The sequence below is a fragment of the Rhizobium sp. AN73 genome (genome assembly GCF_030757975.1).
Classification (GTDB): Bacteria; Pseudomonadota; Alphaproteobacteria; order Rhizobiales; family Rhizobiaceae; genus Agrobacterium; species Agrobacterium arsenijevicii.
Genome location: NZ_JARWME010000001.1, coordinates 2,102,501 through 2,159,512, shown reverse-complemented (window position 1 = coordinate 2,159,512; position 57,012 = coordinate 2,102,501). Strand labels below are relative to the sequence as shown.

Below are 57,012 nucleotides of genomic sequence, written 5' to 3'. Positions count from 1 at the left end.
TCTCGCCAGCCTCGTTTCGCTCGGCATCGGCGTTCTCTACGGCGCAACGGCGGGATACATCGGCGGGCGCGTCGACAATGTGATGATGCGTTTCGTCGAAATCCTCTATTCGCTGCCCTTCGTCTTTCTGGTTGTCGTTCTGGTGGTCTTTTTCGGCCGCAGCTTCATCCTGATCTTTCTGGTCATCGGCGCGGTGGAATGGCTGGATATGGCGCGTATCGTGCGTGGCCAGACGCTTGCGTTGAAAAGGCGGGAATTTGTAAGCGCCGCCCAGGCCCTGGGTTTGAGCGACTGGCAGATCATCCGACGTCACATCATCCCCAACACCATTGGCCCGGTGGTCGTGTTCGTCACGGTTGTCGTACCCAAAGTCATTCTTCTGGAAAGCTTCCTATCCTTCCTCGGTCTTGGCGTGCAGGCGCCATTGACGAGCTGGGGTGCGCTGATTTCCGAAGGTGCCAACAATATCCAATCGGCCCCGTGGCTGCTGATATTCCCGGCAATCTTCTTCGTGCTGACCCTGTTTTCGCTGAATTTTGTGGGCGATGGGTTGCGTGACGCACTCGATCCCAAGGATCGTTGACATGAATACGACATCTGAAACCATCCTCACCGTCCGTAATCTCAAGGTCGATTTCACCACGCCTGACGGCACCGTAAACGCCGTCAAAGGCATCAATCTTGACGTCAAACAGGGTGAAACACTTGCTGTCGTCGGGGAATCCGGTTCCGGCAAAAGCCAGACCATGATGGGCATCATGGGATTGCTTGCATCCAACGGTGTCATCCAGGGTTCGGCTGAATATCGTGGACGCGAGTTGATAAACTTGCCGGTCAGCGAGCTGAACAATATCCGCGGCGCGAAAATCACCATGATTTTCCAGGAGCCGATGACCTCGCTCGATCCTCTCTACAGGATCGGCACGCAGATCGCCGAGCCGATCATCCACCATAGGGGCGGCAGTAAAAAGGAAGCCCGTGCTCGTGTTCTGGAGCTCCTGAAGCTTGTGGGAATTCCCGACCCGGAGCGGCGTATCGACAGCTATCCGCATGAACTTTCCGGTGGTCAGCGCCAGCGCGTCATGATCGCCATGGCTCTCGCGAACGAGCCGGACATTTTGATTGCGGATGAGCCAACCACCGCGCTTGACGTGACGATACAGGCGCAGATCCTCGACCTTCTGAAGTCGTTGCAGCAACGCTTCGGCATGGCCATCGTTCTAATCACGCACGATCTCGGCGTTGTCCGTCATTTCGCCGATCGCGTCGCTGTCATGCGCCGCGGGGAGATTGTCGAATCCGGCACGACGGAAGATATCTTCGAGCGCCCGCAGGCGGACTACACCAGGATGCTTCTCGATGCAGAACCCAGCGGGCACAAGCCGTCGGTAGGCGACGCGGCGCCGGTCGTCCTGTCCGGCCAGAACGTGACGGTCGATTATAAAATTCCGGGTGGCTTCCTGTCGAAGTCGAGCCATTTTCGGGCTGTCGACAGCGTCAATGTCAACCTTCGCCAGGGACAGACCATCGGCATCGTCGGTGAATCCGGATCGGGCAAGTCAACACTCGGCCGCGCGCTTCTGCGTCTTGCACATGCAAACGGCCGCATTTTCTTCGGCAAGACGGAAATCACCAGTCTTGACCGAAAGGCCATGCGGCCGTTGCGGCGGCATTTGCAGCTTGTGTTTCAGGACCCCTATGGGTCGCTTTCGCCAAGACAGACGGTCGGAGAGATAATCACTGAAGGTCTGTTCGTACACGAGCAACAGCTGAGCCGACCGGAGCGGGACAAGCGGGCAATCGAAGCACTGAAAGAAGTCGGTCTCGATCCGGCCGCCCGCAACCGCTACCCTCACGAGTTTTCAGGCGGACAACGTCAGCGTATCGCAATTGCCCGTGCCATCATCCTCAAGCCCGAGGTCGTCATTCTTGACGAACCTACATCTGCGCTGGACCGATCCGTTCAAGGACAGGTTATCGACCTGCTGCGTGATCTGCAGAAGGCGCATGGCCTCTCTTACATCTTCATTAGCCACGACCTTTCTGTCATCAAGGCCATTTCGGATTACGTCATCGTCATGAGAAACGGGAAGATTGTGGAGGAGGGAGAAACGGACGCCATATTCACGAGGCCGACGGCTGAATATACCGAAACACTCATCAAATCCGCGTTTTCAGCGGAAGTGACACCATAGATTATCGCCCGGCCGCGCCGGGCGCTCTCTGGCTCTGTTACAGAAAAATCCAATTGTTGGGAGAAGTCTTATCATTCCGCGGCCACGCAATATTTGCGTGAGTTGACCAACGTCCTGGTGTGAAATCGAATCCGGTCACAGACGCGCCTGGCGCATTTCATGCCCTCCCCTTACCGCCCCTGCAACACTTGGCGAAACCGCGCGTTATAAGGGGCAGAAACTATCAAAATGCCGGGGGCAACATGGACGACAAGGTGAGCATTCCGAGGATCAACCGGCTCGTGTTGCAAAACCTCATAGCGGGCCTCAGCGACGGGTTGATCCTGCTCGAAAGCGACGGAACAATCACCTGGGCCAACAAAGCGGCACTTCAGATGCACCGTCTTGAGACGATCCCGGAGCTTGGAGAGGATGCCGCTGCCTACCGCCGAAATTTCACGCTTCGATATCGCAACAACCATCTTCTCGATGAAGGGCAATACCCGCTGGAACGGCTTCTGGCGGGCGAAACGTTCGAAGATGTGACGGTGCAGATATCGCCGAGTGGCGATGAAGCGGAATGCTGGATCCACGCGGTGCGAGGCCTCATTCTTGAAGATGCAGGTGCAAAGCCGGACGTTCTCGTGCTGATTATCCGGGACGAAACGCCGCGTTTCGAGGCCGAGGCACGCTTCGAGAGCGCCTTCAACGCCAATCCGGCACCGGGACTGATATGCCGGCTGGAGGACAAGCGCTTCATCCGCGCCAATCAGGGCTTCCTTGAAATGACAGGGTTCAGCCGTGAAGAGATCATCGGCATCAGTGTCGAGGAACTCGGCCTGTTTTCCGAATGCGACACCGGTGAGGACGCACTGACAAAGCTGGAGGACGGCCGGCTTATTCGCCAGCGCGAAGCGCTGATACCTATCCCCGGAGGCGACAGGCTGGTTATCGTCGCTGGCGAAACGATCGCCGTTGCCGAAGAACCATGCATGCTGTTCACTTTCGCCGATCTGGATGGCCGCCGCAAAGCCCAGAACGCTCTGCGACAAAGCGAGGAACGCTTCTTCAAGTCCTTCCGCCTGTCCCCTGTCCCGGCAGCGATTTCGAGGCTCGACGACTTCGTATTTATGGAAGTCAATGACGCGTTTCTGGTCCTGTGTGGGCGCAATGAGGCCGAAGTCGTGGGCAAGACCGCCAGCGAATTGCGGCTATGGGAGGACGCGGGCGCGCGCCGCGACCTCGAAAAGCGGCTGAAGGACAACATCCCCATCCGCGATGAAAACATGCGCATGAATCTTGCCGGTGGCGGCATGGCCGAGTGCATCATTTCCGCCGAACGCGCCGAGATCAACGATCAGCTCTGTGTCATCTGGGCGATACAGGATGTTACGGAGCGGCGCAGAACCGAGAACGAACTGATCGAAGCGATCGAAAGTGTCATGACCGATACATCCTGGTTCAGCCGCACGGTGGTCGAGCGGTTGGCCGGGCTGCGGCAGAACTCGCGCGGTGCAACGTCTTCCACCTCCCTCAAGGATCTGACGGAGCGCGAGGAGCAAATCCTGTCACTGATCTGCGATGGTTGCAGCGACAAGGAAATGAGCGACAGGCTGAACCTGTCCAAGCATACGATCCGCAACCACATCGCCTCGCTCTACGGCAAGATCGGTGTGAACCGCCGCACCGCCGCCGTTATCTGGGCGCGCGAACGCGGTTTTACCGGTCGGAAGGAAAAATAACGGCCGCCTTTACGAAAATAGGTCAGTTAGTACCAGTTCAACTAGTAGCTAATGCTCTGCAATGGGCAGTTTTTCCGGCCTACCTTTCCATCATGCCGTTAGCAACAGCGGCGTCGTTTCTAACGATGGAAGGAGTTCGTCATGGACAATAACCGTATCGAAGGTGTCGCCCGCCAGGCAAAGGGCACGATCAAGGAAGCCGCCGGAAAGATCATCGGCAACGACAGGCTTCAGGCGGAAGGCAAAGCCGAGAAGCTGGCTGGCCAGGTACAGGAAAAGCTCGGCCAGGCGAAGGACGCCGTCAAAAAAACCCTCAAGTGAACCACCAATGTTCACGGCAGGAGGTTTCACCATGATGCTTGCATATGGACCGGCCCCGGCAGCAAGCTGCAATCCCCGCGAAGTCAGCCTGTGCGCCGCGCTGCAAGCCGTCATTGCCTATGCGGACGGGCAGGAAAAAAGCTCGATCTCCGTCACCTCCGTCGAGGGCCGCATCGTGCTCTCCGGCGAGGTGGAAACACTCTCTGCCTTCGAACGCGCGGTCATCATCGCAGAATGTTTCGCGTCGCGCCCCATCGTCGCCGATCTGGCGATACGGCAGCGGCCCCACACCTATCTGGATGCACCGTCCCGGCGCATCCATCTTGCGAACAACAACAGGAGTGACAAACAATGAAGACTTTCGTTCTCGCAACCGCGATTGCAACGCTGGCCCTCGCCCCGATTGCTTCCGCCGAAACGAAACACGGTGCAAAGCGCACCACGCAAACCGTGCAGAAGGAACGCGTCGGCACGCTGTCCTGCGAAATCGCTGGCGGCGTCGGGCTTGTGGTCGGTTCCAGCAAGAGCGTTGCTTGCGAGTTCCGCCAGCGCTCCGGCAAGACCGAGCGTTACACCGGCACGATCGGCAAGCTTGGTCTCGATATCGGTGTGACCGGCAAGACCTATATGAGCTGGATCGTGCTGAACACCGCAGCCAGCCGCGTGGGTGACGGTGCGCTGAGCGGCGATTATGTCGGCGCTTCCGCAGGCGCCTCTGTCGGCGTGGGCGTCGGCGCCAATGCACTGATCGGCGGCAATGCCAAAAACTTCGCGCTTCAACCGCTCAGCGCCGAAGTCGGCACCGGCGTCAACATCGCCGCAGGTGTCTCGCACCTGCAGTTGAAGCGCGCAGGCTAAACCAGAGTTCCGGCGGCGAGCTTCAACGACGGTTGAAGATTGGTCCCAAGGATCTCGCTCAAGGCCCAGCCCGTCAAGGCTGAGCCTAATGATGCCTTTGGCGCCGATGACCTTCGGGGGGACGGTACGCTAACTGGCAGGCTGCTGACCGACTACTTGTGGCGGTCGAGCGCCTGCCTCTCCGGCCTCGCCGAAGCTACTGCCCCTCCCCAAACCTTACGGCTTTGGGATGACAGTTGCGAGCTTGCGAAACGGCGACAGGATTTCGAGGCGGCTTGGCACGCCCCTGGCGATGCTGATAATCGATCCGGGACCGATCTTTACCGGATCGGCTTCGGCCTGCGAATACATCGCCTCGCCCTCGACGACGACGAAGGTTTCCTCAAGGTCGCGACCCGGATAGTTGTAGATGCCGGGCTCGGCCTTCCAGACTGCGACGATCGTGCCGTTTTCGATCTGGTCCTGCCATATCTGGCGACGGTAGGAACCGCCGTCCCGGCCTTCGGCCGGCATGGCCGGAACAAGATCCACATCATCGGAAATATTGAAAATCGGCATCGTCATGGGAATTCTCCTTGCTGTGTCTGTTGATGGCTCGCACGGACCTCATGGCCGTGCGCCGGTGTCAGGCATGGGGTGGCAGTTCCACGCCTGCCAGTTTCGTGGATATGTTGTCGCGCAGCCGGTAATAACGCAGCATCATGGCTGGCGCGAAACCCATGTAGAAGGGAGCGGCCTTCAGCGGCTCCAGCTTCAGCGCCAGTTCGTTTTTCGGCTTGCCGAGCGCCCATTCCGAAAGAATGGAGCCGAGCATCGAGCCGGTCGGCACGCCGCGACCCGAAAGGCCGGTAAGCGCCACCACGCCCGGCGCGAGATCATAAAAGCGTGGAACGGTGCGATATTGCATGTCGAGTTCGCCGAACCAGAAATAGTCCCAGCGGATCTCTTCCCGTAGCTGAGGATGCAGCCATTTGAGCCGTTCGCTCATGACCTGCCTCGTATAGGCCATGTCGCGGCCGCGGCGTCCCATTGGAAACATCGAAGCGACGATCCGGCCTTCGGCATTGTATTTATAGACATAGATGTCACCGCGACCATCGTGGATCGTGGTGTTCTGCGGCAGGACAGTCCGGCGTGTCTCTTCCGACAGGATTTGCGTCGCGGCAACGAACACACGCTGGATCTTAAAAGTACGGTCGAGTTTGGGCCAGCCGCCAACGGTATAGGCGCCGGTGGTAAAGATCACTTTCGACGCAACCACTTCTCCGCGATCTGTGGTCACTTTCCAGCCGCCACTCGTGTCACGCACGCAACCCGTCACGGCCGAGCCGGTGAATATCTTCCCACGCTCCTGGATAACGGCCCGGGCGAGACCTCGGGCATAACCGAGTGGATTGAGGTGTCCCGCCTCCTCATGCAGCCAGCCGCCATGGAAACGCGGACTGCCAGTAACCGCGGCCACCTCGTCGTGGCCCAGAAGCCGGGTTTTCGCGCCCACCGCATTATAGGTCTCGACCTTGCGTCTGATCTCGTCCATGGCGCCTTTGTGCGGCGCGCCCATCACATAGCCGTTCTGTATCCATTCGCAGTCAATCTGGTAATCGCGGATCATGCTTGAGACGCGGTCATTCGCCCGCGTTTGCCGTTCGATAAGCCGTTCCGCCCAGGGTTCGCCCAGCATCCTGCGCAGCTCGGGCAGGCTGTAATGGGTAAAAGTGGGCGTGCAATGTCCGGCATTGCGGCCCGAACCGCCGAACCCGACCTCCTGCCGCTCCAGAAGCACGACATTGATGCCGGTTTTCGCAAGCTCCAATGCGGTGGTCAGACCGGTATAGCCTGCGCCGACGATACAGACGTCAGCCTGAACACGACCGGAGAGAGGCTCCGTCTGCGGCGCGGACGCCGCGGTCGCATACCACAGCGTCACGTCAAAGGGTGAGAACGAAACCATCCTCTGATACCCCTCAGTTCAGGTCGCTGCGGGCATCGAGCGCATCACGAAGCCCGTCGCCGATGAAATTGAAGCTGGTGACGGCAAGCGTGATGGCAACGCCAGGTACGATGGCGAGCCAGGGAGCCTTGTCCAGATATTGCTGGGCTCCGTTCAGCATATTGCCCCAGCTCGGCAGCGGCGGCTGAATGCCATAACCGAGGAAGCTGATATAGGCTTCCAGAAGAATGGCGCGCGCAACGGTCAGGGTGGCGGCGACGATGATGGGGCCGACCGCATTCGGCAACAGTTCCCGGAACATGATCCAGCCATTGGGCAGGCCGAGCATGCGGGCTGCCATGACGAAGTCGCGTTCGCGCAAAGACCGCACTTCCGCTTCAACCAGACGGGCAATCTCCATCCAGCTCGTCACCGCAATGATAACCGTGATCATGAACGGGCTCGGCTTGACGAAAGCGGCCAATGCCAGAAGCAGGAAAATGCTGGGGAAAGACAGGAATGCATCGACGAAACGCATCAGTATCGCGCCGATGCGACCGCCGTAATAACCGGCGACGACGCCGATGACGGTGCCGATCATCGTCGACAGCACCATGGCGAAGAAGCCGACCAGCAACGAGATGCGACCGGCATTGAACAGGCGCGCGGCTATGTCGCGCCCGAGCGGATCCGTACCGAATATATGGTAGCCGGTCATCGGCGGCGCAAAACGGGCACGCAGATCGATAAACAATTCGTCGTAAGGCAGAAGATACGGCCCCACGACACAGGCGAAAATCATGATGGTGATCATGATGAGGCCAAGCACAGCCAGCTTGTGGCGGGCAAAACGACGAAGCGTGCGGTTCTGCCACCAGTGGAAGCGTGGCACGGCCTGCGAGGGATGGAGTGTTGCAGCGGACATGATCTTTCCTTCGGTTGAGTGCGGCATTCGTCGATCTGGCCCTATCCGAGACGGATACGGGGATCGACGAGAGCGACCATCAGGTCAGCGAGCAAGCTGCCGAGCAGCACGAGGATGGCGGAAAACATCAGAAGCCCCATCACAACAGGATAGTCATGGTAACCGAGGCTATCGAGGAACAGGCGGCCCATGCCTGGCCAGGTAAAGACGGTCTCCGTTACAAGGGCGCCGCCGAGGATTGTCGGGAGCTGGAGACCGGCAAGCGTGATCATCGGGAGAAGCGCATTACCGACGACATGTTTCATCAGAACCCGGCGTGGGGTCAGCCCCTTGGCGCGGGCGGTGCGGACGAAATCCTGATTGATGACGTCAAGCGTTGCAGTCCGCATATAGCGGCTCCAGACGGCGATGTTGACGAGGGCGAGCACGAGGCTCGGCATGATCAGGTGAATTGCATAGTCGTAAAAGGACTGGTCGCCGATCGTATACATGTTGCCCGCTGGCAGCCATTTCAGTCGCAGCGCAAAAACATAGATGGCAACGAGGCCGAACCAGAAGGTGGGAATGGAAAGCGCCACCATTGCGCCAACCGTCGCGGTGTAGTCGAACAGCGTATAACGTTTGGTGGCCCCTTTGATACCGATCCAGGTGCCGACAAGGATCGATACGACGGTTGATGAGACCATCAACAGCAAGGTCGCAAACAGATGTCCGGAGATGATGTCGAGCACCGGACGCTGGTCACGATAGGATTTGCCCCAATCGCCCTGCAGCAGACGCCAGACCCATTCGAGATATTGAACCGGCAGGGGTCGATCGAGACCCATCTGGTGGGCGATGCGATCAAGCGCCTCCCGCGTCATGCCCGGCGTCAGGGCAAATTGCGACAGCGGCCCACCGGGCGCGAGATTGAGGATCGCAAAACCAATGATCGAGACAAGCAGCAGAAGCACGAGGCTCTGCCATATCCGATGGAGAAGAAAGGTCAGCATGATGAGACTCCAGGTCGCATCGTGGAAACGGATAGCAACCATCCACGAATAGCCGTTAGAGTGCCGGCTGCTTCAAAGCCGGCACTTCACATGGATCGGGCACGAAGCCCTGTCTGCGGCAGGCTCTATGCCAGACGCCAGGTCGCAACGTTCCAGGTATCGATGCGGTTATTGACGTTTGGCTTCACGTTTTCGACGCCCTGCTTGTGACCACGCACCGTTGCGTACTGGAACAGCGGCAGCAGCGGCAGTTCCTTGCGCATGATCTCCTGGATCTTCAGATAGACGGCTTTGCGCTCCTCCGGCACGAAGATACTGCCACCCTTGGCCAGAAGATCATCGACGTCCTTGTTGACGAACTGCCAGGTATTCTGCCCCGAGCCGCCTTTTGCAGCACTCGACGTCGAGCGGAAAAAGTCGGAAGTATCGGGATCGGGGCCGGTCAGGAAATCGAGGCCGACGATAACCGAATCGAACTTCGACAGCATCCAGTAGTCACCCCACATGACAGCCGGCGGCAGGTTCGAGATGGTCATCTCCACGCCGATATCCTTGAAGGATTGCTGCATGTATTGCTGGACCTGTTCGCGAATGTGATTGCCAGCCGTTGTGGAGCAGGTGAAAGCAAGCTTCACGCCGCCCTTGGCGCGGATACCATCGGCACCGGCCACCCAGCCCGCATCATCGAGCAGCTTCTTTGCTTTCTCGATGGAATATTCGTGTTTGGGAAGATCGGGATTGTAATAGAACGACTGCTGCGGAACATAGCTTTCGGTGGGTGTTGGCAGCCCATAATAAAGCGCTTCGATGATCGACTGCTTGTCGATGGCCGCATAGAGCGCCTCTCTCACCGCCGGATCCTTGAACTGCGGTCGCTCCATGTTGAACGAGAGGGATTCGATCGTCGAACCCGGTACGACGTTGACGACCTTGCCGGCTAGATCCTTGGCCTCGTCATAATGGTCGGGCGTGATCCATTGCAGCCCGACGACATCGATATCGCCGGTTTTGAACTGGGTGTACATGACATTCATATCAGGCACATATTTGTAGATCAGACGTTCGATATGCGGGCCATCGCCGAAATAATCGGTATTGGCTTCGAGCAGGATATAGTCGCCCGCAACGCGTTCCTTCCACTTGAAGGCGCCCGTTCCAACCGGCGCGTTGTTATAGGCGGCGGTGTTGCGGTCGGCTTCCGCGCCCAGCAGATGCTTCGGCGTGATGAAGGTGGAGGCAAGGATCGACGGATAGGGCGCGAAGGGCTTTTCCATCTTCCAGGTGATTTCCGTCGGCGATACCACCGTCAGATCACGCACGAATTCGTGGCCAGTCTTGCGCCACGAACGGAAGTTCGGATCGACAAGAAGTTCCAGCGTGAACTTCACGTCCTCGGCGGTGAACGGTTTGCCGTCGTGCCACTTGACGTCGTCACGCAGCTTGACCTTCCAGTTGAGACCATCGGCGGATATGCCGCCATTTTCAACCGTCGGCACCTCGGCGGCGAGCGCCGCAACAAACGCGCCTTTCTCATCGACATAAAAGAGTGGGTCGAAGATGCTGAAATGGATGCCTTCGTCGACTTCGATATGCGGCATATGCGGATTGAAGACGGTAGGCTCCTGCGAGAAACCGACCGTGAGCTGGCCCTTGGCGTCTTTACCCTGCGCCATGGCGCGGGAAAAACCCGGAAGACCGGAAAGGACGACGCCGGATGCGCCGAGCGCCAAAAGGCCGAGTGCCTGACGGCGGGTGGTGTTGATAAGCGGCTTGTTCTGGTCGGACATTTTTAGTTCCCCTTGATCCGATGGTTGAACACGACGATTATTTTTGCTTCCGCCTCTTTGGGCGGTACTACTCCCATCAGCAGTTGCCTGCCTCATGCTTCAAAAGATCGGCGGCACCGGACCGCCGGGCTTCTCATTTCAAAAGCCGCTGACCAGTTCGATCTTCGAACCGTCGCTAAAGCGGCTGAAACGGAAATCACGACGATCGACGATCGGATTGCGGCCCGTGACGATATCGGCCATGAGTTTTCCCGCCGCCGGGCCGATGCCGAAGCCGTGGCCGGAAAAGCCGGTTGCGACATGGAAACCCGGAATGGCGTCGATATTGTCGATGACCGGAATGGCATCGGGCGTCACGTCGATCATGCCTGCCCAGCGCTGCGAGATCTCGGCCTTTTCGAACACCGGAAAGGCCTGCTTCAGCTTCGCGAAGGCGCCGTCCGTCATGCCCATCGACGGAACGGGATCGAGCACGCGGTTATATTCGAAGGGCGACGGTTCATCGAGCGCCCAGCGGCGCGGAATGCGCCATTCATCGTAAAACCGGCCGGTCAGGCGCAGGTCGAGCGAACGCCACTCATGCCGCAGCGCCGGCAGGAATTTCAGTGCATAACGGAAAGACGCGGGCACGATGTCGACGATATTCTGGAAGCCGTTTGCGATGGTATATCCGCCGTCAAGACGCTTGCGGATCGCAAAACCATTCGACCAGATGGCCTCTTCCGGCCCACCCTCCAACGGCTTGGTGCGCAGCACGGAATTCATGACCTTCAGCTGCGGCAGATCGAGGCCGTTATTGCCGAGAAACAGGCTGGACCAGGCGCCACCGGCCATCACCGCCGCCTTGCAGGCGATTTCACCGCGCTCCGTCACAACACCCGACACCTTGCCGCCGGAAAGCTGGAGACCGCGCACGGCGCATTCCGTCAGGATGAAGGCGCCCCGGTCGCGGGCAGCTTCGGCGATGGCGGGGGCGGCCCGTTGCGGCTCGGCACGGCAGTCGCCCGCAGTGTAAAGCGCCCCGGCAACATTCATGTTCGAGCCCGGATACTTCGACTTGAATTCCGCCGCGCTCAGCATACGGCTTTCAATCTGGTAACCTTCCAGATTGCGGTTCCAACGTTCGTGCTCGGCAAATTCCTTGTCGTTGGCGCAGGTGAAGACGATGCCGGAACGCTTGAAACCTGTCTCCCGTCCGGTGCGACGGTTGAGGTCGGCCCAGATACGCAGTGACTCAGCCATCAAGGGTATTTCGCGTGGATCGCGGCGGGAAATACGCACCCAACCCCAGTTGCGGCTCGACTGTTCGTGGCCGATCCCGCCCTTTTCGCAAAGCGCGACCCGCAGCCCCTGATCGGCAAGTTCAAGCGCGGTGGAGGTGCCGATAATGCCACCGCCGATGACGACAACGTCTACCTCTTTCGGCAATTCCGCATCACCGTGAACGGGAACGACATAAGGACCGGGCATGTCAGAAAAACTCCTCAAGCTGGCAATTGATGGCGAATTCGGCGACAGAAGCCTCGTTCGGTAGGGACAGCAGCATGGCAATGATGCGGGCAAGATCGGCAGGCTGGGTCATTTGATCCACCGGCCGTTCGGATAAGGCCGTAGCCATGTCGGTGGCAACAAAACCCGGACATATGGCGGTGGCGCGCACGCCTCTGTCGAAGCCCGCCTGCCGTATGGCATGCGCAAGCGCGACGGCGGCGAATTTGGAGAGCGAATAACTGCCGGCCGAGGCAGACTTCACCCGCTTTCCCGAAAGCGAGGCGAGGATGATTACGCGGCCACGGCCGCTTTCGCACAACGCTTCCCAGGCGGCCTTCACCAGCCGCCGCGGCGCCTTGACGTTGACCGCAAACATGGCATCGATGTCGTCGTCATCCGCTTCGATCACTGTCTTCGGGATCATGATGCCGGCATTGGCCACGACCGCGTCGATGCGTCCAAAACGCTGAAAGGCATCGTCCACCCAGTGCTTTTCTGATGCGACATCGTTGGCGTCGTAACCGGCAAGATGGACCTGTTCTTCTTGGCCCACAGCCCATTGCGGCAACACGGGGCTGCGCATGCCAAGTGATACCAGCCAGCCATCGGCAAGAAGCGCTGCGGCGACGTGGTCACCTATGCCTCTGCTTGCGCCGGATATGAGAGCAACGCGTTTTGTCGTGTAATCGGTCATTCACGCCCCACAATGTGACGGTAGGCGCGACGCAGTATGTCGATCACCTGCTTCTGTTCGTCTTCCGGAATGAAACTGAAGAAATCGCGCGATTGCTGCGGAACGATTTCCCGGATTTTCGCCGCGAGTGCCGCGCCGGTCTCGGTGATGTAAAGCTCCTGCGCGCGGCTATCCTCCTGCGACACTTCCCTGCGGATCAGGTCATGGGAGACCATCTGGTCAATGACCCTGCCCATGGCCGAACGGTCCCGCATCGTCACATGCGCGATAACGGAGGGGCGGATGCCCGGATAGTCATCGACAAGCAGCAAAGTCGTGATCTTTCCAGTACCCTTGGCCACATCCAGACCTTCCAGCCGGGTATCGAGATCACGCGATACGGCAAGGTTGATCGTGCGGATGTAGAAGCTCAGCGTGTCTTCAAGCACGTCGAGATTGATGTCTGTCGGCGATATCGGCGGTTTTGCAGTTGGTTTGGACATGAAGTTTCCGTTCGAATGGTCAAAGGACAGCATTTGCGGATACGCTTTTCGGGCGTGCCACAGTGCAGGTTTTCCGGCCATGTCGTATTGCAGTTTTGTGACTATATGAAATGACAATTAGTGGATAAACGCAACTATTTTTTACGGAATATTCTGAAAATTATTATTTAAAACAGACACTTAATCGAACAAGCTAAAGTGCCGCCGGATCTACGTGAGACGCCGGCGGTTTAGATGGTGCTTGATGTCGCGCGATACGCAGGCCCGACCTTGAGCAGTCGCGCCAGGCAGGCTCCGGTGTCAGGTGCCCACGGCCCTGGCCGCAGGTTCCCAGTCCGCACCGGGGATGGCCGCAACGAGTTTCCTTGTATAGGGATGCGTCGGCGCCCGGAAAATCTTCGTCGGTGGCCCCTGTTCCACGACGGTGCCCTTGTGCATGACAAGAACATCGTCACAGATCTGGCTTGCAACGCGGAGGTCATGGGTGATGAAGATCATCGCGACCTTCATTTCCCTCTGCACCCGCGCCAGAAGTTCCAGAACCTGCGCCTGTATGGAAACATCAAGAGCAGACACGGCTTCGTCGGCCACAAGAACCACCGGATCGAACATCAGGGCACGGGCGATGCCGATGCGCTGGCGCTGACCGCCGGAAAATTCGTGCGGGAAACGGTCATAGGCTTGCTCATCCAGACCGACGAGTTTCAGAATTCCAAGAGCTTTTATTCGCGCCTCATGCAGAGCCATTCCATGGGCAACGGGACCGACCGTCAAAATCCTGCCGATGGTATGGCGCGGATTGAGCGAGGCGAATGGATCCTGAAAGATCATCTGGATATAGGGTCGCAAGGATCGAAACGCGGTTTCGTCCATGGCGGCGATGTCGCGGCCATCGAAGTGTATCGAACCGCCATCCGGCTCCAGCAATTTGAGGAGGACACGCCCGAGCGAGGATTTACCCGATCCGCTTTCTCCGACAATGCCGAGCGTCTGGCCCTTGCGGAGCTTGAAGCTGACCCCGTTCACAGCCTTGACAATGCGGGCCTTGCGGAAAAACGAGCCAGAACTGCGATATTCCTTCTCAAGATTTTCGACTTCGAGAACGACGGGGGCTTCTTCGCTGACCGAACGTTCGGCACTGCGCATCCGCGGAACCGCAGCAACCAGTCGCTGGGTATAGGGATGAGCGGGATTTACCAGAACCTGATCCGCCCTTCCCTGCTCCACAAGATACCCCTTTTCCATCACCACGACGCGATCGGCGATCTCGGCAACGACGCCGAAATCATGGGTGATGAACATGACGCTCATGTTCTTCCGCTTCTGGATCTTGCGGATGAGATCGAGAATCTGCGCCTGGGTGGTGACGTCGAGAGCGGTGGTCGGCTCGTCGGCGATCAACACATCCGGGTCAAGCGCCAGCGCCATGGCGATCATGACGCGCTGCCGCTGCCCGCCTGACAGGCGGAACGGATATTGCAGCCGCATCAGCGGTGGGTCCGGAAGACCGACCTCTTCCAGCAGCTCCAGAACCTTGGCCTTGCGGGTTTCAGGCGTTCCCGCACCATGGGCCTCAAGCACCTCGGCGATCTGGTCGCCGACGGTCATCAACGGGTTGAGCGCGGAAAGCGGGTCCTGGAAAATGATTGAAACCGCCTGACCGCGCAGCGGCCGGATCTTTTCTTCTTTAGCCGCAAGTATGTCCATTCCCTTGAAATGGATTTCACCGCAACTGACTGTGATCACGGGCGACAGCAGTCCCATGATCGTACTGGCGGTGACGGATTTGCCGGACCCGGATTCACCGATGATGCACAGGATTTCACCTGCGTGGAGGTCGAATGAGATATCCTTGACCGCGTGGGTGCGCTCCATTCCCGGCGGGAGATCCACCGTGAGATTGCGAACGGACAGCACCACGTCGGCCGACGTGGTTGGATGCGACATAAGTTCCCCTTGTTTTTTTGTAACTTTGTTCGCTTTAGCCGACGCGTCAGGCGCCGGAAACAATATGGTGGACTATGTCTACTATATTGTCCAGTGAGTAGTGGCGCCATATGCGGTCGATAGACCGCCGAAGATTGGAGTTTTCCGGCTCTGATCAGGAACCATGCTTTCTCGTCTGCCGGATCAGCCAGTCGCGAAAGAGGATGATGTTCGCATTGTGCGATTTTCGTTCCGGATAGACAGCGAAATAGGAATCGTCCGACCGGATAGGATCGCCAAACGGCATATGAAGCAGGCCGTTCTCCAGCTCCCGCTCGATATAGAAAGTGGGAATAACGGCGATGCCGATACCGTGGACCGCAGCATTGATAATCATCTCGTGATGGGAAAAACGCGAGCCCTGAATCCGGCCGCTGTAAGATAGCCCGGCGAGCCTCAGCCAGTTCAACCAGAGACTTGGCCGCCCGGAGTTTTGCAACATGGGATAATTTGAAAAATCCAGCGGCGCTCGTTTTTCACCGAGTGGAATGAGACTTGGAGACGCCACCACGGCGAGAGTTTCCGGAAACAGTTCGATAGAGCGAGCGTGCAGCCATGTCCCCGCTCCCCGCAAAACGGTTATGTCGAGGCGCGTCGTCTCGAAGTCCGTGGTTGGCGCCGCTGGCATTATTTCGAGCGGTATTTCCGGATGCGCATTGATGAAGGTCGATAAGCGTTCGGGAAGCCAGCGCGATGCCAAAGTCGGGTGCGTGCCGATCATCAGCGAGCTATCGACCGTTCGCCCCCGTACCGCGTCGATGGAAATTTCCTGAAGCCTATCAAGGGACAAGGCGACATCCCGGTAGTAGTTTGCCCCCACCTCGGTCAGCACCAGCCTCGGACCCGACCGATGAAACAGGGTTACGCCGAGAAAGTCCTCGAGATTTTTGATCTGCCTGCTTATGCCGCTCTGGGTCAGGCCAAGATCATCGGCTGCTTTGGTGAAATTCATGTACCGCGCTGCAGCCTCGAAGGCGTGCAACGCTGACAGTGAAGGAAGATATCGTCTCATTGGGAACCCCTATTCTATGATGAATAAAAGTCATGAAAGAGATATTTTTCAATGTTTTTGTTTTTAGAAAGGCTGGTCAAAGATCAGCGCTACGGCAAAGTTTGAGACCATCACACATAACCGGCAGAGATCTGGAGGGTGAGGGCAATCAAACAGGATGGGAGCGCCGGATGACACCGAAGCGATGGAAGGCCATCGATTTGATTGCGTGTCCAACAATTGGGGAACGATATGAAGAGACGTGAATTCACCAGACTCATGGGGGTTGGAACCGTCGCTGCAGCGGCTGGCCTGAGCATGACCAGACCTCTGTTTGCGGCCAGCTCTCTCGAACGCATCAAAGCTTCAGGCACGTTAAGGATCGGCGGCGTGGCCGACGGAGCCCCGTATTATCAAAAAAGCCTGACCGATGGTTCGTGGCGAGGCTTCTACATCGACATCTGCCAGAAGCTGGCCGATGATCTCGGCGTGAAACTCTCGATCCTGGAAACGACCTGGGGCAATTCGGTACTCGATCTGCAGGCAGACAAGATCGATGTATTCTTTGGTCTGAACCCGACGCCCGAACGCAAGAAAGTCATCGATTTTTCCGGACCCGTCTTCAAGAATGCCTTTACGATGATCGTCCGCAAGGGCGTGGGCGGAACCTCCTGGGACGATTTCAACAAGCCTGACATGCGCATCGCGGTCGATGCCGGCTCATCGCACGATGCCGCAATTTCCCGCCACGCTCCCTTGGCGCAAGTCGCACGCCTGAAAACCGCGAGCGATGCAACGGCAGCGCTGCAGTCCAGACGGGCTGATGCCCAGTGCCTGGTGATGGTCCTCGCCCTGTCGCTTCGGGCCAAAAATCCGTCGATCGGCGAACTGGTCATGCCGACACCGGCGGATTTCACGACCTCCAATGCCGGTTTCCGGCGGGAGGAGGATCAGGCCTGGCGCGAATATGCCGATAAATGGATCAGCAGCCAGCGTGAAAGCGGTTTCGTGAAAGAGGCGATCATCCGGAACATGGGTCTCGTTGGCGTCAAGGAAAGCGATTTCCCGCCCGGTTTCGATATCTAAGTTGTAGATCTGGCGGGGATTTGAACCCGCCTCCTCTCACCATCGACGACTGGATACCGAAACCATGTATGAATGGGACTTCTCCATCCTATGGGGATACCGCTCGCTGCTCCTTCAGGGACTAGGCATAACGGTTGGGTTCACCGCGGCAACGGTTGTCTGCGGCCTCATTATCGGCCTTACCGCTGCGATCTGTCTTCTGTCACGCTTCAGGCTTTTAAGAGGGCTGTCGCTCGGCTTCATTGAGATCTTCCGGTGCACGCCGGTATTGGTCCAGTTGATCTGGTGCTATTACGCCCTGCCGATGGTGGCCGGTATCGAGATGACCCCGATTACCGCATCGCTGCTGGCATTGTCCTGTTATGGCGGCGCCTTCTTCGCGGAGATCATTCGCGGCGGCATCGTCTCCATCGATGCCGGTCAGTCCGAAGCAGCCTCGGCGCTGGGGATGACACCTTCGCTGGCCATGCGCCGCATCATTCTGCCCCAGGCCCTGCATCGGATGTTGCCTGCGTTGATGAACCAGTCGATCCTGATGTTCAAGAACACCTCGCTGGTCTCCGTCCTGGCTGTTCCGGACCTGGTTTATCAGGGCCAGATGGCGGCGCATGACAGTTTCCGTCCGCTTGAAACCTATACGGCCGTGGCAGTGGCATATTTCGCCATCCTCTTCCCGCTGACGCTCTATGTACGCAAGCGGGAACGCAAATTGGGAGAAGGACGATGACCAGGACTTCTCCCATGATCGAAATCTCGCGGCTGCGGAAATGTTTTGGGCCGCTTGAGGTTCTGAAGGATATCAATCTCAAGGTCGAGCACGGCGGTGTCGTCGCGCTGCTCGGTCCGTCGGGATCCGGGAAATCAACCCTGTTGCGGTGCATGAACCTCCTCGTGGTTCCCGATGACGGCGAAATCCGCGTTGGCGACACGATGTTCAAGTTCGGCAAGTCCGTACAGCAGCCGAAGACCAAACCGCTTGCCGCTTTCCGTTCACGCACCGGTATGGTCTTCCAGAACTTCAATCTTTTCCCGCACATGACGGTCCTCCAGAACGTCATCGAGGCGCCCATTCACGTCAAAGGGATGGACAGGAGAGTCGCAACCGACCTCGCAATGTCGCAACTCGAAAAAGTCGGGCTGGCGGACCGTGCGCAGCAGATGCCGCAGACGCTTTCCGGCGGACAAAAACAACGCGTGGCAATCGCGCGCGCTCTCGCCATGGAACCGGAGGTCATGCTCTTCGATGAGGCGACATCGGCACTCGATCCCGAGCTTGTGGGCGAGGTGCTCCAGACAATACAGAAACTCGCTGCGGACGGGATGACGATGGTGATCGTCACCCATGAGATCGCCTTCGCCCGCGATGTCGCAGACCGCGTGATCTTCATGCGAGACGGTTATGTCGTTGAGGAGGGCATCGCGCGCGACGTTATCGACACACCCCGGATGGACGCGACGAAAGCGTTCCTCAATCACTTCCACAAGGGCGCTTTCGCCCGATGAACACCCGCATTCAAAGGCACATTACAATGGAAACCATCGACAATCTCCGTGTCTTCCTCATCGAGAGCCCGATCAAAATGGCCCGGCAGCAGGGCGTGGGTAACGTGAAGGGAACAGTGAAGCGCGTACTGGTCGAGCTTACCTCCTCTTCCGGCATCGTCGGCTGGGGTGAAGCCGCCCCGTGGGAAGTATTCACCGGCACCGCCGAGGCGGCCTTCGCGGCAATCGACATATATCTGCGCCCAATCGTCATTGGCGCCCGGATAGATCGCATTCGCGAATTGACTCTGAAGATGAAGAAGGTGCTCGTCGGCCATGGGGAGGCGAAACTCGCCATCGAAACCGCCATGTTCGATATTCTCGGCAAGTCGTCAGGCCTGTCCATTGCCGATCTGCTCGGTGGCCGGGTGCGGGACACGATCCCCCTCTCCTTCTCGATCGCCGATCCCGATTTTGACGCCGACATGCGCCGCATGGAACAGATGGTTCCGGAAGGAAACCGCATCTTCAAGGTCAAGACCGGAGTCAAATCTCACAAGGAAGATGTCGCTCATCTTGAAGCCATGCGTAACGCATTTGGCGATCAGATCGACCTGCGCATCGACTATAATCAGGCGCTCCAGCCATTTGGCGCAATCGCAACCCTGCGCGATGTCGATCAGTTCAAGCCAACCTTTATCGAACAACCCGTGCCGCGCGACTGCCTGAAGGCGATGGCGTCATTCGCTGCCGATCTCGACACCCCCATTCTGGCCGATGAAAGTTGCTTTGATGCCCGCGACCTGATGGAAATCATCGGGCTTCAGGCCGCCGATGCCATTTCGGTAAAGCTGATGAAAACAGGCGGCCTTCTGGACGCACAGGCGCTGATGGCAATCGCCGATACCGCCCACATTCCCGGCTATGGCGGGACATTATGGGAAGGCGGCGTCGCGCTTGCAGCCGGTACGCAGTTCATCGCGGCAACACCTGGCGTCTCTCTTGGGTGCGAATTCTACATGCCGCATCACGTGCTGACGGAAGACGTGCTTGAAGAGAAGATCGAAAACCGCGGCGGTGAAGTGGTGGTGCCGGATGGCCCGGGCCTCGGCATCCGCATCTCGGAGAGTTCATTGAGGTCAAACGCCCGGATACTCGCCGAGCGCTGACACGAGAAGACATACATCACGACGACGTCCAACGGGCGCGGCGCAGCCGTGCCCGGAGACGATGAGTATTGCGAAAATTTCGGGAAAACAGCGATGTCCAGTGCGGGAAGAAAGCACACAGTCGTCATAGGAGCGGGTATCGTTGGTGCATGCACGGCGCTCGAACTCGTCCGCGCCGGCCAACAGGTCACCATCGTTGATCTGGGGGAACCCGGTGGCCGGCAGGCGGCAAGCTATGGACATGGTTGCTGGATAAGTCCCGGCTCGGTGGTGCCGATGTCGATGCCCGGCCTGTGGAAACAGGTTCCCGGCTATCTCATGAACCCCGAAGGTCCACTTGTCATAAGATGGCGCCACTTCGCAACGCTGGCGCCCTGGCTGCTTCGTTTCCTTTGGGCCGGCTCGACAGTGCGGCGGGTCGAGGCAACGGCCCATGCACTGGCCAGATTACTGCGCAGCAGCCCGGACATGCATCGGGGCTTAAGCGAAGAACTCGGCGTTTCCCATCTTATTCGACAGGATGGCCTGCTTTACGCCTATCCAAACCGGCAGGCCTTCGAGCGGGAGACACTTTCCTGGCATCTGCGCCGTATCACCGGCCTTCGCTGGCGGGAGCTGGACAAGGCGGAACTTGCCCTGCGCGAACCGGGTCTCGACAAACATTACTCCTTTGCGGTGCTGGCCGAAGATGGCGCTCATTGCGTCGATCCGGGCACGTATGTCGCCAGGATAGTCGAAGCAGCCTGCACGGGTGGCGCAAAGCTTGTCCGGGCGAAAGCGCAGGCCTTTGCATTCGAGGGTGAGCGCCTGGTCGGCGTGCAAACGGATCAGGGACTGATTGCATGCGACGCTGCAGTCATCGCCGCCGGTATATGGTCCAAGGCATTGGCCCGCATGGCGGGAGACAGGATCCCGCTCGAAAGCGAACGCGGCTATCACGGGGTCGTATCTTTAGCGAATGGCGGCCCAAGACATCCCGTCATGCCGAGCGACGGAAAAATGGCCAATACGCCGACAACGCAGGGACTTCGACTGTCGGGCCAGGTCGAACTCGCATCCGTCGACACGCCGCCAAATTGGCGCCGCGTCGACATTCTTCTTGAGCATGCCCGCAAAACCTATCCCGCGCTCGCAGGGATGGCGAACATCAAAGTCGATAAATGGATGGGGCATCGTCCCTCCACTCCCGACGGCCTTCCCGTCATCGGCCGATCAAGCGTCTCACCGGATATATTCTATGCATTTGGCCATGGTCATGTCGGCTTCGCATCGGGACCGATCACCGGAAAGATCATCGCTCAGCAGATCATGCGAGCCCCGCAGGCTATCGATATCAGCGCGTACTCCCCGAGACGGTTCAAGCTTGGTCGGCACGAGCCATAGGGAACAGGTGCCGGGTCGCGGACAGGCGATCTCATCGGGCACCTCAGACGACACGCGAGCAAACCGAAACAAACAGCGACGCTTGCCGGTCAAGCAGACCGGCGTACAGCAACAACATGAAGGGGAATTCTGAATGCGTGGTGCGGACATTCTGGTTGAAATGTTGATTGGTTATGGCGTTGAGGTCATCTTCGGTGTGCCTGGTGATACCAACGTCCCTTTCTATGAAGCCCTTCAGCAACGGGAAGACGAGATCCGTCATGTGATGGCACGCGACGAGCGCTCGGCAGGTTACATGGCCGACGCCTACGGCCGTTTCACAAGCAAGCCGGGGGTATTCGAATGCCCGTCAGGTGCCGGCGCAATGTATTCCCTGCCGCCGGTGGCGGAATCCAACTCCTCCTCCGTACCCGTCATCCTGCTGACGATCGACATCCCGCTACCGGGTGAAGGTCGTGGCGTACTCACAGAACTTGATTGTGCCCGCCTGTTTGATCCGATCACCAAGATGTCGGTACAGGTCAAATCGGCGGAAAAGCTGCCGGAAATCATCCGTCGCGCCTTCCGCGTGGCCTGTTCCGGAAAGCCCGGTGCGGTGCATTTGCAGATCCCGGAAGACATGTTGCTGGCGGAAGTCGACCCCGCCCGGATCTCCCTTCATGTCGAGACGGAGTGCAAGACGTTTCCCGCCTATCCGACGCTGCCCTCTCCCGAAAAACTCGATACGCTGATCTCACTTCTGACCAGCAGTAAAAAACCGCTCATCGTCTCCGGCGGTGGCGTCAACCGATCCTGCGCCGGCTCCGCCGTTACCGAACTGGCGGAGAAGCTGAATATCCCGGTTTGCACAACAATGACCGGCCAGGGTACCATGCCTGATGACCATCGTCTGGCGGTCGGCGTCATCGGCGACAACGGATTTCATCCCCATGCAAACTGGGCACTGGAACATGCAGATTTCGTATTGTTCGTCGGCTCCAAGATGGGATCGGTGGTAACGATCGGCTGGACCTTCCCCAAGATTACCCTGAACAAGCGTGTCGCCCAGATCGATATCGATCCGGAGATCATGGCAAACAACTATGAAAACGTGCTCTCGGTGCAGGGAGATGCAAAGCTGGTCCTCCAGCGGCTGATCGATCTCGTGCCAGCCGAAAACGACGCGACCAGAACGCAGAGCTGGGTCGATGAACTGAACGCATTGCGCGCCAACTTCTGGGAAAATGCGGAGGCGTTACTTGGCTCCGAGGCATCTCCGCTTCGACCGGAACGCGCCGTGCGCTGCTTCAACGAAGCACTGGAGACCTATGGTAAGCCGGCTCACATCTATTCGGATGCGGGAACGCCCACCCCGCACATGACGCGTTTCCTGAAACTCAGGGATGGCAGAACCCGTTTTGCCATCCCCCGCGCCTTTGGCGGGCTAGGCTCCGCACTGCCCGCCACCGTCGGTGCGTGGTTCGCGAACAAGGAACACCGGCCAATCGGCATGTTCGGCGACGGCTCGTTCGGAATGACGGTCGGAGAACTCGAAACACTCGTCCGTCTGCAGGTTCCGGCGATCCTGCTGCTGTTCAACAACGGCACCTTCGGGTGGATCAAAGGCCTTCACCGGCTGAAGGGGCACAACCAGTGCTTCGGTGTGGATTTCATGCCCCCACGCGGTCAGGCGATTGCAGAAGCTTTCGATCTCAAGGCCTGGACAGCAACGAATTCAGTGGAGCTCGACACAGCGCTTGAAGCAGCCTTCGCTTACAGGGACGGCCCCTGCCTCATCGATATTCATATAGAGTCGATCGCGGACCGGGTGCCGCCGGTATATTCCTGGCTTAGCAAACGCGGGAAAAATCCACTCAGCACTCAAGTTGAAGACGTCAGATATTTCTGAGCCGCTTCGAACGGGCATTGCCCCGCGCAAGCGCCCGGTTATCGAGCAACCTAGCCTGAGCAGCGTAAAGCTCGATAACGGCACAGAAATCAGCCGGAAACGTTAACTGTTTCCGGCATGTCCTGTTGCGGCCATCGCTGCAGTGCTTCCTGTCCGGCGTCGGTCAAGCCATAAACTCCTCTATCGAGACGTTCAAACCAGCCATAGACGTTCGCAAGCAAAATCTTCCCGGCATCCGGTACGCTGGATCTGACTTGACGCACGCGCATCGGCCCTGATGCAAGCGCTAAAGCGCAGCCGAGCGCCTGCTGACGGTACGCGGTCATGATCGGCGCGCGTGTACTCCCGCCTACCGCCGGATCGCCGCGTCGCCTCTGGTGTTCACGCGTAAGCCGCGAACGCCGTTTCGGATTAGTTCGCGGCATCGGTGATACGGAACTGATGATAACGCTGACGTCGCCGGCATCGGAAATGCCGAGCATGCCGATGCCAAGCCTGCGGCAGAGATCGCGGTAGCGTTTGTCAGCCTCGCGGCCTCTGCCCTTGGCTGAAACTCGAGCCGCGATCCAAACCTCATCCGCAATAGCCGCGCGATCAACCGCCTGCAAAATGAGTTCCAGATTGAAGCTCAGTTTTAGCTCGCAGATTACGACCACAGGCGGATCGTTGTCGCTCAAGCCAACGAGGTCGCAACCTCCGACTTCGCCTTTGACAGCGTAACCCGCCTTCTCAAGAAAGCCTTTGACGGGCAGATAAAGCGAAGTTTCCATGTGCCCGCAGGTTCAAGTGAGAATTAGGCCCCCTGAATACATCGATCCGCCTGCGCAGGGCAACCACTATAGCCGTTCATCCGACTGCAAGTTATTGTCTGCGGAGGCATTCGCCATACATCCCTACCGCAATCGATTGCCCTTGAACGGAGCCAGTTTGGGAAACAGACATCAAGTCTCTGAATTATATTGATAATTTCTCTCCTCATGAAGCTAATGTTCCTTTCCCGCAACAATGCCGACGACGCTCGCGGTGCGGCAGGCGAAGGTTGAGGACAAGATAGGCAACGAGGCCGATCAGCAGCCCCCAGAACGCTCCGCCGATACCGAGCAATTTGATGTTGGCGGCAGACGCAAGGAAAGTTATCAGTGCAGCCTCGCGAGAGGTTGGGTCGGCCATCGCCCCTGCAAGGCTGCCGCCGATGGTGCCAAGGAGCGCCAGACCAGCAAGCGTGGTGATGAAGGTTGCCGGAAACGCCATAAAAACGGCGGCGAGTGTCACACCGAACACGCCGACCAGCACGTAGAAGCAGCCCGCTGCAATGCCGGCGATCCAGCGTTTGGAAGGGTCTTCATGCGCGTCTTTGCCGGTGGCGATTGCCGCCGTGATGGCGGCGATGTTGAAGGCATGCGAGCCGAATGGAGCCATGATGAGTGAGCCGAGGCCCGTCATGGTCACGATGGGATTGGCGCTTGTCTTGAAGCCGTCGTTCCGCAGGACCAACATCCCCGGCATGTATTGGCCGGTCAGCGTGATGAGGAATAAAGGCAGTGCGACACTCAGCAGTGCGTTGAGGGAGAATTCCGGCATCGTGAAGACCGGCGCGGCGAAGCGTAGCTGGAGCCCTGAAAGGTCGACACGACCTTGTGTCAGAAGGAAAGCAAGCCCGAGAACCAGAATGCCAACCACGGCGTAACGCGCGGAGAAACGCTTCAACGCGACATAGGCAACGATCAATAAGCCGACCAGCAGCGGGTCGACGCTTGCGCCGCCAAAAGCCCCGATGCCGAATTGAAGGAGAATGCCGGCCAGCAAACCCGAGGCGATACTCGGTGGGATCAGACGGATCACCTTCTCGAAATAACCGGACACACCGAGCACAACGAAGGCTGCCGCCGAGATCATGTAGGCGCCGATCGCCTCCGCATAGGGCGTCGTCGCAAGTGCCGTGACGAGAAACGCCGCTGCCGGCGTCGACCATGCCGTGATGATCGGCTCGCGATAACGCCAGCTCAGGATCAGTCCCGTCAGACCTACGCCAATCGAAACCGACCAGACCCAGGATGCCGTAAGGTCAGGGCTGAGGCCCGCGACCTTCGCCGCCTGAAAGACCAGAATGAAGGTGCCGCCATAATTGACGATGACGGAGATAAGACCCGCCACAATCGGGTGTGTCAGATCGTGCAGGCGAATGGAAGCTGAGCTAGATGGCATGGTCGAGACCGGACTCCTGAGGGTTGGGCCGCAAGGGCAACGAGTTGGCTTGACAACTAGTCGGTAAATGGCCTGATGTACCCGTCCATTTTCCTCAAAGGATCCAGACCATTTGTTCAAGCATTCCCAACTGGAATCCGTAAAGGCGTGGATTGCCCATCCCGCACATGCGGCAATGCCGCTTCATGCCCGGATTCAAAGGGGCATCCGGCAGCTGATTGTCGATGGCGCGCTTGGACCGGGTAAGCCTCTGCCCGCCTCACGCGCACTCGCCAAATCGCTGGGCGTGTCGCGCGACACGATCGAAGCGGCCTATACCCAGCTTCATGCCGAAGGTTTCATCGACCGGCGTGTTGGAAGTGGCAGCTTCGTAGCGGAAATGACGGAGTTCACGCCCCGTCGCCGTCTTTCCCGGCGGGACGCACTCTTGCGCAACCAGGCTCCCAATCTCAGCAAGCGGGGAGCGGCCATGTTCCAAAGCGGTGACGTGCGCGAAATGCTGTCTCGGCGGCCTTTTGCCCATGGTGTGCCGGAAACCCGAACCTTTCCGCTGCAACTATGGGAGCGCCTGGAACGGCAGGTTCGCAGGGAGGCAGGAGTGCAGACCCTGCTTCATGGTGACCCGCAGGGGACCGAGCCGCTTCGCCGCGCCATTGCCGACTATGTGAACCTTGAACGTGGTGCGCGTGCCACCGCTGACCGGGTACTGGTGCTGACCAGTTCGCAGCAGGCCGTGTCGCTATGTGGGAACATGCTGCTTGATCCCGGCGATCGGATATTTATCGAAGATCCCGCCTATTACGGCGCGCGCAAGGCGTTTGACGCAGCGGGGCTCGAATGCGTGCCGGTTCGTGTCGACCCGCAGGGTATCGTCGTCGATCAGATCATTGACGAACCGCACGGAGCCAAGGCGGTTTTCCTGACGCCCTCCCACCAGTTCCCGACAGGAGCTACGCTGGCGCTGGACCGCCGCCTGGCCCTGATCGAATGGGCCGCCCGGCATCAGGCGTGGATCATCGAGGACGATTACGACAGCGAGTTCCACTACGCCGGCAAGCCGACAGCCTGCGTGCAAGGTCTGGATCCGCATGACCGCACCATCTACATCGGCACCTTCACCAAATCACTCTTTCCCGGTCTGCGGATTGGTTATGTCGTACTGCCGCCGCAACTCGTAAAACCCATGACCGTTGCCCGCACGTTGATGGACGGTCATACGGCTCCCATGGCGCAACTGACGCTGGCCCGGTTTATCGAGGGTGGGCATTTCGGTGCGCATATTCGCACCATGCGCGGTATCTATGCCGGGCGGCTCGATGTGCTGGCTGGCCTCGTCAGAAAACACCTGTCGGACTTCGTGGAACCGCGTGTTCCCATTGGTGGGCTGCAAATGCCCTGCATATTGACCTGCAATCTCCCGGAGCACACCGTCATCGATGCGGCACGACGTGTCGGGATCGAGCTTCTTGGCTTGTCGGCGTTGCACGCAGCCGGTGAGGGTAAAGCCGGATTTCTGATGGGCTTTGCCGCCTATACGCCTCTCGAAATCGAGGTGGCCGTCAAGAAACTGGCGAATGTGCTGCAGACGATGAAGCGTGAATAATCGGGCGGATTGAACATATCATCCGGACACTCTGGAGCATATGAAGAGCATTCGATTCCGACCAGATCAGGCGAAGGAGACACATGCTGAAAGTCATTGCACAGGATTTCATGCGGCTGGATGCCCTTGAGATTGTCATTCCCCTTTATCGCGAGCTTGTGGAACTCACACGGCAGGAACCTCTCTGCATCGCTTATGATCTTTTCGTGGACCAGAAAGACCCCGGGCACTTCATCTTTATCGAGGAATGGCCGGATCAGGCGGCGTTGGATGCCCATTGCGCATCCGAGCATTTCAGGCGGCTGGTCCCGCTCATCAATGCCCATCAACGGCAGGATGCCACATTCATCCTGATGGACAGTTTCAAGCCTGATGCAAGGCGTCGCATCACTCCTGTTCCGTCCACATTTGGAATAGATAGCCAAGTCGGATAGGGCTTGGCACAGATTTACTCCTGATTGCTGCGGATCATCTGAGGTTGGAAGTGACAGACGAATTATCTGCTCAACTTGATGGCTTGCATCACAGCACCTTCGACTATTTCTGGTCCGGCAGCCATCCTGAGAGCGGGTTACCCCGGGACCGCATGCGGTCCGACGGCCTGCCGATCCATGAGGTTACGTCAATCTCGGGAGTAGGGTTTGGGTTCCTGGCGCTCATCGTCGGCGTTCATCGCTCATGGATAACGCGACAGGAGGCAGTCGCGCGTGCGAACCGCATGCTGCTGTCGCTCGCTGCGGTGAAACGTTTCCACGGCGCTTTTCCCCACTTCGTTGACGCGTCCAGCGGAAAGACAATTCCCTTTGCGAAATTCGATGATGGCGGTGATCTGGTCGAAACCGCGCTTCTGGTTCAGGCGCTGATATGCGTCCGGGAATTCTTTGGCGGGCAGGCCACTGCCGAAATCGACTTGCGCCGCTCCATCGCTGAAATTGTCGAGGCGGTGGAGTGGAACTGGTTTACGCGTGAAGCGCCCGGGCCGCTTTTCTGGCACTGGAGTCCACGTTACGCCTGGGCAAAAAACCTGCCGATCGTGGGCTGGAACGAGGCCTTGGTCTGTTATGTACTCGCGGCAGGTTCAAATGCGCATCCCATAAGTCCGGAATGTTATCATTCCGGGTGGGCACGCCATGGCGGGATCAGAAATGGAACGAAATATCTTGGTGTCCGGCTACCCCTTGGCGAGGCCTATGGGGGACCGCTTTTCCTGTCGCACTATTCGTTCTGCACGCTCGATCCGCACGGCTTGGGTGATGCCTATTGTAGCGACTATCTCGAGCAGGTTCACGCACATTGCCTGATCAATTACCGCTACTGCCGTACGCGTTACAGCGTCGAAGACGCATGGGGTCTGTCCGCCTGCGATGGACCGAAGGGCTATGTCGTGAATTCTCCAACTGAAGATCATGGCATCATCGCCACGACGGCGGCTCTCTCAAGTATTCCTTTCCTGCCATTGCGGTCGGGTCAGGCAGCTTTGCGCTTCCTCAGATGGCGTGACGGCGCACTCGTCGGCCGCTTTGGGCTGATGGACTCCTTCCAGCCTTCAACCGGCTGGGTGTCCGGAACACATCTTGCGATCAATCAGGGGCCTGTCGTTGCAATGATGGAAAACTATCGCAGTGGTTTGATCTGGGATTTGTTCATGAATGCGACGGACGTGAAAAACGGCTTGGCTCGTCTGGGTTTCCGTCAGGAAAAAACCAGAGAAAGAACCGGTCTGCGGGAAGCATTTTAGAGACCGATGGCGACGAAGGATCATCGCGGACGGAGGGCATATGAAGCTGAGCTCCGAATTTCTTCTTCAATCGCGCATGCGACCTTAAAACCGTCCAATCTTGCTTCATCACGGTTTTGAGATACCGTCATGAACAGAGGTTTTGTAACGGAGGGAAGATCGGATGTGCAATCATTGCGTGATAGAGGGCGTGAAGAAGAACATGCTGTCGCGTCGTATGCTATTCAAAGGTGCAGCCTTGGCGGGAGTGGCCGTAGGCGCGGGAAGCCTGGCGACACCGGTGCTTGCTCAAACAGCCAGCAAAGTTGTCGATCTCACTCATGTGTACGATTCATCGTTTCCAACATTTGATGGCAAGCCCGGCATAGAGTTTGAATGGGCGGCCGATATCGCCAGGGACGGATATCAACTCCATAAATTGACGGTTTTTGAGCACACTGGAACCCATATCGACGCGCCTTTCCACTTCAGCGCCGATGGCGCCAGCGTTGATCAGCTGGAGCCACAAAAGCTGGTCGCGCCGCTGGTCATCATTGACATCACGGATCGTGCCAAAGAGGATGCCAATTCAACCGTCGCGGCGGCGGATATAGAACGGTGGATCAGCACAAATGGCGAGATTCCCGCAGGTGCTGTCGTGGCTTTGCGTTCTGGCTGGGCGACAAAGGTAAAAAGCCCCGCATTCCGTAACGACGACGCTGGAAAATTCGCCTTTCCCGGTTTCAGTAAGTCGGCAACGGATTTACTGCTCGAGCTCGACACCGTCGCAATCGGCGTCGACACACTCTCACTGGATCCGGGCAACTCTGCCGATTTTGCAGTGCATAATTCGTGGCTCCCGGCAGGCCGCTACGGCATTGAAGGTCTGAACAACCTTGAAGCCTTGCCGCTCAAGGGAGCGACAATCGTCGTCGGCGCACCAGCCCACCGAGGCGGGACGGGTGGCCCGGCTCGTGTTCTGGCACTCGTTTAACGCAACGGGCTCCGTCACGATGATGACCACCGTCCGCCGCCTTGATACTACGCTTCAGTTCAGGGACGCGGCGCCGGCATCGGAACCGTTGACACCGCCAACTTCCCGCTGCCCTGACCATTGACCAGCGCGAGGCGCAGCGGGTGTTGTTGAAGAACCTAATCCCTGCGGGAAATTCGGATGCGCTTTGCTACCTTCTTTTCTTCGATCTCCATCCACTGAGGGGTAAAAGAAGGAGTGGAGCCGTTCAGCAGTGTATCGATATCGAGTCCACGGCGCAGCAATCCACTTCTTATTTTGACAGGCAGGAGTCTGGCCAGAAATCGCAATGGCGCGGCGGGGAATTGCAGCACTTCCACGCGGTTTCCATCGACATATTTTTCGATAATTATGATGCTCATGGGTCTATCTTTCTGGAATGCCTCTATTTGACGGAGACATTTCGAAATCGCGTGGCGGAAACACCCCTTTTGACGGCTGACGAAGGCAACTCTCCAATAACGAAGGCCGGCCGGAAGTGCTCGTGAACGGCGGGACCTTGAAACCCTATTGTCAAGAAACGGCGAAGACCTGATCAAGGTTCTTTCCAGAACTCACGATCCGATGGCAGATGAGCGTCTTTGGAATTGCGCAGGGCCGTATCATTCCCTACCCGTGGCGCAGTAAGAGCCGCGGGGTGACCCGCATCACCTACCAGGCATCGGGTTCTCGGACCATATGAACAATATTTGCCGGGTTGGTAATCCATCCACCTTTGAAGCCTTCAGGAAGTGGTTCGATTTGATCGCAACGGGTCACGCCTGACTGCGCGAGATAGTCGGCCGTTGCATTGAAATTGTCAGTAAAGAGCTCCAGCCAGATTTCGGCCTGACTCATGTGAGGCTCCTCGGCGATCCAGAGCTTGTTCGGACCGAGTTCAAAACCGACATCCGGCGCCTTATCTGTGATGGGAACAAGCCGGACTATATCTCGATAAAAAGCTACCGTGGCTTCGTATTGATGCGGCGGCACCTTTATTGCGATGTCGATGCCTCCATAGAGCATTGCAGTCATTATCCCTCTCCTTTTACTTTGCAATTGCTACTCGTACGGTCGTGCGGGATGACCTTTCATTTCGCTCGGGTAATACCCGTCACGCAGATTGATCCCGTACTCTAGGAATGCCTTCAGGCAGCAAAGCATCTGGGTCCAGCCTTCGCAGTTGATATAGCTGTTTCTCCGTCCAGCATCGTTCGCAGGCCAGACACCTTCAGCGATTGTCACCATCGTCCCCCCATCGTCCAAAGGCTCGAAGCGCATCTCAACCGTGGTTTTATGCGCAACCTCGCCGGAATCCGGACCCCAGCGAAAAACAATGCGTCGATCCCGCTCGACGGTTTCGACTTCCACAGAGACATTGCCCCACCAGATTACCGTAGTTCCCGCGGTGAGCGGCGCACTCGCCCCGCCACCGGTTGTTACAAAGTAACCAGAGAGTTTTTTGGGATTTACAACCGCGTCGAAGACCTCGGGAGTCGGCTTGTTGATGCGGGCATTGACCCGGAATTCGTACGCCATCGGAGCCTCCAGACTTGATTGTTTCGAACATATGTTATAAAAACATAACATGTCAAGCGAAGTGAATAGCGATCTCGTTTTCAAGGCACTGGCTCATCCGCTGCGGCGTGCGATGCTGGATCAAATCAAGGACGAACCGAAAACGACGGGCAGTCTTTGCGAAGCGCATCCTACCATCGACCGGTGTACGGTGATGCAGCACTTGAAGGTATTGGAAGATGCTGATCTGGTGATCGTTAAGCGTGTAGGACGTGAGCGATGGAACTATCTCAATGCCTTACCCATCAAGGCCATTTCGGACCGGTGGATCAGCCAATATGCAGGCCACGCACTGAATGTGCTTGAACAGATGAAGAGCGACCTTGGGTGAAAGCTGGATGTAACCCGATGAAGACGGCGCTACTGGACCGCCTGCCCCACCATTGCGAGATCGTCGAGACCGGAAGCTAATCCTGGCGCTTCAAAAACCGTTCTAAAAGCTAAAGCCGAAGAACGACATCACCCGCACTATCTGGACATGCCGTTCAAGAGCCAGTTCCACGTCCTGTCGAAATACACATCGACAGACTGCCTGCTGTCGAATTCGGCACTACCCATCATTGCAGATGAGGTGGGCAGCGCGACCATACAGTGGATGAGATGGTTTGCGATCAAGATGGCATCACCTTCCACGATCACGCCCTCCCCCTGGGCAGCACCAACGGCATCAATGAGACGACCCATGATCGGGTCTGGCTGCGGTGGGATCGGGCCATTCTTCTCGAACACGACGGCTTCACTGAAGGTGATGCGCTTAAGCGCAATCAGGTCCGGCTCCATATTGATATGCAACAGTTCGCGCATCAGCGCCCGCAACCGCTCCAGCGCGTCGCCCTCCACCACCGGCAAGTCTTTCAGTCGTGCCATGGCCCGGCCATGCGCCTGCTCTACCACGGCCTCGAACAGGGCTACTTTCGAGGGGAAGCGGCGATAGACCGTATCCTTGCCTGCCCCGCACTGCGAAGCGACCTGCTCCATGGATGTGCCGGCAAAGCCTCGTGTCGCGAAGAGTGCCGTTGCCGCATCGATGATTCTTTCGGCTGCTGCGTTCTGCTCCCGCTTTGATGGGCGCCCCACCCTCGCCGTCATGTTCGTTTTTTCCGACACCAGATTTCCTCCGCACTTGCCGTCCCCGGCCTGTCTGAAGGCCACGGCCGGGATTGCCAACATAAAAGTTGACCTGTTTCTTCATATTAACTGGACAGGACGGTCCCGTTTGATTTATTCGCTCTAACAGATTTCTGAAGCTTCGACCACGGGGGCAATTCGTGAAGCACGGTCTTTCCTTAAAAAACATTCTGATGACGACGACATTTCTGGTGGCCGCCAACCATGCCGCTGCCCAGGAACAGAGCACGCGATTGGAAACCATCGTCGTCAAGGGCAATGCCGAGACAACTGGAACATCCGCACGGATCGCGGCCAAGTCGACGCGATCGGCAACAAAGACCGCCACGCCCGTGATGGAGACGCCGCAGTCTGTCACAACGGTAACGCGCAAGCAGATCGATGACCAGAATCCGCAAACGATAAGCGAGGCTCTGCGCTATACGGCCGGCGTGCTGTCGGACCGGGATTCGAATTCGCGCTACGATTCCGTGTTTCTACGCGGCTTCGGCGCATTTGGCACAGCGACCAGTTACGTCAACTATCTTGATGGCCTCAAGCTTCAGCGCGGTCAGGCCTTTGCGACACCTTCCATCGATCCGTTCCTTCTTGACCATGTCGATGTGCTGAAGGGACCGGCAGCCCTTCTTTATGGTCAAGTCAGCCCGGGTGGTCTCGTCAATCAGGTCAGTCGGGAGCCATCGAATGTGCAGTCGAACGAGGTCAGGCTTGAGGTCGGAACCGATGGCAGGGTCCAGAGCGGTCTTTATTCGACCGGCCCGATCACGTCCGACGGAACCTTGCAATATGGCATAGGCGTCGTCGGCCGCTCCTCCGGCACACGCTATGACGACGTCGATGAAAAGCGTCTGGGTATTGCGCCGTCGCTGAAGTGGCAGCCGGACGAGGATACCTCACTTGTCATTTCCGGTTACTACCAGCGCGACCCGGAAGGCGGTTATTTCAACTCGCTTTATCCGAAGTTTCTGGCGCCAGCAGGCTACGCCGGTTTCCTCAGTCGTAATCTCAATGTAGGCGATCCAAATTACGACGCCTTCGAACGCACCCAGTATGGCATCGGTTACAAGTTTGAGCACAGCTTCGATGAGCAGGTGACGGTACGTTCCAACTTCCGATATTCCGGCGTGGACACCGACATGCAGTCACTCCAGATGAACGGTCCCATGTCTGCGGCCGGCCTCATACCGCGTTGGGCGGTGCATTCTATCGAGGATGCAAGAGGCTTTTCGTTCGATAACCAGGCGGAGTTCAAGTTCGACACCGGCGCCGTGCGCCATACGCTTCTTGCGGGTCTCGACATTCAGCACTCCAGCAGCAGTTGGGAATATCTGCTGGGCGGAGCAACGTCGCTCAATGTCACCAACCCCGTCTATGGTGGCACCGCCGGTCCGTTCATGACCGCGATTAACAACGACCAGTCCCTTCGCCAGACGGGCATCTATCTACAGGATCAGATCGAGATCGGCGGTCTGCGCGGCGTGTTCGGCGTGCGCCAGGACTGGGCCAATCAGGATACCGATAACCTTCTTGCCGGAACTTCGACTGAACGCTCAGATAGCGCAACGAGCTACCGCGCCGGCCTTCTGTATCTGTTCGATAACGGCATGGCTCCTTACGTCAGTTATTCCACGTCATTCGAACCCTCCACCAGCGTGGACGCCACCGGCAGCCCGTTCAAGCCGACGGAAGCACAGCAATATGAGGTGGGCATCAAGTATCAGCCTTCGGGGCTGGATGCCGTCTTCACGCTCTCCGCCTTCGATATCCGCCAGCAAAATGTCGTTTATTACAACGCCTCATCAGGCTTCAACGAACAGCAGGGGGAGATCCACTCGCGCGGGCTGGAATTCGAGGCACGCGGGAACCTGACGCGCAATCTGGAGCTCATCGCCGCGATTTCCCTGCTCGATACGGAAGTCTCCGAATCCGGCATCACGTCGGTCATCGGCAATCGCCCGCAGGCCGTGCCGCGCTACTATGGTTCTCTCTGGGCGAACTACACCGTCGATTCCGGCGCGCTGGAAGGATTGAGCATCGGCGGTGGGATACGTTTCGTCGGATCAAGCTACAGTAACGACACCAATACGGTGAAGGCCGATGGCTACACGCTGCTCGATGCGGCACTCGGTTATGATTTCGGCGCAAAGAATCCGAACCTCAAGGGCCTGCAGGCGACATTGAACGTGACCAACCTCCTGGACAAGGAATATTACTCATCCTGCAGTTCCACATATTATTGCCAGTACGGAAACGGTCGCACGGTGCTGGCCGGCCTCAGATACAAGTGGTGACGTGGCTGTGACCTTCACACGACGACACTTTTGCATGTCCGTCGCAGCGGCAGGGCTCGTCTCTGGCATCCGCCCGGCCCAGGCACAACCAATTTCCGTGACGGATATGGCAGGGCGGGAGGTTCTCCTCCCCGCCCTGCCGAAAAGGATCGTTCTGCTGGAGGCGCATGACCTGCTGACGATGTCGCTCCTGCATCCCGACCCGGCTTCGCTGGTCGTGGGCTGGGCTGCAATCGACCGCCTCGACAGCGAGGTGCTGCAAACGCGCTTGCTGAACGGTCATGCGATCAGCATGGTCGGCAGGCTTAGCCCGGATACGCTCTCGTTGGAGGGATTGATCGGCCTCTCCCCGGACCTGATCGTCACGACGGCCTTCATGACGCCCCAAGGCAAGGACGATGGCCTGCTGCAAAAGCTGACGGAGTTCGGTATCCCCGTGGTGTTCAGCGATGCCTCCTCCAACGCAACGGACGGCGAGCCGCTGGTTGGTCAGGTGGATGCAATGAAAGCCTCTCTTCGCATGTGGGGAGGGCTTCTCGGCGCAGCGGAAAAGGCAGAAACCTTCATCTCCTTCTTCGAGCGGGAACTGGCCGGAATTGCTACACGCGTTTCAGGTCAAAAGCCGGTGACGACCTATCTGGAGGTCCAGTCCACGCTCGACGACTGCTGCTGGGCGGCGGGTCGAAAGGTATGGGGCGAATTACTGGCGCTTGCCGGCGGCCAGCCCCTTCCCGGTGTGACCGCACCGTGGTTCGAGAAGCTCTCCCTCGAATATCTTCTTGCGACACCACAGGATGTCTATATCGCCTCCGGCGGAGGCTGGACTTCGGGTGGCCGCCCGCCCATCGGGCCAGGAATCGACCCCGAACTTGGCCGGCAGGGATTACAGCGCCTGATCGAAGGCCGGCCGAGTTTTGAACACCTGCCGAGTGTTCGTGCGAAGCGCGTTTATGGGATCTGGACCGGGTTGATCACCAATCTGCCACTCAACATCCTGTTCGTCGCCCAGACTGCCAAATGGCTGCACCCGGAACAATGCGCCGATCTCGATCCGACCATCATTCTCGACACGATCAATCGCGACTTCGCGGCGTTTCCCCTGGAGGGACCGCTGTGGGCGTCGATCTGAGACAGGGAACCACGTCCGATGCCAGTAACAAACAACAAGCGATACCGCGCCAACGCCGCCGTGCGCTTTGAAAATATCAGCGATTATATCGAGCCGATTGTCGATGCGATTGCCACTCACGATATGGCAGTCGAGGAGGTCGAAGGCGTTCATCACATTCGCTCCCCCTTCGGTGACGCTACGTTCGAACCGACCCCAAGCGGTTTCCGACTGACGGCGGAAGCGTCCGATCCCGGTGGGCTGAACCGGCTGAAACATGCTCTTGTCGGGCCGATCGGTTTCATCGCTGCCCGCGAAAATCTCGATATTCAATGGGAAGGCGACCATGCGGAACCGGCCCTGCCCGACGATCTGCGCATTCTGCGGGTGCAGACCATCGAGTACCTGTCGCCCCGCTTTCGCAGGATCGTCTTCAAGGGGGAGAACCTCGAACGTTACGACCGGAAAGACCAGCTTCACTGTCGTCTCATTTTCCAGCCACGCAACATCGCCGAACCACGCTGGCCGATGCTCGACCACCGCGGCCATGTCGTCTGGCCGGACGATGCCGCGGTTGCGACGCGAGTCTACACGATCCGTTTCATCGACACGGCGAGGCAGGAGATCACCATCGATTTCGCCCTGCATGCCAACCCCGGCCCCGCCACGCAATGGGCAATGGACGCAAAGCCGGGGGACATCGCGGGCATTCTCGGCCCTGCCGCCAATGGCATCAAAGATGCGGAGTTCTACGTTCTAGCGGGCGACGAGACCGCATTGCCGGGCGTTGCAAGGATTCTCCAACACCTGCCCACGACAGCGACCGGCCATGCCTTCATAGAAATCGACACGTCAGTCGGCGAACTGCCACTTTCCTTTCCACCCGGCATCGTGATCACGTGGTTGCATCGCAACGGCAAGGCCGCAGGCACGACAACTTTGCTTCAGGACGCATTGCACACTGTTCATTGGCCGGAAAACATGACGAACGCCTTCTTCTGGGGTGGATGCGAACACAAGGCGTTCAGCGCAATTCACCGCCACTTAAAGAAGGAAATCCAGCTACCCCGCGACCGCTTCGTGCTCTACTCGCACTGGCACAGGTCACTCAGCGAGGAAGACATCATCGCCAGAGGCGCCGATGCTTATTTGCCTCAGTGATGGAAAGTACAGCGTTCGAGCGCGCGCAGTTTGACGGATCGCGGAAGATACATGACCAAGCGATCTGAGGTGTTGATACGATTGGACCAACCAATGCCTATACGCCTGGATTCGTTTCATGCCAGGCGACACCGACCTTGCCGAAGTGCCGCAATCGGTCCTGATCCAGTTAGCGCATCATCTGAACGACACGCCGAGAAAATGTCTGGTCTACAAAACACCGAGGTGTTCATGGCCCATCTGCAAGCAAGGCGCTGATCCCCCACCCTCTAACATGGGCATGATGCACTTGGAGTAGTTTCTCCAAACAGGCCGCTTTTGGCCCATTGCGGACATTGCGAGCTCCGAAGACCTGTCGTTGGAACGCAGACGCCTGCGAAAGCGCAGGATCAAACGGGCAGCATAGTATCTGGCTTAACATCAGCAACGGAAGCATAGGTATGTGTCTCTCTCACGCCGGGCAGCGGGAGAATCACCCTTTGAAGGAAATCCTGAAACAGAGACATGTCGCCTATCCTCGCCTTCACTAAATAGTCGAAGCCGCCCACAACCATATGGCACTCCAAAACCTCGGGGGCCTTCGCTACCGCCTCGGCAAAACGGTCGAAAACGTGAGGGGCTGTCTGATCAAGTCGAACTTGAATAAAAACCAGAGTTCCGCGACCGATCTTTTGCGGATTGAGAACAGCCCTTACTGCCGTTATGAAGCCTTCCCGGAAAAGACGTTTGACGCGCTGACTGGTGCCAGTGGGGGATAGTCCAACCTGCTGCGCAAGATCAAGGGTCGTTCGGCGGCCATCCTCCTGAAGCAACCGAAGAAGACTGCGGTCAACCTTATCAAGATTTGACACTTCATCATTCACGCTTTCAACTCCATAATTGTTTGATTATCACTCATATGAACGTAAATTAGCATATTTAATCGCGCCATACCTCGCAATATTCTGTGCATCATCAGAGGCACGGAGTTAAGCGCTAGCATCCTCCTCACGCCCAAACGAATGGACAGATGGAGGATTTAATGCCGACGATTTCCAAGTTGGAAAGCCGCAGCATGAAGCTTGCCCTCGTTGCAGGGGCGATGATGGTGATCATCACTGCCATACAATTCGTCGCAGCCCGGTTCAGTTTGCGGGAGCATTTGACAGCCGCCGACATAGCGATCCTGCGCTACGCAGGTGCTAGCGTAGCCTTTCTCCCGATCATTTGGATGACCGGCCTTGCAAAGTTGAAAATTCTTGGCTTGCGGCGGGCGGCGATCCTGACTTTGCTCGTAGGGTTGCCTTATCCACTTTTGATCAACTGGGGTTTGAGTTACGCCCCCGCTGCCCATGCTGCCGCCATCTGCCCAGCCTCGATCGTATTCTTCTCGTTTGCGCTGTCCCGCATCGTTTTCAAAGATCGGGTTTCAAATTTGCGGCTGGTCGGGATCGCGACGATCATGGTGGGGTTATTGATCTTCGTCTTTCACCAGGAGACAGGAACAGTCGAAACCCTATTCGGTGACTTGCTGTTTGCCGGATCGGGCGTCATGTTTTCCGCCTATGCTGTCCTCGTGCGGCGGTGGGCTGTCGACCCCGTCACGGCCACTGCCGCAATCGTCCTGCTTTCTTGCCTGCTGGTTCCGCTCTTGGCTATCTACGCGCGGAGCGGATTGAGCGCGGCGTCAGCCTCAGAAATCGGCGCGCAGATCGTGATACAGGGCTTCCTCGCCGGTGCGGCAGCCATGTTCCTGTACACCTATGCGGTCAGCCATTTGGGACCGCAGATTGCCTCCCTGTTTATGCCCTGCGTACCAATCGCTACGGCCGTGACGGGTATGATGGTACTGGGGGAAGTTCCGGCATCAGCCCAATTTCTGGCCATCGCTATCATGACGGCAGGCATGATTCTTCCCGCACTGCAAAGGTCGTGACATGCCGCTAAACGCCCGATAACGACCCAGACGATTTTTTGATTTTGCGGCGTAGCGTATATCAAGTCCCGCCGTAGTCATATGACTGCAATTGGCGCGAGAGAGACCATCGGCTAGTGCCGATGGTCACGAGCCGATAGCTATAGCTCAATCTGCTCCGCAATTCTAAGGGCGTCGTCGACTTCGACGCCAAGGTAACGGACGGTGCTTTCAAGCTTGGTATGGCCGAGCAAAATCTGGACGGCTCGAAGGTTGCCCGTCTTCTTGTAAATCTGCGCTGCCTTGGTTCGCCTCATGGAGTGGGTGCCATAGGCATTAGCGTCAAGCCCGACGGATGCGACCCAGCGGTGGACAATCCGAGCATATTGCCTCGTGGACAAATGATGCGACATCTTCCTACGGCTTGGAAATAGATAGCTGCCGCCATTCCTCCGAACGAAAGGGAGCCACGCCACGAGCGCGATCTTGGTCTGTTCGGTGACCTCGAACTGCACGGGCCGCTTCGTCTTCTTTTGGATAATGGTGGCTCGATCTCGGATCGAACTACCGGACCATAAGTCCTCAACCTTCAGCTTGACGAGGTCACAAGCGCGAAGCTTGCTGTCGATGGCAAGGTTGAAGAGCGCCAGTTCCCGGATCGCGCCGCTCATCTCTAGTCGAACACGGATCGACCATGCGTTCTTCGGCTGTAGTGGGCGCTTCTGCCCCACCAGGATTCCCTTGTTCCATGGATATCGGTTACGCAGTACGGCGGTGTCCATGCCAAAGCCTCCGCCACTCCTCCCACCGCGTCGCCTCCGTCAGGCAGACGGACTATAGCACGCTTGTCGGTGTGTGGCCTAAAGCGGACATTCGGGCTTCGCAACGGGACTTTAGCTAATCTCCTACATCACATAACGCGATCCGCGTATAAGCCCATTCCTCCGCCATCAGGTCGATAAAACGTCGAACTTTCGCCGACAGGTAGCGCTTGCTTGGATAGACCACGATAATCGGGATCGTTTGTGTTTCGAACGCTGTCAGTACCGGTTCAAGGCGTCTGTCAGCGACTGCATCGTTAACCAGAAAGCTGGGAAGATAGGCCACTCCCATCCCGGCAATAGCGGCATCGCGTATCGCTTCGCCGCTATCGAGGCGGAGTCGGCCGCCTCCGCCAACCGTGGACCAAGTGCCATCAATCTCTCGCAACCGCCATGGCTGTTTGCGTGATCCGCTTTTGAAAGACAGGCAGTCGTGCGATGCCAGGTCGTCAGGAAGTTCCGCCCGGCCGCGCCTGTCGAGATAGGCAGGTGACGCACATATGATGCTCTTGTGCTCGGCGACGACCCGAGAAATCAGCCGCGTGTCCGTTCCGCTGGTCCCGATCCGAACTGCCAGATCCAAACCGTCTTCCACCATATTGGCAATACGGTCGCTGAAGTTCACGTCGACCTGCAGATCGGGCCACTCTTTCATGTACCGATGCAGCAAGGGAAGGACGTGCGTGCGCCCGAAACCTTCCGGCACTGTCAGCCGTAACAGGCCCGTGGGTATTGCGCTTTTCTGCCCGACGCTGGCTTCTGTTTCTTCCAGCAGGCTGACGACTCGCGAGCAATGCTCGTAAAACACACGGCCATCGTCCGTGACACTCAGCTTGCGTGTCGATCGATAGAGAAGACGGACCCCGAGGCGGGTTTCCAGCCGCGTGACTGCCTTGCCGACGGCCGACCGCGTTAAGCCAATCGCCTGCCCACCGCCGCTGAAGCTTCCGGCATCGACGACGGCGATGAATGCAAATATCTCGTCCAGATTTGTACGCATAGCTCTGATTGCCGCTGTTGCCCGTCACCAGAGACGGGAACATCATTCCTCAATCATTCAGTTATGGTGAATTCTGATCCCGCGTCAAGTCGATGCCGGACATCCACCAATGAATGAGGTCCACAATGCCAATCACTCCCGCCGTCCAGCAGCGCATCGACGCCTGGAACGCAGCGTCCTCGTCTTTCGGTCCCCTGTTGATGGGGCAGCGGGGGGACTGGGCCGTCGAGAGAGAAAAATATGACGCGGTGCTCGCTCAGCACCCGACGCCGGACGGCGTGTCGATCAGCCAGATCGATATGGGCGGGGTCGCAGCCACGCTGGTCACGCCCGAGGATGCAGAAGAAGGCAGAGTTTTGCTGTACATCCATGGCGGCGGTTACATCGGGGGAAGTCCTAGGGCCTACCACGGTCTCGCCGGACATTACGCAAAGCTTTTAAAAGCCGTGGTCTACATGCCGGATTATCGTCTCGCACCGGAACATCCTTTCCCAGCCGCAATCGATGATACGCTTGCATCTTACAAATGGCTGCTCGACAATGGGCATGACTCCAGATCGATTGCATTCTCCGGAGATTCAGCCGGTGGCGCAATGGTCGTGTCGGTGATGGTCGCTGCCCGCAATGCCGGACTTGCGCTTCCAGCGGCTGGCGTTGCAATCTCTCCCTGGGCCAATCTCGAGCATTCGGGGTCGTCTATGACTACGCGCGACGGGATCGATCCCACTGTCAGTCTTGCCGGACTCGACCTGATGGCAAAGGCCTTTCTCAACGGCGCTCTAAAAAACAACCCGGATGCGTCACCCGTGTTCGCGGATGTGCGCGGACTGCCACCGATCCTGGTCCAGATCGGTGAGAGTGAGGTGATGCTCAGTGATGCGATACGACTCGCCACGCATCTCGCCGAAAACCGCGTCCGCGTTTCTCTGGAAGTCTGGCCCGGCATGTTTCATGTCTGGCATATGTTCGCGGCCATTCTGCCGGAAGGAATGCAAGCCCTGAAAGGTGCGGCGGTCTTTCTGCAAGGCGCACTGAGCGCAGACGCTGCGCAAAAGTTTTAAAGTTGGAAGGGTCACGGGCTGGAGCTTTGGCTCCGGCCCGAACCACGCGCACGGATGGTGACCAGAATGTCGCCTTTTGGCGCAAAGCAGAAGTGACATCATAAAACGATTGAGCAAGCTAAAGCCGAAGGGGCATTCTATCATCCGCCTCCTCCCTTCCCTTGCAACCGGAGAGCCGGTTCGGTCGGGGGCTGATCCTATGAGCGAGATCCAGCCTTCAAAACCGGGTCACCTCTCAGTGCAAGTCAACACACCGGTAAGCAAGAGCGTTACCGGTCGAGAAAATCGGCATTGATGCGGGTCTGAAGGTTGAGCGCGTCGGTCACGAATTTCAGGACAATCGCCCGTTCGTCCGGCGAATATCCTTCCAACAGCGAGACCCCCTCGCGATGGATCGGCCCATAAGCTTCGTCGACCATGACCTGCATCCTGTGTGTCGGCCAGATCATCACCTTTCGACGGTCATTCGGATCGGGCTTGCGCGACAGCAGACCGCGAGCTTCCAGTCTGTCGAGCAACGCGGTAATCGAGCCTGGCGTCAGCCCTGTCTCATCGGCGATGGCGCGCGCTGTCTGCGGAGCGAACGCGATCAGGCCGAGACAACGGCACTCGGGGCTGCTTAAGCCATGAATACGGCCGAACGCCTCATCGAAGTCCTGCCTTGCATCCTGCCAGCGCATGATCGTGTGTCCGATCGCGCCAATGACATCCTCGTCCGCATCGCTTGACATTTAGTTTGTCTTTCATATGGTTTGATAAACAAATAATTAGGATATCTAACATCATGAGCATTCCCCAATCGAATGCAAGGGGTACCCTCGGAAATATCGCAATCTGTGGCGCTGGCATCGGTGGCCTCGTTCTGGCGATCCGATTAGCTGAACAGGGCTTTCGGCCCACGGTCTTCGAGCGACGTAAAGACGCGGAAATATGCAACGAAGGAGCATTCCTTACTCTGGCGCCGAACGGCATGAACGGGTTGAAGGCGGTCGGCTGCTATGATGCGGTACGCCGCACCGGGGCCGAGACGACAGGCATCGAATTCTGCAGCGCGAGAGGCGTCCGCCTCGGCAGCGCCGATCAGACTGATCACGAGAGCGTCTTCGGCGCGCCCAGCATCACTATTGGCCGGGGAGAACTGGCGAAGCTTCTCCTGGAGCGCGCGCGGTCGGCAAGCGTCGATTTGCGATTTGCGACAAGCTTGGCGACACTGACTTCAGATGCCAAGGGCGTCCGGCTGGTTTTTGCAGATGGCGTCGTCTTCCATGCGGATATCGTCGTGGGGGCCGACGGGTTGCGTTCGACCGTCCGCGCCCAAGCCTTTCCCGACTATCCAGCTCCTCACTTCACCGGGTTGATGGGCACAGGCGGCATAACGCGAACCAGTGTCGCCAGCACTGGCGGCTCGATGCGCATGACGTTCGGTGAGAAGGCGTTCTTCGGCTATCTGGTCGACGCACGGCAACAGGCTTTCTGGTTTACATCCTACAATGCGGATACGCCCGAGAACGGTGGGGTGTCTGATGGCAAGGCCTTTGCCGACCGTATCCGGCAGATGCACACCGGTGACCCCGAGCCAAATCGCACGATCCTCGCCGAGGTTGACAGCATAGACAGGGCATACCCCGTCTTCGATATGCCGGATTTGCCGGTCTGGTCACGGGGGCGCATCGTGCTGCTTGGTGACGCTGCCCATGCCGTTGGTCCTCATGCCGGTCAAGGCGCGTCGATGGCGATTGAGGACGCGCTCGTGCTCGAGGCGGCAGTGGAGCTTCAAGGGGATTTCCAGACAGCCTTTAGGCGCTACGAGAGCTTACGACGTCCCCGTGTCGCCAACGTTGTCAGACTGACTGCGCGGAACAGTTCGCAGAAGCGCACCCTGGGCCGGTGGCGAATGCTGATGCGCGACCTCTTGCTTCGTATCTTCATTCCGCTCGGGATCAGGAGTGGACGCAAGCTGTTTGCCTATCGGCCCGATCAGGCGCCGCTCAAGGCTCGGACAGGATCAGAAGACCGGCTGCGAGGTTCTTCATTCCAGTCTGGTTCGTCATAGCGACCGTCAATCTCTGGATCGGCGTGACGAAAGCCGGTTACTCCGTGCGCGAGGAATTGCCGATCCTCTTCGTCGCTTTCGCGGTTCCCGCGGCACTCGCCGGCGTGGTAATCTGACGACTTGCGCGGTAAGGACCTGAGAAACATGACCGAACAGCCCATTCAGCATCATCCCCTCCTGCGTCGCCGTGACGGCCACCACGCCCGGGTCACTTTCGAGGAACTGTTCTTCGATCTTGTCTATGTCTTCGCCGTCACGCAACTCAGCCACGAGCTGCTGCACAATCTGACCTTGACCGGCGTCGTTGAGACCCTGATCCTATGGTTTGCGGTCTGGCTCGGCTGGCAATATACCTGCTGGGTCACCAACTGGTTCGACCCCGAGACCCCCCGCATTCGCGGGCTGATCTTTGCCGTCATGCTGGCTGGCCTGATCATGGCCTCGGCAATCCCCGGCGCCTTTGGCGAACGGGCGCTCATCTTTGCGATTGCCTATGTCGCGATCCAGGTCGGCCGCACGGCCTATATTGTCTGGGAGCTGGGGCCTGATCATCCGCTTTCAGCCAATTACCGGCGTATGCTCGGCTGGGTCTCGATCTCTGCCGTCTTCTGGATCGCCGGCGCGTTCGCATCGCATGAAGCACGCATGGCGCTGTGGGCAATCGCGGTCGCCTGCGAATATATCGCACCGATGTTCGGCTTCTCGCTACCGGGCTTCGGCCGCTCGAAAACCAGTGACTGGACGATCGAAGGCGGGCATCTCGCCGAGCGCTGCCAGCTTTTCTGCATCGTCGCGCTTGGTGAAACGGTGCTGGCGACCGGCGCGACCATGGCCGGTGCCGAGACATGGGACATGGCCATCCTTTCGGCGCTGCTGGCGACGTTTCTGGGCACGCTCGCCATGTGGTGGCTGTATTTCGGGACATCGAGCAAGGACGCGACCGATGCCATTACCCATTCCGACGATCCCGGCCGGATCGGCGCATATTTTCACTACGTCCACGCCATTCTGGTGGGCGGGATTATCGCAACAGCAGTCGGAAATGATCTGGTGCTTGCGCATCCGCATGACGGGCTGAAGACGGCCTATGCCCTTATACTTTTGGGTGGACCGGCGCTCTATCTTCTCGGCAGCGCCATCTACAAAAAGGTGGTCTATGGCGTCCTGCCAGCTTCGCATATCACGGGCGTCGTCGTGCTTCTGGCCCTTATTCCGGTCGCGCGGAACACTGATCTACTGACCATGGGCTGGCTGACGACGATCGTCATGCTGGCAGCCGGCTTCTGGGAAGGGCGGCTGGTCCGCAGGCGGGAGGCAAGCAAGCCTCGAGAATTGACGCACTGAGGATTGGCGCGATGAAGCGCTTCCATGTTTTGCGCTTCAGGCAACCGGGCGAGGACGGGGGTACGTGGCGATAGTCGTAAGTCGGCGCCGTCGCCACTGCCATCGAACCCGGCGTCGTTGCCAAAGTCGTAGCATACCCCCGGCGGTGACAACCGTTGGGTCCGCTGCAGAATGGTGCCGATGCCAGCCAACCTGCCCCCAGTGCATCCTTCCGTTCCTGCAAACCGACTGCACCATCAAAGTCCGGGATCAAACACCTAGTTGGAGGAAAAGCGCTCGGGACGGAAGGTCGTCAACATCGGGTGTTCCGCCCCTGTTGCAATCTCGTAGGCCAGCAGCTCGCCCGTTATAAGACCAAGCGTTGCGCCGCTGTGGCTAAAGGCCACGTAATAACCGGGGATGGCCTTGATGGCTCCAATTACCGGCTCGCCGTCGCCCGGGATCGGTTTGCCACCAACGCCGATGGAAGCCACCTCGAGTTGCGGATTGCCCTCCATCACCTTGGCAGCCTCCACCAGAAGAGCCGCAACGACGCTCTCATCGATGTCATAGCTGCCGTCCACGCGAACTGTCACCCCCTCGTCGGCCGCCCAGTCGGCATCCAGTGAGAAGGTGCCGCCCGGCGCGGGGCGAACAGCGACACGTGGTGTATTGAGGACAGCGCGCAGGGGATGGGCTAGCGGCTTGGTCTGCACGAGAAGGGCGATCGGTGTTCCGTCGCCAATGACCTGCCCGCTTTCCGCAGCCATCTTCGGCACCGCCGGACCAGTCGCGAGCACGACAGCATCCGCCCGATGGAGGGAACCCTTTGCGGTTTCGGCGCCAACGGCACGACCGCCCTCGATCACGACCCGCGCGGCACCCTGGTCCGTCACCAGAATGCCCCCGAGTGCGGAAAATTCCTCCAGAAGCACGCCGATCAGCGTTGGCAGATCGACCCAGCCTTCGCCGGGATTAAAGATCGCACCCTGCGGGGTGATTGCGCGTGCGTCGAGACCGGGCGCGACACTGGCGACTTCGGCTGCGGAAAGCCGCAGTGCGTCATAGGCGAGCGAAACCTCGTGGCGATAAGCCGCGTCGATTTCGTTGCGCTCGTCATCCGCATCCCAGGTCAGTCCGCCATCGAAGCGCAGCCATTCCGCATCAAGGTTCTGAGCCGCGAGCGTGCGATAACGGTCGATGCCGGCCATGCGCAGCCGATGATAGGGTTCAGAGCGCATGCGCGCCGAGTTCAGCCAGGAGAGCGAGCGGCCGGAGGCACCGTTGGCGGGCGGGCCGTCATTGAGGATCGTGACCTTGATGCCGCGTCGCGCAAGCTGCACGCCAGTGGAAACGCCGAAGATACCGGCACCGATGATGACGGCCGAAAAGATGGTGTTGTCGGTCATGGGGTTGGCTTTCAATCAATTGTCATACGGATGGGGGATGCGGTCAGGGCTCTTCCCAGTGGCCGCTGGCGGCAGAGCGGAAAAGTGCGTCGATCGCCTTCATGTTCGCGATCGCATCGCCAAGCCCCGTCTCGAGCGGCTTGCCGGAGAGAACGGCCTCGGCAAATGCATCGACCTGTTCGCGATACTGGTCGACCGGCCCGATCGTAATTTCCTCGCGTCCGCCGCCGGCAAGATCGCGGCCATCGTCGAAGATAAGGACGGTCGGCTCATCGACCGGTGCATTGAAGGGAATGGGGATTTCCAGACGCCCGCGCGTTCCAAGCACCGTAACCTTCTGCGTGAGGGACAGTTGCGTGGAACAGGTAAAGGCAAGCTGCCTTCCCTCCGGAAACGCCAGCAGCCCGCTCGTCAGCCGGTCCGTGCCGAAGACGGGATCGCGCTCTATGAGCGCGATCGCCCGCACCGGTTCCGCGTCGAACAGGAAACGGGCCGTGTTGATGGCATAACAACCGACATCGAACAGACCGCCGCCGCCAATATCGGCCTGGTTGCGCACATTCCCGGGGTCGTCGAGATAATAGGAAAAGATCGTATGGATGGCTCTGACCTCGCCGAGGCGCCCCTCGGCGATCATCGCGCGCGCCTTCTTCCATTGCGGATGGTGGCGCACCATGAAGGCCTCCGCGACCGGCAGGCCCGCCGCCTTTTGTGCGGCCGCCAGTTCCATCGCCTGCGCAGCATCAAGCGCGATCGGCTTCTCGCAGAGCACGGGTTTGCCCTGCTCCAGCGCCTTGATCGTCAGCGGCACATGCAGGTGATTTGGCAAAGGGTTGTAGATCGCATCTATGTCCGGATCGGCAAGCAGATCCTCGTAGCTGCCATAGGATTTGGCGATGCCGAAGCGGGCCGCCATTTCCTTCGCCTTGGCGGCATCGCGCGAGGCGATTGCCGCAACGCGCCCCAGGCGGCTGGACTGGATGGCGGGAATGACCGCCTTGGCAGCAATGCCCGCGCAACCGAGCACGCCCCATCGTATCGTTCGTGTCATCTTTTTCTCCTCTCGACGCTCAGAGCACTTCCGCAAGGAAGCGCTGAAGGCGCGGGCTCTGCGGATTGTCGAATATCGCCTCCGGCGTGCCGGCTTCCACCACGCGCCCCTCGTCCATGAAGACGACCTGATCGGCGACCCGGCGGGCAAAGCCCATTTCATGCGTGACGACGACCATGGTCATGCCGCGCGTGCCGAGTTCTGCCATGAGGTTGAGCACGCCCTTGACCAATTCCGGATCAAGCGCGCTCGTCACCTCATCGAAGAGGATGACTTCCGGTTCCATCGCAAGCGCACGGGCAATGGCGACGCGCTGCTGCTGCCCGCCGGAAAGACCGCCGGGACGGTGATGCTGGCGGCTCGCGAGACCGACATCGGCAAGCCTTGCCTTGGCAATGCGCTCGGCCTCTGCTGCCGGCAGGCCCTTGATCTTCGTCAGCGACAGCATGACGTTTTCCAGCGCCGTGTGATCCGGAAAGAGGTTGAAATGCTGGAAGACCATGCCGACCCGGCGGCGCAGCGTTTCCGGCTTCATGGCAAGAATGCTTTCACCATCGATGAGAATATCGCCGCTCTTCGGCTCGACCAGACGGTTGAGCCCACGCAACAGGGTCGATTTGCCGGAACCGGACGGGCCGATGATGCAGGTGACGCTGCCCGGCTTCACCGAGAGGTCGACACCCTTCAGCACGTCGAGATCGCCATAGGCCATGCCGAGACGGCGCACGTCGAGGCTGCCGCCCTTGAAGGAGACACCGGTGGCGCGGGCTGCACTGTCGAGTTCGCTAACCTCCTCCAGCCCACTGGTGATGGTCGAGGGGCGCTGCTTGCCAATCCGCAGGCGATTGTCGATCGCATTGACGACATGGGTGAGCGGCACGGTGACGATGAGATAAAATACGCCCGCCAGCAGCAGCGGTGAAAGATTACCCGTCACCACCGCCTGATCCTGCCCTACGCGAAAAATCTCACGCTCGGAGGCCAGAAGCCCAAGGAAATAAACAAGGCTCGAGATCCTTGACGTTGCCAATGAACTGATTGACGAGGGCCGGCAGCACGCGGCGCACGCCCTGCGGCACGACGATAAGGCGCATGCCCTGGCCATAGCTCATCGACAGCGCCCGGCAGGCCTCCATCTGGCCGCGGTCTACGCTCTGGATACCAGAGCGGAAAATTTCGCCGATATAGGCGCCGGCAATCAGGCTGAGCGCCATAATGCCGAGTGGATAAGGCGACGGGCCAAAGAGTTCGCGGCCGATGCGGGCAAAGCCCTGACCGATCAGGAGGATCGTGACGATGGCCGGCAGGCCGCGGAAAATATCGGTATAAAGGCGGGCGGGGATGCGCAGCCAGGGCGAGCGGGAAATGCCCATGATGGCAAGCATCATGCCAATGGCGACGCCAAGCACCGTCGAGGTCGCAGCCAGGATCAGCGTATTCTTCAGGCCGACCGTAATCATGGTCGGCAGCACTTCGGCCATGGCATTCCAGTCGAGGAAGCTGCGGCGCAGGTTTTCAAGCCAGTTCATCAGGATATCCCTTGAAAGAAAGGCCGGTCCGACCGGTAAGGGCCGGACCGGAAGGCGGCATCACTGCTTGGGAAGATATGCCTGCGGCATCGGCGTGCCGGGGAACCATTTTTCGTGCAGCTTTTTCCAGGTGCCGTCCTGCATGGCCTCTTTCAGGCTCTTGTTGAGCGCCTCGCGCAATGCATCGTTACCCTTGCGGATGACGAAACCGGCCGGTGCATCGAAGCTCGGAATATTGACCGCGACCTTCAGCGCCGGGTAACGGGCGGAATAGTCCTTTGCCGCCTCGAAATCGAGGAAATGGGCATCGACCGTGCCGTTGTTAAGTGCGGAAACGGCAGAGTTGTTGTCTGGGAACTTCACGAGATCGGTGCCGGCAAAATTCTTTTCGGCATAGATTTCCTGAAGCGTGCCCTGCACGACGCCGAGACGCTTGCCCTTGAGACCCGCTGCATCGGTGATGCCGGCCTCCGGAGTAAGGACGCTCAGGAAACCTGCGAGATAACCATCGGAGAAATCAACAGTCTCCTTGCGCTTGGCCGTCGTGCCGATTGCGGCGGCTGCAACATCGAAACGGCCGTTCGCGACCGAGGGCATCAGGGCCGAGAATTCCTGGCCGGTGAAGACGACCTGCTCCTTCTTGAAGCCAAGGCGTCCGGCGACGTTCAGGAAAAGCTCGATGTCGAAACCGGTAAAGTTACCGTCGGCGGTGGTGAAGGCATAGGGTTTGGCATCGCCCATCGTACCGACACTTATGGTGGTGGGATCGATGAGGCCAAGCGGATTGTCGGCAAGCGCCGGCGTCGCCGCGCCGGCGAGGACACCGAGCGTGACCGCGATGGCGGTAGCGCGGATTTTGGCAAAGGGGGAAGTGAAGGCTTCGGTAAATCGCATTGGTTTCGTCTCCTCTGGTGTCGTTGTCTGCGATGTATTCAAGGCGCACGGGTCCCATCCGGACGGCGGCATGACCTCACACGCCCAGCCCATGCAGTTCGCATGTCGGAAGTCTTTTTTATATTTGAGACCGGTCTCAATCATAAAGAGACCGGTCTCTTTGCTTATTGGCAATTGTTATCTTCGCATTTGCCAGCCGTCAAGTTCTCTTGTAAGGCTACCGTTTATGGACAAGAGCCTACCTAAAACTACCTCCGTCACCGTGGCTGACGTCGCGCGCAGAGCCGGCGTCTCGAAGGCAACGGCTGCGCGCGTACTTGGCGGCTACGGAACTGTCAGCGACCGGGTGCGCGAGGCTGTCACAGCTGCTGCAAATTCCCTTGACTATCGCCCCAATGAGCTTGCCCGCAGCATGACGACGGGCCGTTCCGGCACGATCGGCGTTGTAGTGGGGGATATCGAGAACCCCTTCTTCAGCCTCGCCGTACGCGGCATCACGGATATCGCGCGGCAGGCAGGCTTTACCGCCATTCTCATCAATTCGGGTGAGGACGCGACAGCGGAGAAGGCGGCAATCCGTACATTGCTTGCCAAACGCGTCGATGGCCTGATTGTCTCCCCTGCCAAGGAGAACGATGTCGATCACCTCAGGGAAGCCATCCGCTCCGGCTTGCCACTCGCATTGCTCGACCGTTGCGGCGACGCTCTCGACGTAGACACTGTCATCGCCGACGACCAGAACGCCGCGGAAAGCATCACCCGCCAACTCATCGCGCTCGGCCACCACCGCATCGCCTATCTCACGGCCTGTGATACCTCAAACCACGTTTTCCGCACCCTCGCCGACATCGATACCGGCTCGGTGCGACGACGCATCGAAGGTTTTTTCCGCGCCGGTCAGGAGGCGGGTTTGCCGGCAATGAGCGATTGGGTGCGTGTCGGCGCGACAACACCTGATGCCACGCACCGCATTGTTAGAACCCTGCTCCAGGCGGACAACCGGCCAAGCGCCATCATCGCTTCGGACAGCGTCATCGGGCTCGAAGTGTTCAAAACGTGCCGGGCGATCGGGCTTGTTATCCCCGACGACCTCTCCCTTGTCTCGTTCCACGATGCGGACTGGACCAGCGTCACCTCTCCACCGGTGACGGTCATTCGCCAGCCGGTGTACCAGCTCGGCGAAGCGGCGGCGAAGCTGCTGATGGAACGGCTGAATGGCAACAGGACAGCCGCCCGCAATGTGGTGTTGCAAACAGAGATTGTTGCGCGCGCATCCATCGCAAGAGCACGATAGTCAAGCGGAACTGCGCAATGTCAGTGCCCCGTCTTATTCGGCGGCGTCATGGCTGTGCGACAAATTCCCGGGTCCAGCAAGTTGCAGGCAGAGCCAGAGTATTCAACATTATTGCAACCCGGAATGCGACAAACTGGTAGGTGAACTGTCCAAGGCTGCAGAGCTTTCCACGCAACTGAACGACATGCTGACGGGACTAAACGCACGCGAAAACGCTCTTCGTATCCTTATTCCTTGAGCCACGTGGCGTAGTCGGACACCAGCAGCCGGTACGGGTCAGCATCCTCCTCGATGCCGGAAAACCGGGTGACCCTCGGGTCTTCAAAGATGTTGTCGGTCGCGTCATCGTTCACGGTAGACACTTCCGCGACGAATACATCGCACGTCTCGGCCCAGAATGCGTGCCAGTCACCGGGCATCAACGTGACGCTTTCACCGGGCTGCAACCGCAGCCTTGCACCTGGCGGCAACGTCCTCTCGATGCCATCGCAAACCACCGATGTGCCCCTGTCGCGGTCACACAATCCATTACTTCCACCGAACAGCTCGACAACGAGCGTACCGCCGCCGCGATTGATGATGTCTTCGGTTTTCAGAATATGCGTATGGCTCGGCGTGATCTGATCAAGGCGCGAAATCATCGCCTTCTCGGCATAGAGCATTCCGCCGCCACGCTTCAGATCGGCCAGCCTGCCATTGCGGGAAGTGAACAGCAACAAACCGGTCTTTTCGAAGTCTCCCATGCCGAAATCGGTGATGTCCCAGCCGAGACCCGATCGCGTGATATTGGTGATCTCGCCCTCACGCGCCCGCATCTCGGCTGGCGTCCAGTTCGCAAACGGTGGCAGCACGTAGCCGAATGAGGCCATGAAGGTTTCTGCTTCACGCAGAATACGATTGATATCGCTTCTCAGCAGTTTGGTAGTCATTTTGAAGCGCCTTCGGCTTGATCTTAGTGCACGCCGATGCCGGCGGTCAGTCCGCCGTCAATGCGATGATCGGTCCCGGTGATGAAAGCCGCTTTAGCCGAGGCCAGAAAGGCGACTAGATCGGCCACCTCCTCCGGTTCGCCAATGCGGCCGAGCGGATGGGCGGCACCAAAGCGCTGGAATACAGCCTCGATATCGGCATCCGCACCTTCGAATGTGCGCGCAGCCAGTTCCAGTATCGGCGTACGCACCGAACCCGGACTGACAGAAACAACCCTGATCTTGTCGGCTGCGAAATCAAGCGCCATGGCGCGGGTCATGGAATGGATAGCACCCTTCGACGCTACGTAAGCCGAAACACCACTCTGGCAGGCATGTCCCTGAACGCTCGAAATGTTGACGATGACGCCGCCGCCACGCTTGCGCATCTCGGGAACGCCGAACTGTGCGGTAAGATGAATAGAGCCAACATTGACAGCCATGCAGTGCATGAATGTGTCGAAAGACGTCTCGGTCGCATCCCCATAGGGGTGAACTGCTGCCGAATTGACGATGATATCGATGCCACCGGCCAATTCTGCGGCCTTGCCGATAGAGATGCTCACGGCTGCGGGATCGGCAACGTCTGTCTCCAGCACCAGAACGTCGAGCTTTTCGGCGGCTGCAAGTCCTGTGAGCTCGGTATTGGCCGCAACGTCGATCCCAAGAGCGACGACGCGAGCCCCGCTGCGCGCAAGATTGAGCGTTACGGCGCGGCCAATACCGGTTGTTCCGGTCACAACAGCAATCTTGTCGGTAAAATCACCCACGATACCAGTCCCTTATTTGATTTTGGAATTTCGCGACACGGTGGCGTTCGGAATGAACACCAGACCCGCACTCAAATGCCGGTCCATATGATAGGAGAAGGCGATCCGATCCTTACTCCGCAATGCATCGATGATCGCCTGGTGTTCGCCGAATACGCCCTTCAAGGTCGAGCGTTTCGATTTACCCGCCATCATCAACCGCTGGATCACCGGCTTCAGCATGCCATAGGTTTCCGTCAGCGTCCGATTTCCGGCAGCCGTCAACTATGCTGTCGGTCCGCTCAGAGCCGTGACACTTTTTGGCAGCCGGCCGTCTTCTTTTTCAGCAAAGTCTAATTTTAAGCCTCGCGCAATCCTGGTCGATTTAAGTGCGATCGTTACACAACTGAGAAAAAGCGATGAAGACTGCCCCAACAGATTACCCGGAAGATATTCTTACCACCGCTTGGTTCGTCACCGCCAAGCATCAATGTCGGGGAGAAAAAGATACTATCAAAATCGTCGCGGATGCGATTTGGCAGGAACGTCTACGATGGATCAACGGGGAAGCAAATCTCGGCGACCAATCAGAAAACTCGCCATCGAATGGCGAAACATTGGCCGGATTAAGCATATCAGCGGGAGCTGATTGACAAATGTCCTGATCCGCACAATTAGTCTGGGTGTTTCAAGGGAACGAGCGACATATTTTAGCTCACACAAATTTCCCGAATATTTGCAGTCATTATTGTATTCATTTTCATCAAGCATGCCGCTTCCAGTTAACTGGAGCGGCTTTTGATAAAGTCCGGAAATGATATTTTGCCGGATGTCTAAATCAGTAATTTAACTTTGATTTTTGCAAATATCTTGAACATTGCTCTTCGAAGTCGCGTCTATACCTGTCTCGCAGCATGTGCTCGAGAGCCACCGACAGCTCATTGTTGTCAAAATATGCAGGGAACCCTGCGCGGCAGCGATGCGGTCTCCACAAACCTCGAACGGGCTATTCCACAACTTGGCGGTTATTACGGTTTGCTGTGTCAGCGTTTGTGATCTGTCGGCTGCATTTGGTACGAGCGGTGCATCAGGACATTTTCAAACACAAAAAGGGCTCCGAGTTTCCTCGGAGCCCTTTGATAATCTGGTAATTTTGGTTGCGGGGGCAGGATTTGAACCTGCGGCCTTCAGGTTATGAGCCTGACGAGCTACCGGGCTGCTCCACCCCGCGTTACCAGCGTAAATCCCTATGGGATTTATCGCGACTGCATCACAGGGAAGCTGTGATGCATACTGCCGGAGCAAATTGCCGAAGGCGATTTGTCTCCTGTAAGGGACGCACGGGGCGTTTTCCTTATGTTTTCATGTTCCGCAATGCAAAAAGGCCGCTTATGGCGGCCCTTTGTATCGGCTGGGCCGAGGTATGTGAATGAGAAGATTTATTGTTGCGTTTTGCAGACCTGGCAGCGACCTACTCTCCCGCGTCTTGAGACGAAGTACCATTGGCGCTGGGGCGTTTCACGGCCGTGTTCGGAAAGGGAACGGGTGCAGCCGCCCCGCGATAACCACCAGGTCGGCAAAACGCAACGATTTCCATTTATGAGATGGAAACAGTTTTCGAGAAGCTGGGAAGCTTGCGCTTCATTTAATTTAACACGTCTTTCTGCGACCGATCCGTATTCCACCTTTGCTCAAGGATGAGCGTGGCAGCCATACAGACCAGAGGTCGTCGCGCCCTGTGGCGCGGCCCGTCCGGAGCGCTATGCGCGTCAGGACAGAACAGATGATGTTCATCATCGATGAACATATTCAATGGGAACGAAGAAGTCGATCGAGCTATTAGTAACGGTAAGCTTCACATGTTGCCATGCTTCCACACCCGTCCTATCAACGTGGTCGTCTTCCACGGCTCTGATAGGGAACACTCGTTTTCAGGTTGGTTTCCCGCTTAGATGCCTTCAGCGGTTATCCATTCCGTATATAGCTACTCTGCTATGCCCTTGGCAGGACAACAGATCCACCAGAGATACGTCCATCCCGGTCCTCTCGTACTAGGGACAGATCCTGTCAATATTCCTACACCCACGGCAGATAGGGACCGAACTGTCTCACGACGTTCTGAACCCAACTCACGTACCGCTTTAAATGGCGAACAGCCATACCCTTGGGACCTGCTCCAGCCCCAGGATGCGATGAGTCGACATCGAGGTGCCAAACAACCCCGTCGATATGGACTCTTGGGGGTCATCAGCCTGTTATCCCCGGCGTACCTTTTATCCGTTGAGCGATGGCCCTTCCACACGGGACCACCGGATCACTATGACCGACTTTCGTCTCTGCTCGACTTGTCAGTCTCGCAGTCAGGCGGGCTTATGCCATTGCACTCGACGACCGATTTCCGACCGGTCTGAGCCCACCATCGCGCGCCTCCGTTACTCTTTCGGAGGCGACCGCCCCAGTCAAACTACCCACCATACACTGTCCCGGATCCGGATAACGGACCGCGGTTAGACATCCACGAAGATAAGGGTGGTATTTCAAGGATGGCTCCACACGAACTGGCGTCCATGCTTCAAAGCCTACCACCTATCCTACACATGCCTTGGCGAATGCCAGTGTAAAGCTATAGTAAAGGTGCACGGGGTCTTTCCGTCTGACCGCAGGAACCCCGCATCTTCACGGGGAATTCAATTTCACTGAGTCTATGTTGGAGACAGCGGGGAAGTCGTTACGCCATTCGTGCAGGTCGGAACTTACCCGACAAGGAATTTCGCTACCTTAGGACCGTTATAGTTACGGCCGCCGTTTACTGGGGCTTCAGTTCAGAGCTTGCACCCCTCCCTTTAACCTTCCAGCACCGGGCAGGCGTCAGACCCTATACGTCGTATTGCTACTTCGCAGAGCCCTGTGTTTTTGATAAACAGTCGCTACCCCCTGGTCTGTGCCACCCCATCATACTTGCGTAAAATGGGGTCACGCTTCTTCCGAAGTTACGCGTGCAATTTGCCGAGTTCCTTCAACATAGTTCTCTCAAGCGCCTTGGTATACTCTACCTGACCACCTGTGTCGGTTTCGGGTACGGTCTATACGGTGGAGCTATTTCCTGGAACCTCTTCGCCGCACATTCAATCCAGTAAGAATGTACAACACACGAGATCCGTCACTACCACCAGGCCCACGAATATTAACGTGGTTCCCATCGACTACGCGTGTCCGCCTCGTCTTAGGGGCCGGCTAACCCTGCTCAGATTAACTTTAAGCAGGAACCCTTGGTCTTTCGGCGAGGGAGTCTCTCACTCCCTTTATCGTTACTCATGTCAACATTCGCACTTCCGATATCTCCAGGGCCCCTCACAGGTACCCCTTCACAGACTTACGGAACGCTCCGCTACCACATGCCTTACGGCATATCCTCAGCTTCGGTGCATGGCTTTAGCCCCGTTACATTTTCGGCGCAAAGACCCTTATTTAGACCAGTGAGCTGTTACGCTTTCTTTAAATGATGGCTGCTTCTAAGCCAACATCCTGGTTGTTTTGGGATCCTCACATCCTTTCCCACTTAGCCATGACTTGGGGACCTTAGCTGGAGGTCAGGGTTGTTGCCCTCTTCACGACGGACGTTAGCACCCGCCGTGTGTCTGCCGACTAGTACTCCTCGGTATTCGGAGTTTGGTTAGGATCAGTAAGACGGTGAGTCCCCATAGCCCATCCAGTGCTCTACCCCCGAGGGTATTCGGTCGACGCTCTACCTAAATAGATTTCGCGGAGAACCAGCTATTTCC

Annotated in this window: 51 protein-coding genes, 1 tRNA gene, 2 rRNA genes and 4 pseudogenes (2 of these 58 only partly in view); 28 read left to right on the top strand and 30 right to left on the bottom strand. The window is 58.1% G+C overall.

The genetic code is table 11. The features are described from left to right. From RBH10_RS09750 to RBH10_RS09725, 6 genes and pseudogenes are all read left to right on the top strand, one after another. Positions 1-583 (top strand): annotated as a pseudogene (locus RBH10_RS09750) (ABC transporter permease) (it extends 543 nt beyond the left edge of the window). A 1-nt stretch (position 584) separates the two neighbouring features. Beyond that, positions 585-2,195: an ABC transporter ATP-binding protein gene (locus RBH10_RS09745; protein ID WP_281039714.1), complete on the top strand. Its 1,611-nt coding sequence runs from the start codon at positions 585-587 to the stop codon at positions 2,193-2,195. A 242-nt stretch (positions 2,196-2,437) separates the two neighbouring features. Continuing rightward, positions 2,438-3,916, top strand: a complete 1,479-nt coding sequence (locus tag RBH10_RS09740; RefSeq protein WP_281039713.1) for a PAS domain S-box protein — start codon at positions 2,438-2,440, stop codon at positions 3,914-3,916. Between the two features lie 141 nt (positions 3,917-4,057). Further along, entirely contained in the window at positions 4,058-4,237 is a 180-nt protein-coding gene (locus tag RBH10_RS09735; protein WP_045022715.1) for a CsbD family protein, read from the top strand. Positions 4,238-4,244: 7 nt separating this feature from the next. After that, entirely contained in the window at positions 4,245-4,592 is a 348-nt protein-coding gene (locus RBH10_RS09730; RefSeq protein WP_281039712.1) for a BON domain-containing protein, read from the top strand. Further along, positions 4,589-5,095, top strand: coding sequence for a DUF992 domain-containing protein (locus RBH10_RS09725; RefSeq protein WP_045022717.1), 507 nt, complete (start codon positions 4,589-4,591; stop codon positions 5,093-5,095). Before RBH10_RS09730 ends, RBH10_RS09725 begins: the two co-directional genes overlap by 4 nt. Before the next feature lie 216 nt (positions 5,096-5,311). On the opposite strand, the gene RBH10_RS09720 is transcribed toward RBH10_RS09725, so the two are convergent. The 10 genes from RBH10_RS09720 to RBH10_RS09675 form a co-directional block, all read right to left on the bottom strand. Further along, positions 5,312-5,659 carry a hypothetical protein gene (locus RBH10_RS09720; protein ID WP_281039711.1) on the bottom strand — a complete coding sequence of 116 codons (348 nt, stop codon included), beginning with the start codon at positions 5,657-5,659 and terminating at the stop codon, positions 5,312-5,314. Between the two features lie 61 nt (positions 5,660-5,720). Beyond that, positions 5,721-7,046: an FAD-binding oxidoreductase gene (locus RBH10_RS09715; RefSeq protein ID WP_281039710.1), complete on the bottom strand. Its 1,326-nt coding sequence runs from the start codon at positions 7,044-7,046 to the stop codon at positions 5,721-5,723. Between the two features lie 13 nt (positions 7,047-7,059). Continuing rightward, entirely contained in the window at positions 7,060-7,950 is an 891-nt protein-coding gene (locus tag RBH10_RS09710; RefSeq protein ID WP_045022723.1) for an ABC transporter permease, read from the bottom strand. Positions 7,951-7,991: 41 nt separating this feature from the next. Further along, positions 7,992-8,942 (bottom strand): ABC transporter permease, encoded by a 951-nt coding sequence (locus RBH10_RS09705; protein WP_045022789.1) that lies wholly within the window; start codon positions 8,940-8,942, stop codon positions 7,992-7,994. A 125-nt stretch (positions 8,943-9,067) separates the two neighbouring features. Continuing rightward, positions 9,068-10,729 carry a peptide ABC transporter substrate-binding protein gene (locus tag RBH10_RS09700; RefSeq protein WP_281039709.1) on the bottom strand — a complete coding sequence of 554 codons (1,662 nt, stop codon included), beginning with the start codon at positions 10,727-10,729 and terminating at the stop codon, positions 9,068-9,070. Between the two features lie 138 nt (positions 10,730-10,867). After that, the gene (locus tag RBH10_RS09695; protein WP_281039708.1) at positions 10,868-12,199 is read right to left on the bottom strand and encodes an FAD-binding oxidoreductase; all 1,332 of its coding nucleotides are present in this window, start codon (positions 12,197-12,199) and stop codon (positions 10,868-10,870) included. Between the two features lies 1 nt (position 12,200). Continuing rightward, the gene (locus RBH10_RS09690; protein WP_281039707.1) at positions 12,201-12,914 is read right to left on the bottom strand and encodes an SDR family NAD(P)-dependent oxidoreductase; all 714 of its coding nucleotides are present in this window, start codon (positions 12,912-12,914) and stop codon (positions 12,201-12,203) included. Continuing rightward, complete coding sequence (locus RBH10_RS09685) at positions 12,911-13,396, bottom strand: MarR family winged helix-turn-helix transcriptional regulator (RefSeq protein WP_045022790.1); 486 nt, start codon at positions 13,394-13,396, stop codon at positions 12,911-12,913. Before RBH10_RS09685 ends, RBH10_RS09690 begins: the two co-directional genes overlap by 4 nt. Positions 13,397-13,696: 300 nt before the next feature. Further along, the gene (locus RBH10_RS09680) at positions 13,697-15,343 is read right to left on the bottom strand and encodes an ABC transporter ATP-binding protein (RefSeq protein ID WP_281039706.1); all 1,647 of its coding nucleotides are present in this window, start codon (positions 15,341-15,343) and stop codon (positions 13,697-13,699) included. Between the two features lie 154 nt (positions 15,344-15,497). Beyond that, positions 15,498-16,394, bottom strand: coding sequence for a LysR substrate-binding domain-containing protein (locus RBH10_RS09675; RefSeq protein WP_045022729.1), 897 nt, complete (start codon positions 16,392-16,394; stop codon positions 15,498-15,500). 231 nt (positions 16,395-16,625) lie between these two features. Between RBH10_RS09675 and RBH10_RS09670 the strand changes: the two genes are divergently transcribed. The 6 genes from RBH10_RS09670 to RBH10_RS09645 all read left to right on the top strand — a co-directional run bounded on the left by RBH10_RS09670 (position 16,626) and on the right by RBH10_RS09645 (position 23,381). Beyond that, positions 16,626-17,459 (top strand): transporter substrate-binding domain-containing protein, encoded by an 834-nt coding sequence (locus tag RBH10_RS09670; protein ID WP_306180549.1) that lies wholly within the window; start codon positions 16,626-16,628, stop codon positions 17,457-17,459. A 64-nt stretch (positions 17,460-17,523) separates the two neighbouring features. Continuing rightward, complete coding sequence (locus tag RBH10_RS09665; RefSeq protein WP_045022730.1) at positions 17,524-18,186, top strand: amino acid ABC transporter permease; 663 nt, start codon at positions 17,524-17,526, stop codon at positions 18,184-18,186. After that, the gene (locus RBH10_RS09660; protein ID WP_045022733.1) at positions 18,183-18,962 is read left to right on the top strand and encodes an amino acid ABC transporter ATP-binding protein; all 780 of its coding nucleotides are present in this window, start codon (positions 18,183-18,185) and stop codon (positions 18,960-18,962) included. The genes RBH10_RS09665 and RBH10_RS09660 overlap by 4 nt, the downstream gene beginning before the upstream one ends. Before the next feature lie 26 nt (positions 18,963-18,988). Further along, the gene (locus RBH10_RS09655) at positions 18,989-20,110 is read left to right on the top strand and encodes an enolase C-terminal domain-like protein (RefSeq protein WP_281039705.1); all 1,122 of its coding nucleotides are present in this window, start codon (positions 18,989-18,991) and stop codon (positions 20,108-20,110) included. A 93-nt stretch (positions 20,111-20,203) separates the two neighbouring features. After that, complete coding sequence (locus RBH10_RS09650; RefSeq protein WP_281039704.1) at positions 20,204-21,493, top strand: FAD-binding oxidoreductase; 1,290 nt, start codon at positions 20,204-20,206, stop codon at positions 21,491-21,493. 133 nt (positions 21,494-21,626) lie between these two features. After that, positions 21,627-23,381 carry a thiamine pyrophosphate-binding protein gene (locus RBH10_RS09645; RefSeq protein WP_281039703.1) on the top strand — a complete coding sequence of 585 codons (1,755 nt, stop codon included), beginning with the start codon at positions 21,627-21,629 and terminating at the stop codon, positions 23,379-23,381. 89 nt (positions 23,382-23,470) lie between these two features. Here the strand turns inward: RBH10_RS09645 and RBH10_RS09640 are convergent, their stop codons facing one another. Together RBH10_RS09640 and RBH10_RS09635 are read right to left on the bottom strand one after the other, a co-directional pair. Then, positions 23,471-24,151, bottom strand: a complete 681-nt coding sequence (locus tag RBH10_RS09640) for a DUF2161 domain-containing phosphodiesterase (RefSeq protein ID WP_281039702.1) — start codon at positions 24,149-24,151, stop codon at positions 23,471-23,473. A gap of 205 nt (positions 24,152-24,356) precedes the next feature. After that, positions 24,357-25,586, bottom strand: a complete 1,230-nt coding sequence (locus tag RBH10_RS09635) for a benzoate/H(+) symporter BenE family transporter (protein WP_281039701.1) — start codon at positions 25,584-25,586, stop codon at positions 24,357-24,359. Positions 25,587-25,698: 112 nt separating this feature from the next. Between RBH10_RS09635 and RBH10_RS09630 the strand changes: the two genes are divergently transcribed. From RBH10_RS09630 to RBH10_RS09615, 4 genes are all read left to right on the top strand, one after another. Next, positions 25,699-27,189, top strand: coding sequence for a PLP-dependent aminotransferase family protein (locus RBH10_RS09630; RefSeq protein ID WP_281039700.1), 1,491 nt, complete (start codon positions 25,699-25,701; stop codon positions 27,187-27,189). Between the two features lie 83 nt (positions 27,190-27,272). Continuing rightward, positions 27,273-27,623: a putative quinol monooxygenase gene (locus tag RBH10_RS09625; protein WP_281039699.1), complete on the top strand. Its 351-nt coding sequence runs from the start codon at positions 27,273-27,275 to the stop codon at positions 27,621-27,623. Between the two features lie 152 nt (positions 27,624-27,775). Beyond that, positions 27,776-28,927, top strand: coding sequence for a glucoamylase family protein (locus tag RBH10_RS09620; RefSeq protein ID WP_281039721.1), 1,152 nt, complete (start codon positions 27,776-27,778; stop codon positions 28,925-28,927). A 163-nt stretch (positions 28,928-29,090) separates the two neighbouring features. Further along, on the top strand, positions 29,091-29,900 hold the full coding sequence (locus RBH10_RS09615; RefSeq protein WP_281039698.1) for a cyclase family protein: 810 nt from the start codon (positions 29,091-29,093) through the stop codon (positions 29,898-29,900). 158 nt (positions 29,901-30,058) lie between these two features. On the opposite strand, the gene RBH10_RS09610 is transcribed toward RBH10_RS09615, so the two are convergent. The 3 genes from RBH10_RS09610 to RBH10_RS09600 all read right to left on the bottom strand — a co-directional run bounded on the left by RBH10_RS09610 (position 30,059) and on the right by RBH10_RS09600 (position 31,457). After that, entirely contained in the window at positions 30,059-30,301 is a 243-nt protein-coding gene (locus RBH10_RS09610; protein WP_281039697.1) for a hypothetical protein, read from the bottom strand. Between the two features lie 289 nt (positions 30,302-30,590). Continuing rightward, complete coding sequence (locus RBH10_RS09605) at positions 30,591-30,953, bottom strand: hypothetical protein (RefSeq protein WP_281039696.1); 363 nt, start codon at positions 30,951-30,953, stop codon at positions 30,591-30,593. Between the two features lie 27 nt (positions 30,954-30,980). After that, positions 30,981-31,457, bottom strand: coding sequence for an SRPBCC domain-containing protein (locus RBH10_RS09600; protein ID WP_281039695.1), 477 nt, complete (start codon positions 31,455-31,457; stop codon positions 30,981-30,983). 49 nt (positions 31,458-31,506) lie between these two features. On the opposite strand from RBH10_RS09600, the gene RBH10_RS09595 reads away from it, so the two are divergent. Together RBH10_RS09595 and RBH10_RS24875 are read left to right on the top strand one after the other, a co-directional pair. Further along, a complete protein-coding gene (locus RBH10_RS09595; protein WP_281039694.1) occupies positions 31,507-31,827 on the top strand; it encodes a helix-turn-helix transcriptional regulator in 321 nt (106 codons plus the stop codon). After that, positions 31,812-31,907, top strand: a pseudogene (locus RBH10_RS24875) (ATPase); the annotation flags it as partial. The gene RBH10_RS09595 and the pseudogene RBH10_RS24875, both read left to right, overlap by 16 nt. 57 nt (positions 31,908-31,964) lie before the next feature. Here RBH10_RS24875 and RBH10_RS09590 read toward each other — a convergent pair. Next, positions 31,965-32,603 (bottom strand): TetR/AcrR family transcriptional regulator, encoded by a 639-nt coding sequence (locus tag RBH10_RS09590; protein ID WP_306180547.1) that lies wholly within the window; start codon positions 32,601-32,603, stop codon positions 31,965-31,967. Positions 32,604-32,797: 194 nt separating this feature from the next. Here RBH10_RS09590 and RBH10_RS09585 point away from each other — a divergent pair, with 194 nt between their 5' ends. The 4 genes and pseudogenes from RBH10_RS09585 to RBH10_RS09570 form a co-directional block, all read left to right on the top strand. Beyond that, the gene (locus tag RBH10_RS09585) at positions 32,798-34,915 is read left to right on the top strand and encodes a TonB-dependent siderophore receptor (RefSeq protein ID WP_281039692.1); all 2,118 of its coding nucleotides are present in this window, start codon (positions 32,798-32,800) and stop codon (positions 34,913-34,915) included. 34 nt (positions 34,916-34,949) lie between these two features. Then, entirely contained in the window at positions 34,950-36,044 is a 1,095-nt protein-coding gene (locus tag RBH10_RS09580) for an ABC transporter substrate-binding protein (RefSeq protein ID WP_281039691.1), read from the top strand. 18 nt (positions 36,045-36,062) lie between these two features. Further along, complete coding sequence (locus RBH10_RS09575; protein ID WP_281039690.1) at positions 36,063-37,184, top strand: siderophore-interacting protein; 1,122 nt, start codon at positions 36,063-36,065, stop codon at positions 37,182-37,184. Positions 37,185-37,296: 112 nt separating this feature from the next. Next, positions 37,297-37,482 (top strand): annotated as a pseudogene (locus RBH10_RS09570) (hypothetical protein); the annotation flags it as partial. A 91-nt stretch (positions 37,483-37,573) separates the two neighbouring features. Here RBH10_RS09570 and RBH10_RS09565 read toward each other — a convergent pair. Further along, entirely contained in the window at positions 37,574-38,047 is a 474-nt protein-coding gene (locus RBH10_RS09565; protein ID WP_281039689.1) for an Lrp/AsnC family transcriptional regulator, read from the bottom strand. Positions 38,048-38,205: 158 nt separating this feature from the next. On the opposite strand from RBH10_RS09565, the gene RBH10_RS09560 reads away from it, so the two are divergent. Then, positions 38,206-39,099 (top strand): DMT family transporter, encoded by an 894-nt coding sequence (locus RBH10_RS09560; protein WP_281039688.1) that lies wholly within the window; start codon positions 38,206-38,208, stop codon positions 39,097-39,099. Between the two features lie 140 nt (positions 39,100-39,239). Here RBH10_RS09560 and RBH10_RS09555 read toward each other — a convergent pair whose 3' ends face one another. Next, a complete protein-coding gene (locus RBH10_RS09555) occupies positions 39,240-39,860 on the bottom strand; it encodes a tyrosine-type recombinase/integrase (protein WP_045022767.1) in 621 nt (206 codons plus the stop codon). 115 nt (positions 39,861-39,975) lie between these two features. Next, positions 39,976-40,899: a LysR family transcriptional regulator gene (locus tag RBH10_RS09550; protein ID WP_045022769.1), complete on the bottom strand. Its 924-nt coding sequence runs from the start codon at positions 40,897-40,899 to the stop codon at positions 39,976-39,978. 125 nt (positions 40,900-41,024) lie between these two features. On the opposite strand from RBH10_RS09550, the gene RBH10_RS09545 reads away from it, so the two are divergent. Further along, entirely contained in the window at positions 41,025-41,960 is a 936-nt protein-coding gene (locus RBH10_RS09545; RefSeq protein ID WP_045022770.1) for an alpha/beta hydrolase, read from the top strand. 269 nt (positions 41,961-42,229) lie between these two features. Here RBH10_RS09545 and RBH10_RS09540 read toward each other — a convergent pair whose 3' ends face one another. Further along, on the bottom strand, positions 42,230-42,691 hold the full coding sequence (locus RBH10_RS09540; RefSeq protein ID WP_281039687.1) for a MarR family winged helix-turn-helix transcriptional regulator: 462 nt from the start codon (positions 42,689-42,691) through the stop codon (positions 42,230-42,232). A gap of 53 nt (positions 42,692-42,744) precedes the next feature. Here RBH10_RS09540 and RBH10_RS09535 point away from each other — a divergent pair, with 53 nt between their 5' ends. Beyond that, entirely contained in the window at positions 42,745-44,013 is a 1,269-nt protein-coding gene (locus RBH10_RS09535; RefSeq protein WP_281039686.1) for an NAD(P)/FAD-dependent oxidoreductase, read from the top strand. Positions 44,014-44,157: 144 nt separating this feature from the next. Further along, positions 44,158-45,357 carry a low temperature requirement protein A gene (locus RBH10_RS09530; RefSeq protein WP_281039685.1) on the top strand — a complete coding sequence of 400 codons (1,200 nt, stop codon included), beginning with the start codon at positions 44,158-44,160 and terminating at the stop codon, positions 45,355-45,357. Positions 45,358-45,614: 257 nt separating this feature from the next. Here the strand turns inward: RBH10_RS09530 and RBH10_RS09525 are convergent, their stop codons facing one another. The 4 genes and pseudogenes from RBH10_RS09525 to RBH10_RS09510 all read right to left on the bottom strand — a co-directional run bounded on the left by RBH10_RS09525 (position 45,615) and on the right by RBH10_RS09510 (position 50,219). Beyond that, positions 45,615-46,745: an FAD-binding oxidoreductase gene (locus RBH10_RS09525; RefSeq protein WP_281039684.1), complete on the bottom strand. Its 1,131-nt coding sequence runs from the start codon at positions 46,743-46,745 to the stop codon at positions 45,615-45,617. Positions 46,746-46,788: 43 nt separating this feature from the next. Next, positions 46,789-47,796 carry a Gfo/Idh/MocA family protein gene (locus RBH10_RS09520; RefSeq protein WP_281039683.1) on the bottom strand — a complete coding sequence of 336 codons (1,008 nt, stop codon included), beginning with the start codon at positions 47,794-47,796 and terminating at the stop codon, positions 46,789-46,791. A 19-nt stretch (positions 47,797-47,815) separates the two neighbouring features. Further along, a pseudogene (locus RBH10_RS09515) lies at positions 47,816-49,325 on the bottom strand (amino acid ABC transporter permease/ATP-binding protein). A gap of 60 nt (positions 49,326-49,385) precedes the next feature. Further along, positions 49,386-50,219: an ABC transporter substrate-binding protein gene (locus RBH10_RS09510; RefSeq protein WP_281039682.1), complete on the bottom strand. Its 834-nt coding sequence runs from the start codon at positions 50,217-50,219 to the stop codon at positions 49,386-49,388. 226 nt (positions 50,220-50,445) lie between these two features. Between RBH10_RS09510 and RBH10_RS09505 the strand changes: the two genes are divergently transcribed. Next, positions 50,446-51,513 (top strand): LacI family DNA-binding transcriptional regulator, encoded by a 1,068-nt coding sequence (locus RBH10_RS09505; RefSeq protein ID WP_281039681.1) that lies wholly within the window; start codon positions 50,446-50,448, stop codon positions 51,511-51,513. 227 nt (positions 51,514-51,740) lie between these two features. Here RBH10_RS09505 and RBH10_RS09500 read toward each other — a convergent pair whose 3' ends face one another. Genes RBH10_RS09500 through RBH10_RS09490 form a run of 3 tightly spaced genes read right to left on the bottom strand, consistent with a single transcriptional unit; the run spans position 51,741 to position 53,515 of the window. Beyond that, entirely contained in the window at positions 51,741-52,442 is a 702-nt protein-coding gene (locus tag RBH10_RS09500; protein WP_306180541.1) for a D-lyxose/D-mannose family sugar isomerase, read from the bottom strand. Positions 52,443-52,465: 23 nt separating this feature from the next. Further along, on the bottom strand, positions 52,466-53,251 hold the full coding sequence (locus RBH10_RS09495; RefSeq protein ID WP_281039750.1) for an SDR family NAD(P)-dependent oxidoreductase: 786 nt from the start codon (positions 53,249-53,251) through the stop codon (positions 52,466-52,468). 12 nt (positions 53,252-53,263) lie between these two features. Beyond that, positions 53,264-53,515: an FCD domain-containing protein gene (locus RBH10_RS09490; RefSeq protein WP_306180539.1), complete on the bottom strand. Its 252-nt coding sequence runs from the start codon at positions 53,513-53,515 to the stop codon at positions 53,264-53,266. 134 nt (positions 53,516-53,649) lie between these two features. On the opposite strand from RBH10_RS09490, the gene RBH10_RS09485 reads away from it, so the two are divergent. Beyond that, positions 53,650-53,883: a hypothetical protein gene (locus tag RBH10_RS09485; protein WP_045021331.1), complete on the top strand. Its 234-nt coding sequence runs from the start codon at positions 53,650-53,652 to the stop codon at positions 53,881-53,883. A gap of 501 nt (positions 53,884-54,384) precedes the next feature. On the opposite strand, the gene RBH10_RS09480 is transcribed toward RBH10_RS09485, so the two are convergent. From RBH10_RS09480 to RBH10_RS09470, 3 genes are all read right to left on the bottom strand, one after another. Further along, a tRNA-Met gene (locus RBH10_RS09480) sits at positions 54,385-54,461 on the bottom strand. A gap of 227 nt (positions 54,462-54,688) precedes the next feature. Continuing rightward, a 5S ribosomal RNA gene (gene rrf, locus RBH10_RS09475) occupies positions 54,689-54,803 on the bottom strand. A gap of 245 nt (positions 54,804-55,048) precedes the next feature. Further along, a 23S ribosomal RNA gene (locus RBH10_RS09470) occupies positions 55,049-57,012 on the bottom strand; it runs 834 nt beyond the window's last position.

Bases quoted from the DNA above. Each gene is read 5' to 3' on its own strand.
- RBH10_RS09705 (WP_045022789.1), bottom strand. From the start codon at position 8,942: ATGCTGACCTTTCTTCTCCATCGGATATGGCAGAGCCTCGTGCTTCTG.
- RBH10_RS09500 (WP_306180541.1), bottom strand. From the start codon at position 52,442: ATGACTACCAAACTGCTGAGAAGCGATATCAATCGTATTCTGCGTGAA.
- RBH10_RS09650 (WP_281039704.1), top strand. From the start codon at position 20,204: ATGTCCAGTGCGGGAAGAAAGCACACAGTCGTCATAGGAGCGGGTATC.
- RBH10_RS09710 (WP_045022723.1), bottom strand. From the start codon at position 7,950: ATGTCCGCTGCAACACTCCATCCCTCGCAGGCCGTGCCACGCTTCCAC.
- RBH10_RS09740 (WP_281039713.1), top strand. From the start codon at position 2,438: ATGGACGACAAGGTGAGCATTCCGAGGATCAACCGGCTCGTGTTGCAA.
- RBH10_RS09505 (WP_281039681.1), top strand. From the start codon at position 50,446: ATGGACAAGAGCCTACCTAAAACTACCTCCGTCACCGTGGCTGACGTC.
- RBH10_RS09735 (WP_045022715.1), top strand. From the start codon at position 4,058: ATGGACAATAACCGTATCGAAGGTGTCGCCCGCCAGGCAAAGGGCACG.
- RBH10_RS09700 (WP_281039709.1), bottom strand. From the start codon at position 10,729: ATGTCCGACCAGAACAAGCCGCTTATCAACACCACCCGCCGTCAGGCA.
- RBH10_RS09695 (WP_281039708.1), bottom strand. From the start codon at position 12,199: ATGCCCGGTCCTTATGTCGTTCCCGTTCACGGTGATGCGGAATTGCCG.
- RBH10_RS09540 (WP_281039687.1), bottom strand. From the start codon at position 42,691: ATGTCAAGCGATGCGGACGAGGATGTCATTGGCGCGATCGGACACACG.
- RBH10_RS09680 (WP_281039706.1), bottom strand. From the start codon at position 15,343: ATGTCGCATCCAACCACGTCGGCCGACGTGGTGCTGTCCGTTCGCAAT.
- RBH10_RS09600 (WP_281039695.1), bottom strand. From the start codon at position 31,457: ATGGCGTACGAATTCCGGGTCAATGCCCGCATCAACAAGCCGACTCCC.
- RBH10_RS09725 (WP_045022717.1), top strand. From the start codon at position 4,589: ATGAAGACTTTCGTTCTCGCAACCGCGATTGCAACGCTGGCCCTCGCC.
- RBH10_RS09555 (WP_045022767.1), bottom strand. From the start codon at position 39,860: ATGGACACCGCCGTACTGCGTAACCGATATCCATGGAACAAGGGAATC.
- RBH10_RS09625 (WP_281039699.1), top strand. From the start codon at position 27,273: ATGCTGAAAGTCATTGCACAGGATTTCATGCGGCTGGATGCCCTTGAG.
- RBH10_RS09660 (WP_045022733.1), top strand. From the start codon at position 18,183: ATGACCAGGACTTCTCCCATGATCGAAATCTCGCGGCTGCGGAAATGT.
- RBH10_RS09545 (WP_045022770.1), top strand. From the start codon at position 41,025: ATGCCAATCACTCCCGCCGTCCAGCAGCGCATCGACGCCTGGAACGCA.
- RBH10_RS09665 (WP_045022730.1), top strand. From the start codon at position 17,524: ATGTATGAATGGGACTTCTCCATCCTATGGGGATACCGCTCGCTGCTC.
- RBH10_RS09580 (WP_281039691.1), top strand. From the start codon at position 34,950: ATGTCCGTCGCAGCGGCAGGGCTCGTCTCTGGCATCCGCCCGGCCCAG.
- RBH10_RS09690 (WP_281039707.1), bottom strand. From the start codon at position 12,914: ATGACCGATTACACGACAAAACGCGTTGCTCTCATATCCGGCGCAAGC.
- RBH10_RS09745 (WP_281039714.1), top strand. From the start codon at position 585: ATGAATACGACATCTGAAACCATCCTCACCGTCCGTAATCTCAAGGTC.
- RBH10_RS09645 (WP_281039703.1), top strand. From the start codon at position 21,627: ATGCGTGGTGCGGACATTCTGGTTGAAATGTTGATTGGTTATGGCGTT.
- RBH10_RS09640 (WP_281039702.1), bottom strand. From the start codon at position 24,151: ATGGAAACTTCGCTTTATCTGCCCGTCAAAGGCTTTCTTGAGAAGGCG.
- RBH10_RS09670 (WP_306180549.1), top strand. From the start codon at position 16,626: ATGAAGAGACGTGAATTCACCAGACTCATGGGGGTTGGAACCGTCGCT.
- RBH10_RS09560 (WP_281039688.1), top strand. From the start codon at position 38,206: ATGCCGACGATTTCCAAGTTGGAAAGCCGCAGCATGAAGCTTGCCCTC.
- RBH10_RS09550 (WP_045022769.1), bottom strand. From the start codon at position 40,899: ATGCGTACAAATCTGGACGAGATATTTGCATTCATCGCCGTCGTCGAT.
- RBH10_RS09675 (WP_045022729.1), bottom strand. From the start codon at position 16,394: ATGAGACGATATCTTCCTTCACTGTCAGCGTTGCACGCCTTCGAGGCT.
- RBH10_RS09510 (WP_281039682.1), bottom strand. From the start codon at position 50,219: ATGCGATTTACCGAAGCCTTCACTTCCCCCTTTGCCAAAATCCGCGCT.
- RBH10_RS09595 (WP_281039694.1), top strand. From the start codon at position 31,507: ATGTCAAGCGAAGTGAATAGCGATCTCGTTTTCAAGGCACTGGCTCAT.
- RBH10_RS09585 (WP_281039692.1), top strand. From the start codon at position 32,798: ATGACGACGACATTTCTGGTGGCCGCCAACCATGCCGCTGCCCAGGAA.
- RBH10_RS09620 (WP_281039721.1), top strand. From the start codon at position 27,776: ATGCGGTCCGACGGCCTGCCGATCCATGAGGTTACGTCAATCTCGGGA.
- RBH10_RS09655 (WP_281039705.1), top strand. From the start codon at position 18,989: ATGGAAACCATCGACAATCTCCGTGTCTTCCTCATCGAGAGCCCGATC.
- RBH10_RS09485 (WP_045021331.1), top strand. From the start codon at position 53,650: ATGAAGACTGCCCCAACAGATTACCCGGAAGATATTCTTACCACCGCT.
- RBH10_RS09605 (WP_281039696.1), bottom strand. From the start codon at position 30,953: ATGACTGCAATGCTCTATGGAGGCATCGACATCGCAATAAAGGTGCCG.
- RBH10_RS09635 (WP_281039701.1), bottom strand. From the start codon at position 25,586: ATGCCATCTAGCTCAGCTTCCATTCGCCTGCACGATCTGACACACCCG.
- RBH10_RS09525 (WP_281039684.1), bottom strand. From the start codon at position 46,745: ATGACCGACAACACCATCTTTTCGGCCGTCATCATCGGTGCCGGTATC.
- RBH10_RS09720 (WP_281039711.1), bottom strand. From the start codon at position 5,659: ATGACGATGCCGATTTTCAATATTTCCGATGATGTGGATCTTGTTCCG.
- RBH10_RS09610 (WP_281039697.1), bottom strand. From the start codon at position 30,301: ATGAGCATCATAATTATCGAAAAATATGTCGATGGAAACCGCGTGGAA.
- RBH10_RS09520 (WP_281039683.1), bottom strand. From the start codon at position 47,796: ATGACACGAACGATACGATGGGGCGTGCTCGGTTGCGCGGGCATTGCT.
- RBH10_RS09535 (WP_281039686.1), top strand. From the start codon at position 42,745: ATGAGCATTCCCCAATCGAATGCAAGGGGTACCCTCGGAAATATCGCA.
- RBH10_RS09575 (WP_281039690.1), top strand. From the start codon at position 36,063: ATGCCAGTAACAAACAACAAGCGATACCGCGCCAACGCCGCCGTGCGC.
- RBH10_RS09715 (WP_281039710.1), bottom strand. From the start codon at position 7,046: ATGGTTTCGTTCTCACCCTTTGACGTGACGCTGTGGTATGCGACCGCG.
- RBH10_RS09615 (WP_281039698.1), top strand. From the start codon at position 29,091: ATGTGCAATCATTGCGTGATAGAGGGCGTGAAGAAGAACATGCTGTCG.
- RBH10_RS09685 (WP_045022790.1), bottom strand. From the start codon at position 13,396: ATGTCCAAACCAACTGCAAAACCGCCGATATCGCCGACAGACATCAAT.
- RBH10_RS09730 (WP_281039712.1), top strand. From the start codon at position 4,245: ATGTTCACGGCAGGAGGTTTCACCATGATGCTTGCATATGGACCGGCC.
- RBH10_RS09530 (WP_281039685.1), top strand. From the start codon at position 44,158: ATGACCGAACAGCCCATTCAGCATCATCCCCTCCTGCGTCGCCGTGAC.